Annotated in this window: 51 protein-coding genes; 35 read left to right on the top strand and 16 right to left on the bottom strand. The window is 65.1% G+C overall.

The window, feature by feature from the left end:
- Nucleotides 1-44 precede the first annotated feature (44 nt).
- The 3 genes from argC to BN60_RS31230 all read left to right on the top strand — a co-directional run bounded on the left by argC (nt 45) and on the right by BN60_RS31230 (nt 3,306).
- Nucleotides 45-1,010 carry an N-acetyl-gamma-glutamyl-phosphate reductase gene (argC, locus tag BN60_RS24110; RefSeq protein WP_020698740.1) on the top strand — a complete coding sequence of 322 codons (966 nt, stop codon included), beginning with the start codon at nt 45-47 and terminating at the stop codon, nt 1,008-1,010.
- Nucleotides 1,011-1,418: 408 nt separating this feature from the next.
- On the top strand, nt 1,419-2,378 hold the full coding sequence (locus BN60_RS31235) for an amidohydrolase family protein (RefSeq protein WP_051150184.1): 960 nt from the start codon (nt 1,419-1,421) through the stop codon (nt 2,376-2,378).
- On the top strand, nt 2,290-3,306 hold the full coding sequence (locus BN60_RS31230) for an amidohydrolase (protein WP_342626628.1): 1,017 nt from the start codon (nt 2,290-2,292) through the stop codon (nt 3,304-3,306). The genes BN60_RS31235 and BN60_RS31230 overlap by 89 nt, the downstream gene beginning before the upstream one ends.
- Before the next feature lie 299 nt (nt 3,307-3,605).
- Here BN60_RS31230 and BN60_RS24100 read toward each other — a convergent pair whose 3' ends face one another.
- Nucleotides 3,606-4,817 (bottom strand): CaiB/BaiF CoA transferase family protein, encoded by a 1,212-nt coding sequence (locus BN60_RS24100; protein WP_020698739.1) that lies wholly within the window; start codon nt 4,815-4,817, stop codon nt 3,606-3,608.
- Between the two features lie 60 nt (nt 4,818-4,877).
- Here BN60_RS24100 and BN60_RS24095 point away from each other — a divergent pair, with 60 nt between their 5' ends.
- The 9 genes from BN60_RS24095 to BN60_RS24055 all read left to right on the top strand — a co-directional run bounded on the left by BN60_RS24095 (nt 4,878) and on the right by BN60_RS24055 (nt 17,072).
- Nucleotides 4,878-6,047 carry an SGNH/GDSL hydrolase family protein gene (locus BN60_RS24095; RefSeq protein WP_020698738.1) on the top strand — a complete coding sequence of 390 codons (1,170 nt, stop codon included), beginning with the start codon at nt 4,878-4,880 and terminating at the stop codon, nt 6,045-6,047.
- Between the two features lie 110 nt (nt 6,048-6,157).
- Nucleotides 6,158-7,996 (top strand): AMP-binding protein, encoded by a 1,839-nt coding sequence (locus BN60_RS24090; RefSeq protein ID WP_148283518.1) that lies wholly within the window; start codon nt 6,158-6,160, stop codon nt 7,994-7,996.
- A complete protein-coding gene (locus tag BN60_RS24085; RefSeq protein ID WP_020698736.1) occupies nt 7,996-8,952 on the top strand; it encodes an ABC transporter permease in 957 nt (318 codons plus the stop codon). The genes BN60_RS24090 and BN60_RS24085 overlap by 1 nt, the downstream gene beginning before the upstream one ends.
- Nucleotides 8,952-9,851 carry an ABC transporter permease gene (locus BN60_RS24080; RefSeq protein ID WP_020698735.1) on the top strand — a complete coding sequence of 300 codons (900 nt, stop codon included), beginning with the start codon at nt 8,952-8,954 and terminating at the stop codon, nt 9,849-9,851. Before BN60_RS24085 ends, BN60_RS24080 begins: the two co-directional genes overlap by 1 nt.
- 41 nt (nt 9,852-9,892) lie before the next feature.
- A complete protein-coding gene (locus BN60_RS24075; RefSeq protein ID WP_202949836.1) occupies nt 9,893-11,608 on the top strand; it encodes an ABC transporter substrate-binding protein in 1,716 nt (571 codons plus the stop codon).
- A 28-nt stretch (nt 11,609-11,636) separates the two neighbouring features.
- On the top strand, nt 11,637-13,331 hold the full coding sequence (locus tag BN60_RS24070) for an ABC transporter substrate-binding protein (protein WP_020698733.1): 1,695 nt from the start codon (nt 11,637-11,639) through the stop codon (nt 13,329-13,331).
- A gap of 43 nt (nt 13,332-13,374) precedes the next feature.
- A complete protein-coding gene (locus BN60_RS24065) occupies nt 13,375-15,072 on the top strand; it encodes an ABC transporter substrate-binding protein (protein WP_020698732.1) in 1,698 nt (565 codons plus the stop codon).
- Between the two features lie 31 nt (nt 15,073-15,103).
- On the top strand, nt 15,104-16,087 hold the full coding sequence (locus tag BN60_RS24060) for an ABC transporter ATP-binding protein (RefSeq protein WP_020698731.1): 984 nt from the start codon (nt 15,104-15,106) through the stop codon (nt 16,085-16,087).
- Entirely contained in the window at nt 16,068-17,072 is a 1,005-nt protein-coding gene (locus tag BN60_RS24055; protein WP_043284302.1) for an ABC transporter ATP-binding protein, read from the top strand. The genes BN60_RS24060 and BN60_RS24055 overlap by 20 nt, the downstream gene beginning before the upstream one ends.
- 9 nt (nt 17,073-17,081) lie before the next feature.
- Here the strand turns inward: BN60_RS24055 and BN60_RS24050 are convergent, their stop codons facing one another.
- Nucleotides 17,082-18,281 carry an acyl-CoA dehydrogenase family protein gene (locus BN60_RS24050; protein ID WP_020698729.1) on the bottom strand — a complete coding sequence of 400 codons (1,200 nt, stop codon included), beginning with the start codon at nt 18,279-18,281 and terminating at the stop codon, nt 17,082-17,084.
- 170 nt (nt 18,282-18,451) lie between these two features.
- Between BN60_RS24050 and BN60_RS24045 the strand changes: the two genes are divergently transcribed.
- The 3 genes from BN60_RS24045 (at nt 18,452) to BN60_RS24035 (ending at nt 22,188) form a co-directional block, all read left to right on the top strand.
- A complete protein-coding gene (locus tag BN60_RS24045) occupies nt 18,452-20,095 on the top strand; it encodes a YifB family Mg chelatase-like AAA ATPase (protein WP_020698728.1) in 1,644 nt (547 codons plus the stop codon).
- Nucleotides 20,096-20,600: 505 nt separating this feature from the next.
- Nucleotides 20,601-21,809, top strand: a complete 1,209-nt coding sequence (locus BN60_RS24040) for a chymotrypsin family serine protease (RefSeq protein ID WP_051150182.1) — start codon at nt 20,601-20,603, stop codon at nt 21,807-21,809.
- A 55-nt stretch (nt 21,810-21,864) separates the two neighbouring features.
- Complete coding sequence (locus BN60_RS24035) at nt 21,865-22,188, top strand: hypothetical protein (protein WP_020698726.1); 324 nt, start codon at nt 21,865-21,867, stop codon at nt 22,186-22,188.
- Nucleotides 22,189-22,336: 148 nt separating this feature from the next.
- Here BN60_RS24035 and BN60_RS24030 read toward each other — a convergent pair whose 3' ends face one another.
- Genes BN60_RS24030 through BN60_RS24020 form a run of 3 tightly spaced genes read right to left on the bottom strand, consistent with a single transcriptional unit; the run spans nt 22,337 to nt 24,664 of the window.
- Nucleotides 22,337-23,203: a TauD/TfdA dioxygenase family protein gene (locus BN60_RS24030; RefSeq protein ID WP_020698725.1), complete on the bottom strand. Its 867-nt coding sequence runs from the start codon at nt 23,201-23,203 to the stop codon at nt 22,337-22,339.
- A gap of 49 nt (nt 23,204-23,252) precedes the next feature.
- Complete coding sequence (locus tag BN60_RS24025; RefSeq protein ID WP_020698724.1) at nt 23,253-24,281, bottom strand: alpha/beta hydrolase family protein; 1,029 nt, start codon at nt 24,279-24,281, stop codon at nt 23,253-23,255.
- Nucleotides 24,278-24,664 (bottom strand): histidine triad nucleotide-binding protein, encoded by a 387-nt coding sequence (locus BN60_RS24020; RefSeq protein ID WP_020698723.1) that lies wholly within the window; start codon nt 24,662-24,664, stop codon nt 24,278-24,280. Before BN60_RS24020 ends, BN60_RS24025 begins: the two co-directional genes overlap by 4 nt.
- Before the next feature lie 110 nt (nt 24,665-24,774).
- On the opposite strand from BN60_RS24020, the gene BN60_RS24015 reads away from it, so the two are divergent.
- Nucleotides 24,775-25,083, top strand: coding sequence for a hypothetical protein (locus BN60_RS24015; protein WP_020698722.1), 309 nt, complete (start codon nt 24,775-24,777; stop codon nt 25,081-25,083).
- A gap of 19 nt (nt 25,084-25,102) precedes the next feature.
- Here the strand turns inward: BN60_RS24015 and BN60_RS24010 are convergent, their stop codons facing one another.
- On the bottom strand, nt 25,103-25,825 hold the full coding sequence (locus BN60_RS24010; RefSeq protein ID WP_020698721.1) for a J domain-containing protein: 723 nt from the start codon (nt 25,823-25,825) through the stop codon (nt 25,103-25,105).
- A 149-nt stretch (nt 25,826-25,974) separates the two neighbouring features.
- Here BN60_RS24010 and BN60_RS24005 point away from each other — a divergent pair, with 149 nt between their 5' ends.
- The 4 genes from BN60_RS24005 to BN60_RS23990 are packed head-to-tail and all read left to right on the top strand — an operon-like array spanning nt 25,975 to nt 30,605.
- A complete protein-coding gene (locus BN60_RS24005; protein WP_020698720.1) occupies nt 25,975-27,798 on the top strand; it encodes a YncE family protein in 1,824 nt (607 codons plus the stop codon).
- Nucleotides 27,799-27,828: 30 nt separating this feature from the next.
- Entirely contained in the window at nt 27,829-29,070 is a 1,242-nt protein-coding gene (locus tag BN60_RS24000) for an ABC transporter permease (protein ID WP_020698719.1), read from the top strand.
- Nucleotides 29,071-29,073: 3 nt separating this feature from the next.
- Entirely contained in the window at nt 29,074-29,742 is a 669-nt protein-coding gene (locus tag BN60_RS23995; protein ID WP_020698718.1) for an ABC transporter ATP-binding protein, read from the top strand.
- Nucleotides 29,739-30,605, top strand: coding sequence for a hypothetical protein (locus BN60_RS23990; protein ID WP_020698717.1), 867 nt, complete (start codon nt 29,739-29,741; stop codon nt 30,603-30,605). Before BN60_RS23995 ends, BN60_RS23990 begins: the two co-directional genes overlap by 4 nt.
- A gap of 18 nt (nt 30,606-30,623) precedes the next feature.
- Here BN60_RS23990 and BN60_RS23985 read toward each other — a convergent pair whose 3' ends face one another.
- From BN60_RS23985 to hisA, 3 genes are all read right to left on the bottom strand, one after another.
- A complete protein-coding gene (locus tag BN60_RS23985) occupies nt 30,624-31,007 on the bottom strand; it encodes a phosphoribosyl-ATP diphosphatase (RefSeq protein ID WP_020698716.1) in 384 nt (127 codons plus the stop codon).
- 103 nt (nt 31,008-31,110) lie between these two features.
- Nucleotides 31,111-31,884, bottom strand: coding sequence for an imidazole glycerol phosphate synthase subunit HisF (hisF, locus tag BN60_RS23980; RefSeq protein ID WP_020698715.1), 774 nt, complete (start codon nt 31,882-31,884; stop codon nt 31,111-31,113).
- 4 nt (nt 31,885-31,888) lie between these two features.
- A complete protein-coding gene (hisA, locus tag BN60_RS23975) occupies nt 31,889-32,617 on the bottom strand; it encodes a 1-(5-phosphoribosyl)-5-[(5-phosphoribosylamino)methylideneamino]imidazole-4-carboxamide isomerase (protein WP_020698714.1) in 729 nt (242 codons plus the stop codon).
- A 148-nt stretch (nt 32,618-32,765) separates the two neighbouring features.
- On the opposite strand from hisA, the gene BN60_RS23970 reads away from it, so the two are divergent.
- Nucleotides 32,766-33,941 (top strand): M20 aminoacylase family protein, encoded by a 1,176-nt coding sequence (locus BN60_RS23970; RefSeq protein ID WP_215905990.1) that lies wholly within the window; start codon nt 32,766-32,768, stop codon nt 33,939-33,941.
- Between the two features lie 17 nt (nt 33,942-33,958).
- Here the strand turns inward: BN60_RS23970 and BN60_RS23965 are convergent, their stop codons facing one another.
- On the bottom strand, nt 33,959-34,399 hold the full coding sequence (locus tag BN60_RS23965) for a hypothetical protein (RefSeq protein ID WP_020698712.1): 441 nt from the start codon (nt 34,397-34,399) through the stop codon (nt 33,959-33,961).
- Nucleotides 34,400-34,604: 205 nt separating this feature from the next.
- On the opposite strand from BN60_RS23965, the gene BN60_RS23960 reads away from it, so the two are divergent.
- The 7 genes from BN60_RS23960 to rbfA all read left to right on the top strand — a co-directional run bounded on the left by BN60_RS23960 (nt 34,605) and on the right by rbfA (nt 43,149).
- On the top strand, nt 34,605-36,149 hold the full coding sequence (locus BN60_RS23960) for an acetolactate synthase large subunit (RefSeq protein ID WP_043284298.1): 1,545 nt from the start codon (nt 34,605-34,607) through the stop codon (nt 36,147-36,149).
- A 19-nt stretch (nt 36,150-36,168) separates the two neighbouring features.
- Entirely contained in the window at nt 36,169-36,897 is a 729-nt protein-coding gene (gene trmB / locus BN60_RS23955; protein ID WP_020698710.1) for a tRNA (guanosine(46)-N7)-methyltransferase TrmB, read from the top strand.
- A 204-nt stretch (nt 36,898-37,101) separates the two neighbouring features.
- Nucleotides 37,102-37,608, top strand: coding sequence for a ribosome maturation factor RimP (gene rimP, locus BN60_RS23950; protein WP_020698709.1), 507 nt, complete (start codon nt 37,102-37,104; stop codon nt 37,606-37,608).
- Nucleotides 37,609-37,636: 28 nt separating this feature from the next.
- The gene (gene nusA, locus BN60_RS23945; protein ID WP_020698708.1) at nt 37,637-39,175 is read left to right on the top strand and encodes a transcription termination factor NusA; all 1,539 of its coding nucleotides are present in this window, start codon (nt 37,637-37,639) and stop codon (nt 39,173-39,175) included.
- A gap of 19 nt (nt 39,176-39,194) precedes the next feature.
- Complete coding sequence (locus BN60_RS23940) at nt 39,195-39,803, top strand: RNA-binding protein (protein ID WP_148283516.1); 609 nt, start codon at nt 39,195-39,197, stop codon at nt 39,801-39,803.
- A gap of 32 nt (nt 39,804-39,835) precedes the next feature.
- Nucleotides 39,836-42,601: a translation initiation factor IF-2 gene (infB, locus tag BN60_RS23935; RefSeq protein ID WP_020698706.1), complete on the top strand. Its 2,766-nt coding sequence runs from the start codon at nt 39,836-39,838 to the stop codon at nt 42,599-42,601.
- A 143-nt stretch (nt 42,602-42,744) separates the two neighbouring features.
- The gene (gene rbfA, locus BN60_RS23930; RefSeq protein WP_020698705.1) at nt 42,745-43,149 is read left to right on the top strand and encodes a 30S ribosome-binding factor RbfA; all 405 of its coding nucleotides are present in this window, start codon (nt 42,745-42,747) and stop codon (nt 43,147-43,149) included.
- Here rbfA and BN60_RS23925 read toward each other — a convergent pair.
- Complete coding sequence (locus BN60_RS23925; RefSeq protein WP_020698704.1) at nt 43,136-45,355, bottom strand: fused MFS/spermidine synthase; 2,220 nt, start codon at nt 45,353-45,355, stop codon at nt 43,136-43,138. The genes rbfA and BN60_RS23925 overlap by 14 nt on opposite strands.
- A 101-nt stretch (nt 45,356-45,456) precedes the next feature.
- Here BN60_RS23925 and truB point away from each other — a divergent pair, with 101 nt between their 5' ends.
- From truB to pnp, 3 genes are all read left to right on the top strand, one after another.
- Nucleotides 45,457-46,323: a tRNA pseudouridine(55) synthase TruB gene (truB, locus tag BN60_RS23920; protein ID WP_342626627.1), complete on the top strand. Its 867-nt coding sequence runs from the start codon at nt 45,457-45,459 to the stop codon at nt 46,321-46,323.
- A 17-nt stretch (nt 46,324-46,340) separates the two neighbouring features.
- Complete coding sequence (gene rpsO, locus BN60_RS23915; RefSeq protein WP_020698702.1) at nt 46,341-46,610, top strand: 30S ribosomal protein S15; 270 nt, start codon at nt 46,341-46,343, stop codon at nt 46,608-46,610.
- 216 nt (nt 46,611-46,826) lie between these two features.
- On the top strand, nt 46,827-48,980 hold the full coding sequence (pnp, locus tag BN60_RS23910) for a polyribonucleotide nucleotidyltransferase (RefSeq protein WP_043286640.1): 2,154 nt from the start codon (nt 46,827-46,829) through the stop codon (nt 48,978-48,980).
- Nucleotides 48,981-49,077: 97 nt separating this feature from the next.
- On the opposite strand, the gene BN60_RS23905 is transcribed toward pnp, so the two are convergent.
- The 3 genes from BN60_RS23905 to fabA all read right to left on the bottom strand — a co-directional run bounded on the left by BN60_RS23905 (nt 49,078) and on the right by fabA (nt 51,752).
- Nucleotides 49,078-49,869 (bottom strand): enoyl-ACP reductase FabI, encoded by a 792-nt coding sequence (locus tag BN60_RS23905; RefSeq protein ID WP_043286637.1) that lies wholly within the window; start codon nt 49,867-49,869, stop codon nt 49,078-49,080.
- Nucleotides 49,870-49,986: 117 nt separating this feature from the next.
- Nucleotides 49,987-51,222, bottom strand: coding sequence for a beta-ketoacyl-ACP synthase I (fabB, locus tag BN60_RS23900; protein WP_020698699.1), 1,236 nt, complete (start codon nt 51,220-51,222; stop codon nt 49,987-49,989).
- Complete coding sequence (gene fabA, locus BN60_RS23895; RefSeq protein WP_020698698.1) at nt 51,222-51,752, bottom strand: 3-hydroxyacyl-[acyl-carrier-protein] dehydratase FabA; 531 nt, start codon at nt 51,750-51,752, stop codon at nt 51,222-51,224. Before fabA ends, fabB begins: the two co-directional genes overlap by 1 nt.
- A 169-nt stretch (nt 51,753-51,921) precedes the next feature.
- On the opposite strand from fabA, the gene irrA reads away from it, so the two are divergent.
- From irrA to BN60_RS23875, 4 genes are all read left to right on the top strand, one after another.
- Complete coding sequence (gene irrA / locus BN60_RS23890; protein ID WP_020698697.1) at nt 51,922-52,329, top strand: iron response transcriptional regulator IrrA; 408 nt, start codon at nt 51,922-51,924, stop codon at nt 52,327-52,329.
- Between the two features lie 136 nt (nt 52,330-52,465).
- A complete protein-coding gene (locus BN60_RS23885) occupies nt 52,466-52,885 on the top strand; it encodes a rubrerythrin family protein (RefSeq protein WP_020698696.1) in 420 nt (139 codons plus the stop codon).
- 109 nt (nt 52,886-52,994) lie between these two features.
- On the top strand, nt 52,995-54,353 hold the full coding sequence (locus BN60_RS23880) for a heterodisulfide reductase-related iron-sulfur binding cluster (protein ID WP_020698695.1): 1,359 nt from the start codon (nt 52,995-52,997) through the stop codon (nt 54,351-54,353).
- Complete coding sequence (locus tag BN60_RS23875) at nt 54,350-54,937, top strand: DUF3501 family protein (RefSeq protein WP_020698694.1); 588 nt, start codon at nt 54,350-54,352, stop codon at nt 54,935-54,937. Before BN60_RS23880 ends, BN60_RS23875 begins: the two co-directional genes overlap by 4 nt.
- A 10-nt stretch (nt 54,938-54,947) precedes the next feature.
- Here the strand turns inward: BN60_RS23875 and BN60_RS23870 are convergent, their stop codons facing one another.
- Together BN60_RS23870 and BN60_RS23865 are read right to left on the bottom strand one after the other, a co-directional pair.
- On the bottom strand, nt 54,948-55,913 hold the full coding sequence (locus tag BN60_RS23870) for an energy transducer TonB (protein ID WP_020698693.1): 966 nt from the start codon (nt 55,911-55,913) through the stop codon (nt 54,948-54,950).
- A gap of 138 nt (nt 55,914-56,051) precedes the next feature.
- Nucleotides 56,052-56,544 (bottom strand): energy transducer TonB family protein (locus BN60_RS23865; protein WP_215905935.1); only part of this gene is annotated, 493 nt, incomplete at its 5' end.

Genomic DNA, 56,544 nt, shown 5'->3' with positions numbered 1-56,544 from the left:
GCCGAGTTCCCAGAGGCCCTGAAGCCGAGAGAAAGAAGCCCAGCATGAGCACGAACAAGACCAAGATCTTCATCGACGGCCAGCACGGCACGACCGGGCTCAAGATCCACGAGCGCCTGAAGGACCGGCCGGACGTGGAGCTGCTCGAACTGCCGATGGCCGACCGCAAGGATCTGGCCAAGCGGGTCGAGATCACCAAGGCGGCGGACATCGCCGTGCTCTGCCTGCCCGACGCGGCTGTGAAGGAGCTGATGGTGGCCGTCGGCGATGCCGACACCTGCGTGATCGACGCCAGCACGGCGCATCGCGTGGCTGATGGCTGGACCTTCGGCTTTCCCGAAATGACCAAGACCCAGCGCCAGAAGCTGCTGGACTCGAACCGGATCAGCAACCCGGGCTGCTATTCGACGGGCGGCATCGCACTGATGCATCCCCTCGTCGAGGCCGGCATCATCCGCAAGGAGGCGACTCCGGCCGTGTTCGGTGTCTCGGGGTACACCGGCGGCGGCAAGGAGCTGATCGCCGTCCATGAAGGCACGCCCGACGTCGAGCCGTTCGGCATCTACGGCGTCGAGCTCGCGCACAAGCACGTGCCGGAGATGAAGAAGTATTCCGGCCTGACGCACGCGCCGCTGTTCGTGCCGTCGGTCGGTCACTATGCCCAGGGCATGCTGGTCATGGTGCCGATCACGCGCGACATCGTGGGCAGGAAGGCGACGGCGAAGGACGTGCACAAGGTGCTGGCCGATCACTATGCCGGCGAGACCTTCGTCACCGTTCGGCCGCTCGCCGACCGCAAGTGGCTGGAGCGCGATCGCTTCCTGCGCGCCGACCGGCTGACCGACACCAACTCGATGGAGCTCGCGGTTTACGGCAACGACGCCGAGGAGAACATTCTGGTCGTGGCGTCGCTCGACAATCTCGGCAAGGGTGCCTCGGGCGCCGCCGTGCAGGTGATCAACCTCAAGACCGGCGTCGACGAAACCACGGGCCTCGCCGTCGCGGCCTGACGCTACCGGCAATCCGACAAGACAAACGCCCGGTCGCGAAGGACCGGGCGTTTTCGTTTGGACGGAAGAGTTTTTCTCCTCGTTCCTCGATCAGCGCCTGACTTCCGATGACGCGACAGGCTGGCGGATTAAGTCCAGCGCTTGGCATCGGTGCCATCCGCTGTCTCACAGGCGATGATCTTGGTCGCCATGGGCGGAAACTCCTACGCCGAAACGCTCGCTCCCAACGTCTCATTCGAATTTCTGCATATACTCTGGCTCGGGGGGAGAGGAGGATACGTCCTCGATCGGTGCGGTCCGTCCGAGGGCTCCGGACTGGCGTGCAAAGCGAAATCGGCACGCAGTGCATTCTGCAATCATATGCGTGCCATTCAGTTCAGCGTCCTTTGCCTAAGGAGGAAGTCAGCCATGACGACTATCAATAGGCGATCGTTCATCAGCGTTGGCGTTGCCGGTTCGTCGCTGGCTTTTCCGTTCGCGCGCGCCATCGCGCAAACCCAATCGCTGTCCGATGTCGGACGAGGCATGTTCTCGGCTCCCCTACCGAAGATTTTCCGGGCGCGCGAGATTGTGACGCTCGACCCAAAACGGCCGGCGGCCAAGGCTATAGCCGTTGCCAATGGCCGTATACTGTCGGTGGGTGAATTCGATGAGGTCCGGAAGGCGCTAGGTGACCAGCCTTTCACGATCGACGAGATCTTTGCCAATCAGGTGATCGTTCCAGGCTTTATCGCACAGCACGACCATCCCGTGCTCTCTGCGCTGACCATGTCGTCGGAGATTCTGTCGATTGAGGACTGGGTTCTGCCGCGAGGCGCGATTCCGGCCGTCAAGAACAAGCCGGATTTCATGACTCGCCTCGCCGAGGCGGTCAAAGCCCGGACGGATCCCAATGAGCTGGTGTTGACGTGGGGCTACCATCCGCAGTTCTTTGGCCCGATAACGGGCGCTGATCTCGACAGCATCAGCAAGACCCAACCGATTATTTCCTGGGCCCGGTCTTGCCATGAAATGGTGCTGAACAGTGCAGCACTGGAGCGCGCCGGCATAACGCCCAAGGTCTTTGACGGGTTTTCAGCCTCGGCCAAGGAGCAGACTGTTCTGAAGGAGGGCCGTTTCTGGGAACAGGGCTTCTTCGCGCTTTTGCCGCATGTTGCGCCAATGGTCGCCAATCGCGACCGCTTCCGCGCAGGTCTGGAACTGACCCGCGATTTCATGCACGCCAAGGGTGTCACGATAGGATGTGAGCCGGGCGGAATTCTGTCAAAGCCTGTCCAGGATGCGGTTAACGAGGTATTCGCAAGCTCCGATATGCCCTTCCGCTGGATTATTCGTCGCAGACGGCAAAAGCATTGTCGGGGCGAATAAAGATGACGCGAAAGTCGTTTCCGCGACGGAGCAATTGGCTAGCTGGTATGGCGGCATGACCAGCCTTGCATCGAAGCAGATAAAGCTTTTCGCTGACGGGGCGATATATTCGCAGCTCATGCAGGTGCGCGAACCTTATCTGGACGGCCATAAGGGCGCCTGGATGATGGACGAGGAGGTTTTCACCCGCGCCTTCCGCATCTATTGGGACGCAGGCTATCAGATCCACATCCATGTAAATGGCGATGCGGGGCTCGACCGCGTGCTGGACACGTTAGAGGCGAACTTGAAGCGTAACCCGCGTTCGGGCCATCGCACGGTTCTGATCCATTTCGCAGTCAGCGCACCGGATCAGGTCGCTCGCATTAAGAAGCTTGACGCTATTGTCAGCGCCAACCCCTACTACGTGACAGCGCTGGCCGATCAGTACGGCAAGGTCGGGTTGGGGCCCGAGCGAGCCGACGAAATGGTCCGTCTGGGCGATGTTTCGCGGGCTGGCATTTCATGGTCGTTGCATGCCGATATGCCGATGGCGCCGATCGATCCTCTGTTCCTGATGTGGTGTGCGGTGAACCGCCTCACCTTCTCGGGCCGCGTTGCCGACCCTGACCAGAGGGTTTCGGCTGAGGAGGCCTTGCGCGGAGTAACCATTGCGGCAGCCTATTCGCTGCAACTTGAGAAGGAGATCGGTACGCTCGAAGAGGGCAAGCTCGCCAACATGACGGTGCTGGCGGAAAACCCGTTGAAGGTGGATCCAGTGAAGATCCGGGATATCGCCGTATGGGGAACAGTCGTGGAAGGGCGTGTCTTGCCGGTAGGCGCTGTGGCCAAGAAGAAGGCGTTCAACTCCATCGGCACCGGAGTTTCTGAGCGGGAGTTCGCGATTGAGGCACTGAGCCATGCGGCGCTGGTATCGCACCCAGGATAAGTCCGCGCCGAATTTCATCGCTAGATCGGGATTCGCATCGGCATAGCGACCGGAGCGCCGGGTGGACAACGTGTTCACTTGGCGTCGTCGGGACACTCTGCGGCATGATCGGATGACCGGAATGGCGGCGCAAACGACAGCGGGAAGTGGAGCGCTTTTTGAGCAATCTTTTCAGGAATGCCGAACCTCGCTTCATCCCACGCGATCGACACGCCACGGCCGCATCGCCGCGCCGACGATGCGGATGCCGCCATCTCGGCGGCAGCGAAGGCAGTGCGCTCGCCGAGGCGGCCTGATCGTCAGCCGATCGCGCGGCTGCTGCGCAGCCTGTCGATCTCGTCGTGGGCGTACCCCAATTCGGCCAGCACTTCGTCGGTATGCACGCCGTAGTCGGGTCCTGGCCCCGGCGCCACCGGCTCGGGCGCAAAGGAAAGGCGAATGGGCGCGGAGATAGTGCGCGGCATATCGGCCTGCGTGCTCGCCACGACGGCGCCATTGGCCACGGCCTGCTCGTCGTCCGGCACATCGCGCAGGATCCCGAGTAACCCGAAGGTGATCTCGTGACGGCGCAGCCGGTCGCGCCAGTCGAGCCATGGCCGGCTGGCGAATACCGGATCGAGGAGCGCGGCCAGTTCGTGCGCATGCGCGCGCCGGCTTTCCAGGGTTTTGAATCTCGGATCGTCCAGGAGATCGGTGCGTTCCATCGCCTTGCAAAGCTCGGGCCAGAGCTTGTCTTCACGCACGATAGTGAGCTGGATCCAGCGACCGTCCGACGTGCGGTATTGATTGGCGAGAGCGCTTCTCGGTTTGTTGCGCGGTGGACGCGGCGCCACGAATGAGCCGAGGAGCGCACCCTGCGCAAGAATGGCATTCGACCAAAGACCGCTCGCATGCAGCGAGGTGCCGACTTCGCTGCCCTCGCCGGTGCGCTCCCGGTGCAGCAAGGCCATGGTGACGGCGGCGAAGAGGTTCATGCCGGTCATCTGGTCGCCCTGCGCGGGCAGGGAGAAGGCCGGTGGGCCGCCTTCGTAGGTCAGGCCATCGAGTAGTCCGGATCGTGCAAAGAATGCCGTCGAGTCGAAGCCCGGTTGCTCGGCGTCGGGGCCGCTCTCGCCATAACCCGTCATCGACGCATAGATCAGCCGCGGATTGACATGCTTCACGTCGGCATAGCGCATGCGCAATCGCTCGCGGACCTTCAAAGGAAAGTTCACGACCATGATATCGGCGGTCGCGAGCAGCCGGTCGAAGGCTGCACGGCCGTCGGGGTGCTTGAGGTCGAGCACGACCGAGCGCTTGTTGCGATTGACGAGGTGCCAACAGAAATTGACCGGATGCTGGGGAACCGAATGGGCCTGCCCGAGCTTGCGTTGAGGGTCGCCCTCGCCAGGCGGCTCGATCTTGATGACCTCCGCGCCGTAATCCCCCATCACTGTTGTGGCCACTGGGCCGGCGATGAAACTCGCCAGATCCAATACCCGAAGACCTTGCAGCGGCAACTGCCCGCTCATTGATGTTTTCCTTTCGAACGCCTACACCCCAGCCTACCCCCGCGGAGCGCCTTCACGTCAATGGCTGGCACGTATCGTAATATTTGGCTGAGCGGCGCCTTTCTCCTGGCGGTCGGTCTGGTTGCCGTCGCGCTGAAGTCGGCGGTGTGGGCGTGCGTTGTGGCTACGCTCCTCGCCCTCGCGGGTGTCGTCGTGCTCCAGGGCAATCGCTGGCGCACGGGCGCACTTCTGGTGGCGGCCTTGGCCGTCAGCCTTGCTGCCCTCGACATCTTCGCCGGTTTTCTCTCGCCGACACCGATGGGCCGCGGCCTGGTCCGCGTCACCGATCCGAAATGGTGGCCGCCGCCCGATCCGATCCTCGGCTTCCGACCTCAGCCCGATTCGACGGTCATCGCCACCGCGACCTTCGGCGACGAGCCGGTCTATCGCGTCAGCTACCATTTCGACGCGACGGCGGCACGCGTTACGCCGACCGCGGAAGCGAATGCCGATACCTATCTCTTCCTGGGTGATTCGTTCATCTTCGGCCAGGGATTGGCCGACGATCAGACGCTTGCCGCGCAGTTCACGAAGGCAAGCGGGCTCAAGGCACAGGGCATCAATCTCGGCGTACCGGGCTATGCGCCGAACCATCTGATCCGCCTCTTCGAAGCAGGTCTGCTCGATCGCTACAAGGACAGGAAGGTCAAGGCGGTCGTGACCTGGATCATCCCGGCGCAGCTTGCACGCACCACCGGCGACGGTGAGTGGCTAGGCACTTCGCCACGCTACGTCCTTGAGAACGGCGTGCTGCGCTGGACCGGCACCTTCAACGAGTATCGCTGGCGCAATCCCATTGCCGGCGCGAAGTACCTGCTGGATGAGCAGTTCGCTTTCATCGCCGCCATTGGCATGCGCCAGCGTCAAGAGGAGCAGAGCGAGCTGTTCGTCGCCATGATGGCGCGACTGCAAGTGCTGGCGCGCGAGAAGTTCGATGCACCGCTCGTGATCGTCTATTCCTGGCCCGACGAGAAATCGCGCGCAGAAGACGGCGATACCCTCGTTGCTCATTCGCTCCTGCTGTCGACGCTCCAGCGGGTGCGCGATCTCCGCGCGCCGATGGTCCGGGTCGACACGCTGACGGATGGAATGGAATCGGCGAAGATCATGATCCCGCACGATGGCCATCCCAACGCCTTCACCAATGAAATGGTCGCCCGCGCCGTCAGTCGAAATTTCAACTTGCCCTGAGTTCGCCTGTTCTAATTGACAGTCGAAGTGCAATCCCCGAGCTTGTTCCCAACAAGAACGCTCGCTGAAGCGGGCGATTGAGGAAGCGACTTTGCGGGAGGGTACAGCGGGTGAGCCATGTGGCGCCCATGCGTGCGCTCGATCGGCCGAAGCCGATGGTCAGCGTGGAACGCCGAGCGGATGGCACGCTCGTGCTTTGTTCCGGCCAGGCGCTCGCCGAAAAATTGCCGTTGATGATCGATTGGCTGGAGCGCGCGGCACTGCTCCGGCCCGATGTTACTTTCCTCGCTGAACGCCGCGGGCCAGCCCGTACCTGGCAGCACCTTTCCTATGCCGAGGCTTGGGCGAAGACGGGCGCCATCGCATCCTGGCTGATCGCGCAGGGCTTGGGCCCTGATTCTGCGCCCGTCGCGATCCTGTCGGACAATAGCCTCGAGAATGCGCTCTTTCTCTTCGGCGCCCTGCGGGCGGGCACCACCGTCGCGTCGATCTCGCCCGGCTATTCGCAAACCGCCGACCTCGCGCGCCTCGACCATGCGCTCGGCATCGTCGAACCGGCGCTGGTCTTCGCTCAAGATTCGGACGCCTATGCCGCGGCCCTCGATCGTGCCGAGCTAAGGGGTGCGCGGCCGGTTACGGTCGATGGCAGGCGAGGAATTGCCTTTGCGGCGCTTGCCGCATGTTCGGTCGATGCCGCTGTCGCCGAGCGCCGGCAGCACATTACGGCGGCCACTCCTGCCAAGATCCTGTTGACCTCGGGCTCGACCGGGGCGCCCAAGGGCGTGCTGAACACGCACGGCAATCTGGCGGCCTCGGCCGAGATGATCCATGCGGTCAGTGCGCCGCTCGACAGCCAACATGTTGCGGTCGCTTTGGACTGGTTGCCCTGGCATCACACCTGGGGCGGCAATGCGGTTCTCGGCAGCATCGTGCGCATCGCGGGATCGCTCTTCATTGACGGCGGCCGTCCCGTCGAGGGCCGGTTTCAGGAGACGCTCGAAAACCTGCGCGAGCTTTCGCCGACGAGCTTTGCAAGCGTGCCGGCAGCCTTTCCGCTATTGCTCGACGCCCTCGAAAGAGATGCGGACCTGTGCGCCAAGTTCTTCAAGAACATGCAAAGCGCCGGCTATGGCGGCGCGCTCCTGCCTCAGGAAAACCTCGACCGGCTGCAAGGCATCGCCCTGCGCCACCGCGGCGCCCCACTGTCCTTCGACTGCGGCTGGGGCATGACGGAAACAACCAGCACCGGACTGATGGCCTACTGGAACGTCGATCGCACAGGCGTGCTCGGCCTGCCGCAGCCCGGCATGCTGGTGAAGCTGGTGCCGGCCGGCGCTTCTGCAGAGGGGCGTTACGAATTGCGCGTAAAGGGCCCGAACGTCACGCCCGGCTACTATCGCGATGCCGCGGCAACCGCCGCGGCTTTCGACGAGGAAGGCTTCTTCCGTACCGGCGATGCCGCGCGCTGGGTCGATGAAAGCCGCCCCGAAGCGGGCATCGCCTTTGCCGGCCGCCTCTCGGAGGAGTTCAAGCTCGCGTCGGGGACCTGGGTGCAGGCCACCACCTTGCGCAGCCAGCTCATCGATGCGCTGCAACCCTATGTGCGCGACCTGGCGATCGCTGCACCCGACCGGCCCTGGCTTGGCGCCCTGATCTGGCTCGACGAGACGGCCTGTCGCGAGGCGGGCGGTCCCGACCAGTGGCGGCCAGCGCTGGCGCACCGTCTTGCGACGTTCAACGGTCGGGCCGGCGGGTCGAGTGCACGCGTGCTGCGTCTGCTGCCGCTCCTGGCGCCACCGTCCTCGGCCGACGGCGAGGTGACGGACAAGCGCTCGATCAACGGCCGTCGCGTTCTCGAAGTCCGGGCGGCGGACGTGGCGCGGCTCTATGCCGAGCCGGCCGATCCCGCGGCGATCACGTCGGAGATCCAAGCAGGAGGAAGCGCCTGATGCAGGCCTACATCATCCGCCGCGTGCTGGCGCTGATCCCGACCCTGATCTTCGCCAGCCTGATCGTCTTCATCACCGTGCGCCTGATCCCCGGCGACATCATCGACCTGATGCTGTCGAGCAACGATATCGGCGCCGACAAGAAGAGCCGAGAGCAGCTCGAAGCCGCACTCGGCCTCGACCAGCCTGTCGTCACGCAGTACTTCCGATGGGTGGGGGCCATCCTGTTCGAGGGCAGCCTCGGCAAGTCGCTATGGCAGAACACGCCGGTGATGGAGGAAATCCTGCATCGCCTGCCGGTCACGTTCGAGCTCGGCATCATGGCGCTGGTCGTGGCGCTGGTGGTCGGCATCCCGATCGGCGTCTACTCGGCCGTCGCGCAGGACACGATCGGCGACTACGTCACGCGCTCCTTCGCCATCCTGGCGCTGGCTCTGCCCGGCTTCTGGATTGGCACTCTGGTGATGGTCTTTCCCTCGATCTGGTGGGGCTGGTCGCCCGAGGTGAGTTTCACGCCGTTCAGGCAGGACCCGCTGAAGAACCTCGCCCAGATGGCGATCCCGGCCCTGATCCTCGGCAAGGCCTTTTCGGCGGTCACCATGCGCCTCACGCGCACGATGATGCTGGAGGTGATGCGTCAAGACTATATCCGCACCGCGCTCGCCAAGGGGCTGGCGCCGCGCACCACCATCATCCGCCATGCGTTGCGCAATGCGCTGATCCCGGTGGTCACCCTGGTCGGGCTGCAGGCGCCGGTGCTGTTCGGCGGTGCGGTCATCATGGAACAGATCTTCGTCATTCCCGGCATGGGCCTGCTGCTGCTCGAAGCAGTCAGCCAGCGCGACTATCCGGTCATCACCGGCGTCTTCCTGATCGTGGGCGTCGCCGTCGTCTTCATCAACCTGCTGGTCGACCTCAGCTACGGGCTGCTCGATCCCAAGGTGAGGTACCGTTGATGGTCGCCGTCGCCGAAACCACCGCCCAGCCGCCGCGCCGCAAGCCAGCGGGCGGAACGCTCCACTTCATCGGCCGCCTGTTCCGCGACAAGCCGCTCGGCGCCTTCGGCTTCGTCATCTGCGTCATCTTCCTGTTCTGCGGGATCTTCGCCGATGTGCTGGCGCCCTACGGTTTCAACCAGATCAGCCCGATCAATCGCCTGAAGCCGCCCAGCGAGAAGTTCTGGCTGGGTACCGACAATCTCGGCCGCGACATGCTCTCGCGCTGCCTCTACGGCGCGCAGCTCTCGGTGATCATCGGTCTGTCGGCGGCGGCGCTGGCCACCGTGGTCTCGGTCTTCATCGGCATCGTCTCGGGCTACCTCGGCGGCAAGTTCGACATGGTGATGCAGCGCTTCGTCGACGCCTGGATGAGCTTCCCCGATCTGATCATCCTGATCGTCGTCGTCTCGGTCGTCGGACCGGGCATGGGGCCGGTCATCGTCATCCTGGGCCTTCTCTACGGCATCGCCGGCAGCCGCATCATTCGCGGCGCGGTGCTGTCGGTGCGCGAGAATGCCTATGTCCATGCCGCGCAATCGACCGGCGCGTCGTTGCCGCGCATCCTGTGGCGGCACATCCTGCCCAACGTCATGGCGCCGGTGATCGTGCTCTTCACCACACGCGTCGGCGCGGTGATCCTGGCCGAATCGGGCCTCGCATTCCTCGGTCTCGGCGTGCCGCCACCGGCACCGACCTGGGGCGGCATGCTGTCGGGATCGGGCCGGTCGTTCATGTATCTCGCGCCGTGGCTCGCGCTGGCACCTGGCCTCTGCATCACCATCGTAGTCTACGCCATCAACGTGTTCGGCGACGCGCTGCGCGATCTCCTGGATCCGCGCATGCGGGGCAGCCGCTGAAAGAAAAGCGGAAGCGGAGACCGGGACTGGGAGGAAGAAGAATGAGAATGAAGACACTGAAAGGCGCACTTATGGCAGGCGCGATGGTGCTGGCGGGAATGACCATCGCAGGTGGCGCGGCGCATGCCGAGAACGGCCAGAAGCCGCAATATGGCGGAGCGCTTGAAATCGGCACTGTCTACGTGACTCTGTCGGCGCTGTCGTTCGATCCGAACGACTGGAACTGGAAGCTGAACCACGACACCGGCCAGTACCTCGAGCAGCTCTTCCAGGGCGATCTGTCGAAAGCCCGCAGCCGCGGCGGCCCGCATTCCTTCGTGGCGGACGGATACCTGCCGCAGGACGCGATCAGAGGCGAACTGGCCGAAAGCTGGGAGTGGAAGGACAATCCGCTGCGCGTCGAGATCAAGCTGCGCAAGGGTGTCATGTTCCCCGAGAAGGCAGGCGTGATGAAGAGCCGCGAACTCACTTCGGGGGACGTGGCCTACAGCTTCAATCGTCTGATCAGCAGCCCCAAGCAGCAGAAGGGCTACTTCAATCACGTCGAGAAGGTCGAGACGCCCGACCCGCACACGGTCGTTTTCTACATGAAGCACTTCCACGCCGAATGGGACTACCGATTCGGCTGGGGCTACTACTCGCCGATCTACGCCAAGGAGATGGTCGACGCCGGCGCGACCAACTGGAAGAATGCGGTCGGGACCGGGCCCTTCCAGCTCACTGACTACGTCTCGGGCAATTCCAGCACCTACACGAAGAACCCGATCTACTGGGGCACCGAGAAGATCAGCGGTCAGGACTACAAGCTGCCGTTCGTCGACAAGATCACCTACCGCACGATCAAGGACGAGGCGACGTACATCACCGCGCTGCGCACCGCCAAGCTCGACATCCTCGAGTCGATCCGTTGGCAGAACGTCGAATCGCTGAAAAAGAGCGCACCGCAGCTCAAGTGGAACCGTTGGCTCAACATGAGCGGCACGTTCATGGCGATGCGCATGGACGTCGACGGACCTTTCAAGGACGTGCGGGTCCGCCGGGCTCTCAACATGGCGGTGAACAAGGACGAGATCGTCAAGGCCTACTACAACGGCAATGCCGAGCTCTTCGCCTATCCGCAGCATCCCGACTACGGTCCCTACTTCCAGCCGCTGAAGGAGATGCCGGCCTCGGTGCAGGAGCTGTTCAAGTACGATCCGGCCAAGGCGAAAAAGCTGCTGGCGGAGGCGGGCTATCCGAAGGGCTTCACCACCAAGGTCCAGGTCTGCTCGTGCAATCCCGACCATATGGACCTGCTGCCGTTAGTTGCCGCCTATCTCGAGCAGGTCGGCGTCAAGCTCGAGATCCAGCCGATGGAATATGGCGCGTTCCTGAGTGCCATGAGTTCGCGCACCCATGCGCCGGCCTATTTCATGAATTCCGGCCACGTCAATCCGACGCGCACCATCCACAAGAGCTTCATAACGGGAGAGCTGTGGAATCCGGCAGGCTACAGCAACCCCAAATACGACGCGAAGATGGAAGAGGTCTTCCGGACGAAGGACGAGGCCGCGCGCATCAAGATGCTGCGTGAGCTGACGGTCGAGATTCTAGAAGCGGCTCCCTATGTCTGGATGCCGATCCCTTACATCTATTCGGCATGGTGGCCGTGGGTGAAGAACTACGGCGGTGAGCTGCGCGTAGGTGCCGTTCGCCCCGGCCCGATCTATGCGCGTATCTGGATCGACGAAGAACTCAAGAAGAAGATGGGCCACTGACCGCCCACGCTATCTCAGGGAGGAAGCGATGAAGATACTCGGGAGCGCGCTGTTCGGCGGTGCGATGGCGTTGGCCGCGGCGGGTGGCGCCCTCGCCAATGACGAGAAGCCGAAGTACGGCGGCAGCGTCGAGATCGGCACCGTCTACGTGACCTTGTCGGCGCTGTCGTGGGACGCCCAGGATTTCAACTGGAAGCACAACCACGACACCGGCCTCGTCTACGAGCAGCTGTTCGCTGCCGACCTCAGCAAGAGCGTGAAGGCGGGTGGCAAGCATCCGTTCATCGCCGATGCCTGGCTGCCGTCCGACGCGATACGCGGTGAGCTGGCGGAGAGCTGGGAGTGGAAGGAAAACCCGCTCCGGATCGAGATCAAGCTGCGCAAAGGCATCATGTGGCCGGACAAGCCCGGCGTCATGAAGAGCCGCGAGTTCGTGGCTGACGACGTACTCTTCGCCTACACCCGCCTCGACGAGAGCCCGCGCAAGATCAAGGGCTACTTCGACCACATCGCCAAGGCCCATGCGCCGGACAAGCACACGGTCGTCTTCGAGTTCAAGGACTACTTTGCCGAATGGGACTACCGCTTCGGTTACGGCTATTTCTCGGGCATCTATCCCAAGGAGGTCGTCGAGGCCGGCGCCAGCAATTGGAAGAACGTGAACGGTACCGGGCCGTACATGCTGACCGACTTCGTCTCGGGCAATTCCAACGTCTATAGCAAGAACGAAGGCTATTGGGACAAGGACAAGATCGGCGGCCAGGACTACAAGCTGCCGTTCATCGACAAGATCACATACCGCACGATCAAGGACGAGGCGACGTTCATCACCGCGCTGCGCACCGGCAAGCTCGACATCCTCGAGTCGATCCGCTGGCAGAACGTCGAATCGCTGAAGAAGAGTGCACCGCAGCTCAAGTGGAACCGTTGGCTCAACATGAGCGGCACGTTCCTCGCTTTCCGTGTCGACGTCGACAGCCCGCTCAAGGACGTGCGAGTCCGGCGCGCCCTCAACATGGCGGTGAACAAGGACGAGATCGTCAAGGCCTACTACAACGGCAATGCCGAGCTCTTCGCCTATCCGATGCATCCCGACTATGTCGGTTATTTCCAGCCGCTGAAGGAGATGCCGGCCTCGGTGCAGGAACTGTTCAAGTACGACCCGGCCAAGGCCAAGAAGCTGTTGGCCGAGGCGGGCTATGCCAAGGGCTTCACCTTCAAGACCCAGGTCTGTTCGTGCAGTGCCGACCATATGGACCTGCTGCCGTTGGTTGCCGCCTATCTCGAGCAGGTCGGCGTTAAGATGGAAATCCAGCCAATGGAGTACGGCGCATTCCTGAGCGCCATGACCTCGCGCACGCTGTCGGTCGGCTACATGATGAACAACGGTCACACCAATCCGACGACGACCATCCGCAAGAGCTTCACGACCGGCCAGCAGTGGAACCCGTCGGGCTGGTCCGATCCGAAGTACGATGCCAAGATGGATGAGGTCTATCGCACCAAGGACGAGGCCACGCGCATCAAGATGCTGCGCGAGATGACGATCGAGATCCTCGATCTCGCCCCCTACATCTGGCTGCCGACGCCCTACATCTATACGGCATGGTGGCCGTGGGTGAGGAACTACGCTGGCGAGCTGCGCTCCGGTGCGGTGCGTCCCGGGCCGATCTATGCCCGCATGTGGCTGGATCAGGAGCTCAAGAAGAAGATGGGGTACTAACAACCGGCCGCGGCGGCGGGCGGACCATGAGAGGAGGACGCGTATGACGACCTTCAGACGGGCGCTGCTGGGCGGCGCGGCAGCAGCGTTGCTTTGCGTCGGCGGAGTGCAGGCTCAGGACGGGGCCAAGCCGCAATATGGCGGCACCCTCGAAGTCGGCACGATGTTCGTGACCCTGTCGGCTCTCTCGTGGGACCCGCACGACTGGAACTGGAAACTGAACCACGACACCGGCCAGTTCTACGAACAGCTCATCGCCGGCGATCTCGACAAGAGTGTCCGCAAGGGCGGCAAGCATCCCTTCGTCGCCGACGCCTATCTCGCGACCGAGGCTCAACGCGGCGAGCTGGCCGAGAAGTGGGAGCTGGTCGAGAACCCGCTCTCCGTCGTCTTCACCCTGCGCAAGGGCATCATGTTCCCGGAAAAGCCGGGCGTGATGCCGTCGCGCGAGCTTACCGCCGAAGACGTGGCCTACGCCTTCAACCGGCTGCGCTCGAGCCCCAAGCATATCGGTGGCTACTACGACTTCGTCGGCTCCGTCGTGGCGCGCGACAAGTACACCGTCGTGTTCAACTTCAAGGAATACAACGCCGAGTGGGACTACCGGCTCGCCTGGGGCTTCTACACCACGATCACGCCCAAGGAGGTGGTCGATGCCGGGCCGAACAACTGGAAGAACGTGAACGGCACCGGACCGTTCATGCTGACCGACTTCGTCGCCGGCAACTCCAACACCTACACCAAGAACCCGATCTACTGGGACAAGGAGAAGCTCGGGGGCCAGGAATACAAGCTGCCGTTCGTCGACAAGCTGATCTATCGCACCATCAAGGACGAGGCGACGCAGCTCGCGGCCATCCGCACCGCCAAGCTCGACCTGCTGGAGACGATCAACGCCCGTTATGTTCCCGAGCTGAAGAAGAGTGCGCCGCAGCTCCAGTTCGCCAAGCGCCTGTCGATCCTGGGCTCCTTCATGGCCTTCAGAACCGACACCAAACCGTTCGACGACGTGCGCGTACGGCGCGCCATCAACATGGCGGTCAACAAGAAAGAGATCATCGAGGCCCACTACACCGGCGAGGCCGAGATGCATGCCTATCCGATGTATCCCGACTGGGAAGGCTACTACGATTCGCTCGACAAGATGCCGGCCTCGGTTAAGGAGCTCTACACCTACAATCCGAAGAAGGCGAAGGAGCTGCTGAAGGAGGCGGGCTATCCCAACGGCTTCACCTTCAAGATGCAGTTCTGCTCCTGCTCGCCCGATCACTCCGAGCTGGCGCCGCTGATCGCCGCCTATCTCGAGCAGGTCGGCATCAAGGTCGAGCTGAAGCCCACCGAGTACGGCGCGTTCCTGTCGGCGATGACGACGCGCAAGCACGAGGCGGGCTATCTGATGAACAGCAGCCACACCAACCCGACGACCTCGATCCGCAAGAGCTTCGTCAGCGGCCAGACCTGGAACCCGTCAATGTATGCGGACCCCAAGTTCGACGCCAAGATGGACGAGGTCTACAGGACTCGCGACGAGACCAAGCGCAAGCAGCTGCTGCGCGAAATGACCGTCGAGATCATGGACGCTGCGCCCTACCTCTGGCTGCCCACGCCCTATGTCTATGCAGCGTGGTGGCCCTGGGTGAAGAACTATGGCGGCGAGATGAGCGTGGGCTCGATCCGGCCGGGCCCGATCTATGCCCGCATCTGGATCGACCAGGAACTCAAGAAGAAGTTGGGTCACTGAGTATGGTGTATCGCACAGGGAGGCGTGCCTGATGGGGACGCCTTTGTTGAGCGTCAAGAACCTGTCGACCGAGTTCCGCACCGAGCGCGGAACGGTCAAGGCGGTCGACGACGTGTCCTTCGACCTGGCGGCCGGCGAGACCCTGGCCATCGTGGGCGAATCGGGATCCGGCAAGAGCATCACGGCGATGTCGATCCTGCGGCTGATCCCTCAGCCGCCGGGACGCATCACGTCGGGCGAGGTCGTGTTCGACGGCCAGGACCTGCTCAAGGTCGACGAGAGCGAGATCCGGGCGATCCGCGGCAATCGCATCGCCATGATCTTCCAGGAGCCGATGAGCTCCTTGAATCCCTCGCTCACGGTCGGCCTGCAGATCGCCGAGCCGATCAACCTGCATCGCAAGACGCCGTGGGCGGCCGCGATGGACAAGGCGGCCGAGCTGCTGGCCCGCGTCCGCCTGCCCGATGCCAAGAGCCGCGTGAAGTCCTATCCGCACCAGTTCTCCGGCGGCATGCGCCAGCGCGCCATGATCGCCATGGCGCTGGCCTGCCAGCCGCAGCTCATCATCGCCGACGAGCCGACGACGGCGCTCGATGTCACGGTGCAGGCGCAGATCCTGGCGCTGCTCAAGGAAGTGACACGGGCGGCCAACTCGGCTCTGATCCTGATCACTCACGATCTCGGTGTCGTCGCGCGCTACGCTGATCGCGTCTGCGTCATGTATGGCGGCCGCATCGTCGAGGCAGGGCCGGCGCGCGAGATCTATGCGCGGCCGCGCCATCCCTACACGATCGGCCTGATGGCCTCGATCCCGCGTCTCGACCAGGAAGCGGGCCAGCGCCTGGTGCCGATCGAGGGCCAGCCGCCTAACCTGGCCAATCTGCCGCCCGGTTGCGCCTTTGCGCCGCGCTGCCAGCGCGCCGCCGACATCTGCCGCCGCGAACGCCCGCCGCTCGTCCAGACGACCCCCGAACATCTTTCAGCCTGTCATTTCCATGCCCAGCTCAGCGCCTGACGCCTCCTCCGAGACCGTGCTCGAGGTCCGCGACCTCAAGGTCCATTTCCCGGTCATGGCCGGCGCCGTGATGCGCAAGCAGGTCGGCAGCGTGAAGGCCGTCGATGGCGTTTCCTTCACGGTGCGCCGCGGCGAGACGTTGGGGCTGGTGGGCGAGTCCGGCTGCGGCAAGAGCACGACTGGCCTGGCTGTCCTCAAGATGCTCGACATCACCTCGGGCCAGGTCGTCTTCGAGGGCGAGGACATTACCGGGCACGACCGCGCCCGCATGCGGCCGATCCGGCGGCGCATGCAGATGGTCTACCAGGACCCGTTCGGGTCGCTGAATCCGCGCATGACGGTCTCTGACATCGTGAGCGAGCCGTTCGAGGTCCATGGGCTTCCCGGCGGTCGCGCCGCCTATCGCGAGAAGGTCGCGAAGCTGCTCGACATGGTGGGGCTGCTGCCCGACATGGCCGACCGCTACCCGCACGAATTCTCGGGCGGACAGCGCCAGCGCATCGGCATCGCCCGCGCGCTCGCCCTGGAGCCGTCGCTGATTCTCTGCGACGAGCCGGTATCGGCGCTGGACGTGTCGATCCAGGCGCAGGTCGTGAACCTGTTTCAGGAGCTCCAGGAGCGGCTGGGTCTCACCTACGTCTTCATCGCCCACGACCTCGCCGTGGTGCGCCACATCAGCCATCGCATCGCGGTGATGTATCTCGGCCGCATCGTCGAGATCGCCTCGCGTGCGGAGCTCTATGCCCGGCCGCTACATCCCTATACGCAGGCGCTGCTGGCCGCGATTCCGATCCCCGATCCGGAAATCGAGGCGGGCCGCCCGCAGCAGATCATCACCGGGGAGGTGCCGTCGGCGATGCGTCCGCCGCCGGGCTGTCGTTTCCATACGCGCTGCCCGCAGGCGATGGATGTTTGCAAGACCGTCGATCCGCCGATGCGCGAGATGGAAGGCGGCCGCGCGGTCGCCTGCCATCTGCACCAGTGAGTGCGGGGATCAGAGCGCTCCCTTGACGATCCGCTCGCCCAGCACGGCGCGGTGGACTTCCGACGGACCGTCGTAGATGCGGAAGGCGCGGGTGTCGCGGAAGATGCGTTCGACCACCGTGTCGCGCGTGATGCCCATGCCGCCCAGGATCTGCACGCAGCGGTCGGCCACGCGGGCGATCGCCTCCGAGCAGACGACTTTGGAGAGCGAGCTTTCGTTGGAGGCGCGCTCACCCTGATCGAGCAGCCAGGCGGTGTGCCAGATGGCGAGCCGCGCCATGTGGATGTCCATCATGTTGTCGGCCAGCATGAAGGACACGCCTTGGTGTTCGCCGAGCCTCTTGCCGAATGCCATGCGGTGGCGCGCGTACTCGGTCGCGATCTCCTGGGCGCGTCCCGCCGAGCCCAGCCAGCGCATGCAGTGGCTGAGCCGCGCCGGCGCCAGCCGCACCTGGGCGTAGCGGAAACCCTTGCCGATCTCGCCCAGCACGGCATCGGCCGGCAGACGGAGATTGTCGAAGTCGATCACCGCATGGCCGCCGGTGAAACTCGAATCCATCGTGTCGAGCGTGCGCGCGTGCTTGATGGCGGGGTTGGGCATGTCGACCAGGAACATGGTTGCCTTGCCGTCATGCTCGCCGCCCTCGATCTTGGCCATGACGATGGCGAAGCCGGCACCGCCTGCACCCGTGATCAGCCACTTGCGGCCGTTGATCACCCATTCGTTGCCGTCGAGCCGCGCCGTGGTCTTCATCAGGCTGGGATCGGAGCCGGCGCCGCCGCCCGGTTCGGTCATGCAGAAGCAGGAGCGCAGCTTGCCGGTCGCCAGCGGCTTCAGGAAGTGCTCGCGCTGGTCGGGGCGGGCGACGACGTCGAGCAGGTGGATGTTGCCCTCGTCGGGGGAGGCGCAGTGGATCGCCGTCGGTCCCAGGATCGAGTAGCCCGCCGCCTCGAAGACATAGGCGCGGCCGACCTGGCCGAGGCCGACGCCGCCATATTCCTTGGGCACATGCGGGGCGAAGACGCCGGCGGCGCGCGCCAAGTCGTTCAGCTCGATGCGGAGTTCGTCGCTCGGCCCGTGCGCGCCCCAGCGTGGGTCCGTCTCATAGGGCACGACCTTCTCCTTCACGAAGGCTTTCACCTTGGCGGCAAGCTCGGTCACCGCGGCCGGCGGCGTGAAGTTGAGATCGTTGATCTTGGCTGCTGTCACAAATGTCTCCCACAATGCGGCGCGGACTTTATCACGCGGCGCTGTGAAGGCTCGGCGTGCACAAACGCAGAGCTGATCTCCCGTCTGTCAAACGGAATACAACTGTAGCGTGCTTTACTTATATTGTATTCGTTCTTTAATTGTTCCCGGCGAGGCGTTGGGAGCAATACATGCAGGCGAAAGTGCGAACGGTGGCTTTCCAGGGCGTCGATGTCCTGCCGGTCGATGTCCAGGTGCTGATTGCGCCCGGAAATGTCGCCTTCGCCATGGTGGGGCTGGCCGACAAGGCGGTGGGCGAAAGCCGTGAGCGCGTGCGCGCCACCTTGCGGGCGATGGGTCTGGTGCTGCCGCCCCAGAGGGTCACCGTCAATCTCTCGCCGGCCGATCTCGCCAAGGAGGGCAGCCACTACGATCTGCCCATTGCGCTGGGCCTGCTGGCCGCCATGGGTGTGATCGAAGCGGGCAGTCTCGCCGACTATGTCGTGCTGGGCGAACTGGCACTCGACGGGACCTTGAGCCGGGTGCCCGGCGTACTGCCGGCTGCGATTGCCGCTCGGGCGGCGGGGCGCGGCGTGATCTGCCCCGCCGTGTGTGGGGGAGAAGCGGCGTGGAGCGGCGGGGGAGGCGGACTCAGGGAGGGCCTCGACACTGATAGTACCGACCAGCCGCCGATCATCGCCGCGCCTTCGCTGCTCGCCCTGATCAACCATCTGCGCGGCAAGCAGGCTTTGTCGCCGCCCGAGGCGCTGATGGCCGACGATCGAGCCCTGTATCCCGACCTTGCCGAGATCAAGGGACAGGAGAGCGCCAAGCGTGTGCTCGAAGTGGCGGCCGCCGGTGGCCACAATCTGCTGATGATCGGCCCGCCCGGTTCGGGCAAATCGATGCTGGCAGCGCGCCTGCCCGGGCTGTTGCCGCCGCTGGAACCAGAGGAAGCGCTGGAAGCCTCGATGGTGCGTTCCCTGGCCGGCGATCTCGGTGAAGGCCGGCTCAGTCGCCGTCGCACTTTTCGCGATCCGCACCATTCGGCGACCCTGCAGGCACTGGTCGGCGGTGGGCGCTACGCCAAGCCCGGCGAAGTCTCGCTCGCGCATCATGGCGTCCTGTTCCTCGACGAGCTGCCGGAGTTCAGCCGTGCCACTCTGGAGGCGCTGCGCCAGCCGCTCGAAACCGGCCGCGTGACGGTGGCGCGCGCCGCTGCCCACGTGACCTATCCGGCGCGCTTCCAGCTCGTGGCGGCGATGAACCCCTGCCGCTGCGGCCACTTGATGGAGCCGTCGCGGGCCTGCGGCCGGTCTCCGCGTTGCGGCGCCGACTACCAGGGCAAGCTTTCGGGGCCGCTGCTCGATCGCATCGATCTCGCGATCGACGTTCCGGCCGTCGCTGCTGCGGACCTTGCCTTGCCGCCGCCAGCCGAAAGTTCGGTCGATATCGCTGCCCGCGTGGCCGCCGCGCGCGTCGTGCAGCGCGACCGCCTTGTCGAACTCGATCGCAAGGGCAAGCTGGTTGCCGTCGAAGCCGACCTCGCCGCGGGCCTGTTCAGCGAGCGGGCGCGCAACTGGTCCAAGCCGCGCTGCAACGCCGACACAGATGGGGCGCTTTTGGCAACCATTGCCGAACCCGATGCCGAGGGGCGCGCACTGCTCAGCCGCGCCGCAGAACGCCTCGGTCTTTCCGCTCGTGCCTGGCATCGCACTCTCAAGGTCGCGCGCACCCTGGCCGACCTCGACGGCTCCAATGCCGTGCGCCGCCTGCACATCGCCGAGGCGCTGAGTTACCGCCGCCCGCAACCACGCGCAGCGCTGGCAGCGTAACCATGCCCATAAGTTGCATGAACGAGGTCAGTCACCCTTTCGGTATTTCTATTCCATGTAGTTGCACTGCTGAATGCCGTGCATGCGCACTTCTTCCGCAAGCTTTCTTTTAAGGACAGCGTACGAAAACAGTTGTCAGGTCCTGACCAAAATTGCCGTGCGCAAACTCGTCGGATCGATCGTGTTCGATTGTAATCGTTCGATAGTATGCATCTGCGCATCACATCGAATTGATCGTGAGTTTCATGCGATATGGGCTCGATCACGAACATAGAATATTGCCCCACACCTCATGGTTGTGATACGTGAGCGCGTCGTGCTGGATCTGCGCGACCTACCAAATTCGTTTTGGGAAGGAGGTTTCAGCCACCTCATGAGATCTACGCCCCTCTAAATCCCAGTCAATGAACGGAGTTCTGGTGCCTGCGTGATACTCGTCACGCGGGAAGGAGTTTTTCGCGTCGCTTTTGTTTCTTCTGCCTTGTTCACACACAGGAGGGATACAATGGCTAAGCCGAGCAAACCCACGCCACGATCAGGCTCTTCTCGTTCTTCTTCCGACGATGAGTTCGGAAACCCTGGAAGCGACGCTGGCCCCGAAGAGCAGGGCGGCGAAGGTGATGAAACGTTTGAAGCGCCATCCGGAGATGAACTGGGTGCTGCTGTCGTGGACCACGAAGCCGCTGCGATCGAAGCAGAGGTGGACGACGACATCGTCTCCTTGAAGGGCGAGATCGAGAAAAAGCTCGCCGGTGACGCAAGGGCGATGGCCGCCGCCGCATCCGTCCAGGAGGTCGAAGGCAACAACATCGTTGGCGTGGGCTTCGGCTATGGCGATCCGGACGCGCCTGGTGGTGAAGAGATGCCGCCTCCCGGCGAGATGAGCCTTGTCGTCTTCACCATCGAACGACAGGAAAACAGTCAGGTAATGAGCGAGATAAGCGCGGTTGCCGGAACCCGCGCGCTCTCCGAGGTGCCGATTGTGCAAGTGCCTGTCGGAGTAGTCGATGCGCTCAGTCACCGCTTCAGGGCCCGCCCTGCACCTGGCGGCGTTTCCGTCGGCCACCGACTGATCACGGCGGGCACATTGGGCTGTCTATCCGTCGGCCTTCATGCTCCCCGCACGAGCCGACTGATGGTGTTGAGCAACAACCACGTCCTTGCCAACAGCAACGTTGCAAGTCTTGGCGACTGCATCTGCCAGCCGGGACCCTTCGACGGCGGCAAGTGTCCGCAGGATCAGATCGCGATCCTCGAAAGGTTTGTGCCCATCAATTTCAGCGGAGGCATAAACTATGTGGACGCCGCGACAGGCTGGGCTTGGCCTGACCGCGTTCGACGCGAACTCGTCTACCTCTCGGGTGGAACTCTCCGTTACTTCAGGGCGGGAGCTACACCTGTCGCGCCGACTGTCGGCATGCTGGTCGGAAAGACAGGTCGCACGACGCAACTGAAATCGGGTCGCGTAACGGCGATCAATGTTTCGGTGAACGTGAACTATGGCGGCGGTCGCGTCGGCCATTTCAGGGACCAGATCGCGATACGTGGAACCTCCGGCGATTTCAGCGCCGGCGGCGATTCAGGGTCTCTCGTGTGGCATTGGGCGACCGGGCTGGGTGCAGTGGGCTTGCTTTACGCAGGCGGCGGGGGCACTACTTTTGCGAATCGTATTACGAGGGTTCTGAGTGCCCTTGATATTCGCCTCTATACTTAGTGCTCTGTGCTGGGTGGGGACGATTGTCCCCACCCACCTCATGGGAGGCTGGAACATGGCCCAATCGCCAAAGCAGGAATTCGCACTCCCGGATCCGGAGGCCCTCCAACGTGACGATGCCCGGCGTAAGGAGCCTGCGGAACAATCCGCGGAGGGTTCCGTCACGGACGTTCTCGCGCGCAATCACGACCAGCTGATGAAAGGCGACGGCGTCGTGATGGTTGGCGAGGGCGAGGATGAAATCGGTCGCCCCGCGATCGTGGTCGGCGTGAAGAGCCGGCAGCAGCTTACCGGGGTACCCCGGCAAGTCGAGGGTGTTCGCGTCATGGGCTGGGTCGTCGGCGAAGTGGACGCCCTGGGCAATCCGCCACGCCGCTGACGACCTTACGCGATCAGTGACGTCATCAAGGATCGATCGGCACGCCGGTTCCCTTGTTGTCGAGTTCGCGCCTGGTGCCGCGCAATGTCGCGGCCTCTCATGCGTTTGATCGTGTTTTCGCGACCGTATGTCCTCTGCTTCTGCTGGCTCAAGCCGCAAAAGCGATCGGCCTGGTCGTCCCCTTGATCTGGGTGCGATGCATGACGCGCCTTGCCTCGCCGTCGAACGGATCGCGGCGGTGCATGGTGGAGCGATTGTCCCACATCACGAGATCGCCCAGCTTCCAGTGATGCTCGTAGACGAACTGTGGCTGCGTGACATGCGCCCACAGCGCTTCGAGAACGGTGTCTGACTCCTCGCGGGCATAGCCCTCGACATAAGAGTTTCGCCGGCGGCCGAGATAGAGCGTGGCGCGACCGTTGGCCGGGTGGCGCAGGATCGCCGGATGCCAGGCGCCCGGTGCCGCCATCGGATCGTCGGTCGGCGTCACGCCTTTGCGCAGGTAGCCGCCGGAATTGTAGGTGCCGTCATGCTTGATGCGGCGACCCTCGATCTTCTTCCTGAGATCGGCCGGCAGGGCGTCGCAGGCTGCCTGCATGCCGCAGAACCAAGTGTTGCCTCCGCTCGGCGGAATCTCGAGCGAGAAGAGCATCGAGGCGTCGGGTGGCGTGTCGAGATAGCTCATGTCGGTGTGCCAGACCGCTTCGCCGGCGCCGAGGGCACCAATCGGCTCACCCTTCTTGTCGAGCACATTCGAGACGACGTAGATGTCGGGATAGCCGGGCGGGCTGATTCGGCCGCGCTCCTGGTTGGGCGGCGGATCGAGTTCCCCGAAGCGGCGGCTGAAGGCCAGCAGGTCGTCGTCGCTGAGCTGCTGGTCGCGCAGCAGGATCATCGAGTGGGCGTACCAGGCCTGCTCGATGGCCTTGAAATCCTGGTCGCTGAGCTCCCTGAGATCGACTCCGAGAATCTCCGCCCCGACCGCCGAGGTCACCGGACGCACCGTCACGCTCATAATTCTTCCTCCGTCTTCGCCGCGATGATCGGGCCGCCGCGCCACGCGATCAAGCGCCTAGCGCCGGCGCCAGCCACTTCACGAGCGCGTCTGCCGCGGCCGGCGCCAGCGGACCCGCAAGGCCCGGATCGCCGGGGGTGGTGACGAGCTTGAGATTATGACTGACCTGCGGGAGGACGATGGCTTCGCCCGGCGCGCCGCGCGTGCGCAACGCATCGATCAGCGGCTGGACATCGCCCATGGGCACGACCTGCCGGTCCGCTCCCCCCTGCAGGAGCAGGCAGGCCGTCGGGATTGCCGCCAGCACCGCGGCAGGATCGAAGGAGAGAAGCTTCTGCAGGAACGGGCCGGCGTAGGGCGGAAACAGGAGATCAAGCTCGCGCGGCAGGCCGGCCGGCACGCGCCCCTTGGCCAGGATGGCGGCAATGGCGCTGTCCACGGGTCCGCGCATGGCCGGCGCATTGCGCTCTACCTGTGCGCGCACGATCTCGTCGAGCTTGCGGCCGGGCGTTGCCGCCAGCACCAGCGCATGCACCCTTTTGCCCAATGACCTGGCGGCAGCCAGCGCCAGCAACCCGCCTTCGCTGTGTCCCAGCAGCGCCGTTGCGTAAGGCTTGATCTCGTTGTGCCGCAACAGTTCGGTGTGAGCGGCCTCGACATCGGCCACGAAATTGTCCCAGGCGAAGAAGGCTTCCTCGGCCGCCAGCGAATTGCGTGGTCTTAGCGTCGATTGCCCGATGCCGCGCTTGTCGTAGCGCAGCGAGGCGATGCCATGACGCGCCAGCAGCTCGGCGACCTCCTTCAGAAGATCGATGCGCTCCAGCACCAGCGCGTTGTTGCCGTTGCGGTCGGTCGGGCCGCTGCCGGCGACCAGCACGACGCCCGGCACATATTGCAGTTCGCTGATCAGCGGCAGCAGCAGCGTGCCGGAGAGCGACACGTCACCGCTTGCGAACTGCACCGCCCGTTCCTTGATCCGTCCGCCTTCGTAGAATCCCGGCGGCTTCCGGCGGTTCTGGGCGTGTGCGGCGACAGGCGCGCATAGGCCCGCCGCCAGCACCGCGCGGCGTCGGATCATCCCTGGCTATCCGCCTTCGGCATGCTTCGCATGGCGTGGCTCATCTGCCGGCCGCCGAAAATGTGAACATGAAAATGGAACACGAGCTGCCCGCCGTTCGGCCCGTGGTTGGCCACGATGCGGTAGCCTTCGGTGTCGAGGCCGAGATCGCGCGCCACCTTCGACACGGCACGCCAGAATCCGGTCGCCAGCTCGGGGGGAGCGGTCGCGCCGAAATCCGCCTGGCTGACATACTCGCCCTTGGGAATCACCAGCACATGAACCGGCGCCAGCGGGTTGATGTCGTGAAAGGCCAGCGCGAACTCGTCCTCGTAGACCTTCTTGCACGGCAGCTCGCCGCGCAGGATCTTGGCGAAGACGTTGTTGCGGTCGTAGGCGGACATGATGAACTCCAGAGCAAGTCACTTACGGCGATGTCGCTTGCCTTGCTCGCGCCGCAGGAAGCTCCTTACACTCCGGCGCGGGGACAAACGCTTTGGATGAGGTTGTTAGCATGGCTGAGTTCGAGAAACGTCTCGCATGCGTCATCGCGGCCGATGGCTCGATCGCGCGTGGCTACATGATCGACAAATGCGAGCTCGTAGGCACCAACGAGTATGTCATCACCTGGAAGGTACCGCTGCAGAAAGAGGCAAAGACCAACTTCTCGTGCGTTATCGGCAGCGCTGAACAAGAGCCGGTGGAACCGGGCTTCTGCACGGTCGGACTGATGGCCGACCCGATGAAGATGCACGTCCATACCTATGACGTTACCGGCAAGCCGGCAAAGCGCCCCTTCCATCTGGCCTGCTTTCGGGACTGATGGCCAGTTCCGGGGGGTGCTAGTTTTTCGGCAGCCGTTTAGGGGCTGCCGAGCTGATGGCGGCGGGCTTTGAACGCCGCCGTAAAACATCAATCAATAGATCTCGCGCCTGATCGATCTTCGCGGCGAGATAGGGTGAGCCGCCTTCGTCGGGATCGGCCATCCGCATGAGGCGTCGATGGGCGGTGTGGACGTCGACGATCACGGCGCCGTCCGGCAGCCCGAGAACCTCCAGCGCTTCCTTCACCGTCATGTTGCTGACGTTGTCTTCGTCTTCGTCGTCATCGCGCACGACATGCGTGAGGCGACGCATCTCGGCAGGCAAGGCATTCGGCGCTGTCTGCCGGACATAGGCTTCGAGGATCTCGGCGGCGCGCGCCACGGCCTTCGGATCGGTGGCCGTTTCTTCTTCTTCCCAAACGGGCGGCATCTCGAAGGGCCGAGGCTTTGGCCGGAAATGACTGAACAGTGCGTTCAGTGGACCAAGGATCGCGCGCCACTTGAGAAACGTGCCGACGATCAGCATGCCCGCGCCCAGCAGCATCGCGCCGACCCATTGCTCGCGAAGAAGCATCATGACAAGCAGCGGCACGCCAATAACGATCAAGAGCAGCAGCATCCAACGGACGGTGCGCACCATCGTCTTGGGATCGGAATGGAGAAACCAATCGAGGAACTTGGCTGCCGTGGCCAGCACGGAGAGTCCGAGCACGATGGCGCTGATGACGACGGCGTAGTCCATCCGTCAAGTTGAGCATGGCATGGGGTGGCCGGTCCACCGCCGTATTGAGATGTGCAGAGTAGCATTCAAGTTCCGATATGAATCTGCGCGAGGCGTCTCTAGTATTTCGCGCCGTATCGCGGGGGACGTTGATCAGGGGGAGTCGACAGATGGCAAAGAAGTCCAAGTCATCGAAGACCAAACAGCCGTCGCGAGGCGGCCCTGGCGTCAAGATGACCAGCGAGGACGCGAGCAAGGTTCCCGCCCGGCAGGGTGCGGTCGATGCGTTCGTGAAACGGCGCGAGGAAGTCGCCGTCAAGGATCGCGAAGAATTCCAGACCTATCTCACCGCCAAGCAGGAAGCGGACGCTAAGAAGAAGGCTGCGATGCCTGCGGTGGCGGAGAAGAAGCGCGGCTTCAGCCGGCGCACGATCATCGGTGCCGCGGCGGGTACTGCCGTTGTCGCCGAGGCCGGCGTGCTCGGTTACAACATGCTGGGCGGCGGATCGGTGTCGGATCACGGCGCTCGCCATGGCGGCGCCAACTACACGGAAGCCCAGCGGCATAACATCGTTCGCGAAGTCGTCGACACCCGCGCCGACGTCCGCGGCCAGAGCCTCGGCAACTGGGTCGCCCTGCTGCCGACCAAGATGGGCGGCGGCACCTATGCGATCGACCTCAACTCCAACCGGGTGATGGCGTCGATCTGGTACTGGAACTACGGCGACTACAGCCCGATCAGCCACCATCTCTGCGCCTTCCCGAGCGCCGACCCCTATCACGGGTTCGAGTTCGTCAACAGCACGCAGGGCGGCAAGAACTCGCTGATCTACGGCATTCCCACCAACATCACCGAGCCTGCGCCGGGCACCAACATCTATCGCGTGCGCTACGACGGCACGCAGATGCAGTTGATCGAGAACGTCTCCGAGAGTACTGGCCTCGGCCTCGGCGTCCATGTCACGGTGAACCCGAAGGATGCGCAGTCCTATTTCGTGACCGACGGCCAGAAGGACATCGCGGCCTGTTTCGACCGCACCACCTCCAAGGTTAAGGCCGCGCTCAAGTTCGACTGGACACCCAACGTTCCCGAGCTGCGCAATGCCTGGATCAAGGGCGGTACGCTCACGATCAAGAAGATCTATCCCGACAAGCGCACCGGCCTCTACGACTACAAGGGCACCAAGGGCAACAAGATCGACTGGGAAATGGTGCCGATGGGCGAGCTCTTCGTCGAAGAAGGGTCGTTGCCCGGCGATGCACCGCTGACGCTGACCGGCGCCGACGGCACGATCTGGCATCCCGAGGGTCGCTGGGCGGCCACTGTAGTCCGCCTCTGCGGCGGCATCTGCATCCTCGATCCCGAGAAGAACTTCGAGCCAGCGGCCTTCCTGCAGTTCAACAAGGACTCGCAGGATCAGTATCCTGTCGAACAGATCGACAAGGACACCTGGCAGGTCGTGTTCGACAAGATCCATTCGCCGGGCCATGAGATCGGCTTCTCCCCCGACGGCAAGTTCCTGGTGATGATGAACAATCTCCGGGAGAACAACTGCTCGGTCTTCAGTTGTCGGGATCCGGATCCCAGGAACTGGCGCAAGGTTGCGCATGTCGAGGATCCGCTGTGGCGCGGCAAGTATCCCAATCCGTTCCACATGGTCTTCTCGATGGACAGCTCGAAGCTCTATCTGTCCATCCTGCATCCCTCGCCGGCCTTCAGCGGCATCATGGTGGTCGACACCAAGACCTGGACCATCATCAAGGAAATCCAGGGCATCGGGCCCGACCTGCAGACGCCAGCCATCACCTACGATGGCAAGTATGTGCTGACGCCGTTCAGCGGATTCCAGCGCCAGTCGAGCGGCATCGCCGTCATCGATACCTCGACAGACACGTTGATCGGCATCCTGCCCAGCAACGGCGGCCACCACGATTGCGTGATCATCCCGACCAAGCTCGAGCATATGAAGCATACTCGCTCGTGCACGCTTTGATCCTGGACGACGTGATCGTACTTCGTGGCAATGACGGCTGATCGGCATGGCCTGCGCTGGCTGCTGGCCAGTCTGGCGCTGCAGAACCTCGGTCGTCGCAAGGCCCGCAGCTTCCTGCTGATCGCCGCGGTCGCCGTGGCGAGCGGAGTCGTCTTCACCGGCGCGACCCTGATGCGCAGCATCGACCGCAGCATGGCTGTCGGCTTCAGCCGCATGGGCGCCGACATGATGGTGGTGCCGGAAGGAGCGTTGACCAACATCACCGCCGCGCTCCTGACCGTTGAGCCCACAGACCTCGTGCTCGACGCGGACCTCTTCGCCAAGGCGCGGTTGGCGAGCGTGAGCCGCGCCGCGCCGCAGAAGATCGCGCGGGTCGAGCATTCCGGCATCGGCAGCCATCACGAGTCGGCCGACCTGATCGGCTTCGATCCCGTGCTCGACTTCACCATCCAGCCCTGGCTGGTCGAGAAGTTGAACCGGGAGCTGCAGCCGGGCGATGTGATCCTGGGCGCTGGCCGCGAGGCGCCGCTGGGCTCGCAGCTCCTGATCTTCGGCAAGCCGCACACCGTCTATGGCCGGCTGGGGAAGACGGGTGTCGGCACCCATGAGCGCGGCGTCTTCATGAGCTTCGGCACCCTCGAGGCGCTGGCAATGTCCATGGGCGGCGGTCATGGCAGCGGCTCGCCACCGGCGGTCCTGCAGCCGGGCAAGGTGAGCGGCTTTCTCCTCGAACTCGCGCCGGGGACGGCGCCCTTGCAGGCGCGCTTCGCAATCCTCTCGACCCTGAAGGGCGTGAAGGTCGTCACCGGCGATTCGACCATGAGCGGCATCCGGCAGGGGCTGGCGGCGCTGCTCGACGGCATCCTCGCTTTGATGGTCCTGATGTTCGCCAGCACGGCGCTCATGGTCTGCGTGCTGTTCTCCGCCATCGTGACGGAGCGGCGGAGCGAGCTGGGACTTCTCAAGGCGATCGGCGCGCGACGGTCCCAGATCGTCGGCATGATGGTCATCGAGGCTGTGATCGCGACCGGCGTCGGCGGCGCGCTGGGTGTCGTGCTGGGCATCCTGGTGATGCGGCTCTACGAGCGGTCGCTGGTCTACTATCTCGAGAATGTCGGCGTTCCGTTCGTCTGGCTCGACACGCCCCAGATGGTCGCTGTCGCCGTCGCGGCGATCATCCTGGCGAGCGTCATCGGCGCATTGGGCGCGCTCTATCCGGCGTGGCGCGCAAGCCGTAGCGACCCCTACGATCTCGTGCGCGGCGAGGGCTGAGCCATGCTGTCCTGCCTCGGCTTGCGAAAGGACTATGTGACCGAGCGCGGCGCCGTTGCGGCGGTGGCCGGCATCGACCTTCAGGTCGCTGCGGGTCGCTTTGCCGCAATCATCGGCCGGTCCGGCTCGGGCAAGTCGTCGCTGATGGCGATGATCGGCGGCCTTAGCCGGCCGTCGGCGGGGCGTGTCGTGGTCAACGGCACGGATATCTGGGACCTGACGGAGAACGAACTCGCGGCCTTCCGCAATCGCCGGATCGGCTACGTCTTCCAGTTCGCGAGCCTCCTGCCGACGCTTCGCCTGATCGACAATGTTGCTCTGCCGGCGATGCTGAATCGTGGCGGTCGTGCCGACGATACCTATGCGCGTGCCTCGGCCCTGCTGGGGCAGATGGGCTTGGGCGATCATCTCGACGCCTATCCGTCGGAAGTCTCGGCCGGCGAGCAGCGCCGTGCGGTGATCGCGCGGGCGCTGATCAACGATCCCGCGATGATCCTGGCCGACGAGCCGACCTCCGACCTCGACGAGCAGACCGAGATCGAGATCATGGACGAGCTGCTCGCGGTCAATCGTGAACGCGGCACGACCCTGATCCTGGTGACGCACAATCTCGCTCTGGCCGAGCAGGCCGAACAGATCGTCCACATCGCCGCCGGCGAGATCGTCGAATGAGTAAGCGGCCGGCCAATCCTGCGAAGCCCGGAGAGGCGAACAAGGATGCGCTGATCGCCGACCTGCGCCGCCAGCTTGCCGCCGCCCAGTCCGAGGCGCGGGTGTTGAAGCGCCGGCTGGAGACGGCGCGCCCTGCGGGTCAGCCCTCGGGCAGCGATCAGCCGCGCGAGTTGCTTGACGAGCTGCGGGCCGCTGCGCCGCGCAAGATCGCGGCTCCCACGGCAAACGTCGCCGTGAAGCTCGGCCGGCGGCTGGGTTTCTGGCGCTCGCCAGTGGTGATCGGTGTCGTCGCGGTCGTGCTGGCGGCCTTCGCCGTCGACGCCGGGGTCGGCTGGTACCAGGCACGCGCCCTGAAGGAAGCCCGCCAAGCGCGATTGCTGCTCGAGAACACCGCCATGCGGTCGCTCTATGTCGAGCTGAAGCGCATCGCCTACGAGCCCGACGGCAAGTCGTTCCGCATGACCCTCTCCCTGCAGAACACCAGTCCCGCAGGCCCGCTTTACGTCATGCTGAACGCGGTCGGGGTCTATGTTCAGTCGGGCATGAGCTGGCTGCAGGTGCCCTCACGGCCGGCCGAGGGCGTGACCTGGGGCGTCGTGAAGCTGGTCGACGGCTATTCCTACGACGTCCTCTTCACGCCGGACGTCGCCAACTGGGCGGAACTGATCCCGGGCTACATGCATGTGCGCATCCAGTCGGACCTGCTGGTCAGCGAGAAAGCGCAGCCGGGCAATGACGTGGTCGAGCGCCGGACGCCCTTCTACGTCTACCTGAAACCGCATGGCGCCGACGACGAAGCCATCAAGGCCAGGTCGCGCATGTCCGGCGTTCCGCCGATCTTCATTCCGATGCCGCCGCACTGACCGCGAGCGGCACGGAGGCTATTTCTTCCGGCTGGCCTTCTCGGCGATGCCTGACAGGCCCTCGCGGCGCGCCAGCTCGGCCCATACGGCCGCGGGCTTCACGCCGGTCGCCGCCCACAGGGTCAGCAAGTGGTAGAGCATGTCGGCGCTTTCGCCGACCAGCTTCGGCTTGTCGCCGCGGATGCCCTCGATCAACGCTTCGACCGCTTCTTCGCCGAGCTTCTTGGCGATCTGCTGGCGGCCGCGGCTGAACAGGCGGGCGGTGTAGGACGTCTCGGGGTCGGCGCCCTTGCGGCTGTCGATCACGACATAGAGGCGGTCGAGCACATGCTCGTCGACGCTCGCGATACCGTCTTGGCGCTTGGTCTTGGGCGCCTTCTTCGCTTTTTTCTTCTTGGCCATCCGGGGGAGAACTCCGCCGCCCGTGGGGGACGGGCGCTCGATTTTTCAGACGCCTCTTTGACGAGCGTCCTTGAAACACTAAGACAACAATTCTACGCCAAAATCAGGTCGGGCGCGAGATTTGTCGTACTGGAACGCCCGCTTGCGCGAGATGTTCCTTCGCTTGAGCGATGGTGAACTCGCCGAAGTGGAAGATCGACGCGGCGAGCACTGCCGAAGCGCCGCCGCGCGTGACGCCCTCGACAAGATGATCGAGCGTGCCCACTCCCCCCGACGCCACGACCGGCACGGGCACGGCATCCGAGACGGCGCGCGTCAGTTCGAGATCGAAGCCGGACTTGGTGCCGTCGCGATCCATCGACGTGAGCAGGATCTCGCCGGCGCCGTGCTCGGCCATGCGCCGCGCCCAGTCGACCGCATCGAGGCCGGTGCCCTTGCGGCCGCCATGGGTGAAGACCTCCCACTTTCCGGGGCCGACATTGCGGGCGTCGATGGCCACGACGATGCACTGGTCGCCGTACTTCTTGGCGGCCTCGCGCACGAACTCGGGCCGCGACACGGCCGCCGAATTGATCGAGACCTTGTCGGCGCCGGCCAGCAGCAGGCGGCGGATGTCCTCGACCTGGCGCACGCCGCCGCCCACCGTCAGGGGCATGAAGCATTCTTCCGCGGTGCGACCGACGACGTCGAGGATGGTGTCGCGGTTCTCGTGGCTGGCCGTGATGTCGAGGAAGGTGAGTTCGTCGGCGCCGGCGGCATCGTAGATGCGGGCCTGTTCGACCGGATCGCCGGCATCGCGCAAGCCGACGAACTGCACGCCCTTCACGACGCGGCCGTCCTTGACGTCGAGGCAGGGGATGATGCGGACCTTCAGCACGACGCTATTCGCCCTTCAGCACGCGGATGGCGTCGGGCACCGTCACGCGGCCGTCATAGAGCGCGCGGCCGACGATGGCGCCGACAATGCCGAACTCCTCGTTGGGCCGGAGTTCGCGCAGATCGTCCAGCGAGCTGACGCCGCCCGAGGCGATCACCGGCGTGGTGAGATGCTGGGCCAGCGTCACCGTGGCGTCGACATTGACGCCGCCCATGGCGCCGTCGCGGTCGATGTCGGTGTAGATGATGGTGGCGACGCCGGCGTCCTCGAAGCGCAGCGCGAGGTCGAGGGCGCGCACCGTGCTCTGCCGGGTCCAGCCATCGACCGCCACGATGCCGTCGCGGGCATCGATGCCGACGGCGATCTTGCCGGGCCACTGCTTGCACGCCGCCTTGACGAGGCCGGGCTCCTTCACCGCGATCGTGCCCAGGATCACCCGCTGCACGCCGGCCTCGATCCATTGCGCGATGCTCTCGATGGTGCGGATACCGCCGCCGAGCTGGGTCGGCACCGTGACCTCCTTCAGGATGTCCTCGACCGCGGCGCGGTTCACCGGATGGCCTTCGACGGCGCCGTTCAGATCGACCAGATGCAGCCATTCGCAGCCGGCATTGGCGAAGACCTTGGCCTGGGCCGCCGGGCTGTCGTTGAACACCGTGGCTCGTGCCATGTCGCCGCGCAGCAGGCGCACACACTTGCCGTCCTTGAGGTCGATAGCAGGAAACAGAATCATGGCGGCCGGGGTTTACCGCGGCGGGCAGGGCGGCGCCACCCCTGCGCCCATCCGGCGCGCGGCCGAGGGGTGGGTGTTCATTTCGGCCGAACTCCGGCTAATCTCATCACGCGAAAGGATCCTGCACATGACCCGCTTCACCGCCGAGATGCTGGCTGCCCATGCCGCCGAGCTGACCACCATCCGACGCGACATCCATCGTCATCCCGAGACAGCCTTCGAGGAGGTCCGGACCGCCGAGATCGTCGCCGAGAAACTCAAATCCTGGGGCCTCGACGTTCATCGCGGCCTGGCCACGACCGGCGTCGTGGGGACCCTCAAGGGCAACCGGCCGGGCCAGAAGACGATCGGCCTGCGCGCCGACATGGATGCGCTGCACCTGCAGGAGAAGAACGAGTTCGATCACGCCTCCTCGATCCCCAACAAGATGCATGCCTGCGGCCATGACGGCCACACGACCATGCTGCTGGGTGCGGCCAGGCATCTTGCGGCAGCGCCCGATTTCGCCGGCACGGTCCATTTCATCTTCCAGCCCGCCGAAGAGGGCGAGGGCGGGGCACGGGTGATGATCGAGGAGGGGCTGTTCGAGAAGTTCCCCTGCGACACGGTCTACGGCATGCACAACATGCCGGGCTTTCCGGTCGGCCATTTCGCCATCCGCTCCGGCCCGATGATGGCGGCGAGCGACACCTGGGAGACGACATTCAAGGGGACCGGCGGCCATGGCGCGCTGCCTCATCGCGGCACCGACCCGACGATGGTCGCCGCGCAGTTCATCACCGCGGTGCAGGGCATCATCGGCCGCAACGTGCCGGCGACGCAGACGGCGGTGCTGAGTGTCGGTCACATCGCTGCCGGCACGTTCGGCTCGCCCAACGTCATTCCCTCCGACGTGTTGATCCGCGGCACGGCCCGCAGCTATTCGCCGGACGTGCGGGCGCTTCTCGAACGTCGTCTGGGTGAGGTGGCGCAGGGCATCGCGCAGGCCGGCGGCTGCACCGTCGAGTACAAGTATTTCCGGCGCTATCCGCCGCTCATCAACTCGGCCGAACAGACCACGCTCGCCGTCGAGGCGGCTGCGCTGACGGTGGGGCGCGACAAGGTGGATCCCAACACGCCGCCGATCACCGGGGCGGAGGACTTTGCCTTCATGCTGGAAAAGAAGCCCGGCGCCTACATCATGATCGGCAACGGCGGCGACGAGGAGCCGCGCGGCTGCCATCACGTGCACACGCCGCTCTACGACTTCAACGACAAGATCCTGACGACCGGCGCGGCCTACTGGCTCAACCTCGTCCAGCTCGAACTGGGCGACGCCGCCTAGACTTCAGCCCCAGAGCCTCAGCCGTGGTGGTCGTACGACCACTCCGCCGCGCTCTGCTCCCAGCTCCAGCCGTCGTGCAGATGGACGACGGCGTGGCTGTCGGCGCCGAAATCGTAGACCGCGGCAATGTCGTGAGCCGTGCCGGTTGGCTCGTCGGCGGCCGGCAACAACAGCGTGTCGGAAAGATCGCTCAACGTGACCAGCGTGTCCGCGCCGATTGGCGGCAGGGGCGCGCCGGCAGGCGAGCCTGCCACACCGTCGATGAAGACGGGATCGCGTTCGCCGAACAGCCGGTCGAACGGGGCACCGTAGGGCGTGTCGTCGATACAGGCTTCCGCCCAGCGCGACTCGAGCGTCTGGTAGATCGGCAGTTCGCGGCGATCGAATTCGACGAGGTCGGGGCCGACGACGAACGGTGCATCGATGGCCGAGCTCTCGGAGAGGACCGATTGGCTCATGGGTCAAAAAAACTTTTGTTCTTAAGAGTTCAAATGAATGCTCAGGTAATCATTCAAGTTTACTGAATAAATCGTTGAGAATAAAGAAAGAACATCTGAAGCCTAAATTTCGCAAGTGATTGCAAGCACTTGGGTTCGGCCCGGCTCTGGCCTAGGGTGCCGCCTCTTTGTGATTTTCCAGTCGGTTGAGCTTTCGGGGGACGTGATGAACGGAGCGGAGAGTCTGGTTCGGACCTTGGTGAAGGGCGGCGTCGAGGTCTGCTTCGCCAATCCTGGCACCTCGGAAATGCACTTCGTCGGCGCGCTGGATCGCGTCGAGGGCATGCGCTGCGTGCTCGGCCTGTTCGAAGGTGTCTGCAGCGGTGCCGCCGACGGCTATTACCGCATGACCGACAAGCCGGCATCGACCTTGCTGCACCTCGGTCCCGGCCTCGCCAATGCGGCAGCCAACCTGCACAACGCCAAGAAGGCGGGCTCCGGCATCGTCAACATCGTGGGCGAGCATGCGCTCTATCACATCAAGTACGACACGCCGCTCACGGCCGACATCGAGGGCATCGCGCGGCCCTTTTCCCATTGGGTGAAAACTTCGCCGACGTCCAAGACCGTGGCGGCCGACGGTGCGGCGGCGATCCAGGCCGCGCGTGTGGCGCCGGGCCAGATCGCGACCCTGATCCTGCCGGCCGACACGGCATGGACCGAAGCCGATGGCGTCGCCGAGACTCCAGCGACGCCGGCCCCGCCGGCGCCGTCCAGCGAGACGGTCGTGGCCGCCGCCAAGGCACTGAAGCAGCCCAACGCAATGCTCTTCATTGGCGGCCGGGCACTGCGCGCCCGCGGTCTCGAACTCGCCGGCAAGATCGCGGCGAAGACGGGCTGCAAGGTGCAGGGTGCGGGCGGCACGGCACGCATCGAGCGCGGCGCGGGCCGCATTCCGGTCCTGCGTCTGCACTTCGTGGTCGAGAACGCGCTGGCGCAGCTCAAGGGCACGAAGCAGATGGTGCTGTGCGGCGCCAAGGCGCCGTTCGCCTTCTTCGCCTATCCCGGCAAGCCGTCGGTGCTGTCGCCCGACGATTGCGAGATCAGCACGCTTTGCCCCGTCGAGGGCGATCCCATTGCCTCGCTGGAAGCGCTGGCCGCCGAACTCGGCGCATTGAACGAGAAGCCCGCAGGCATTGCCCAGCCGAGCCGTCCGGACCGGCCGACCGGCAAGTTCACGCTCGACGGTCTCGGCCAGGCGCTTGGTGCCACGATGCCGGAGGGCGCCATCGTCGTCGACGAATCGGTCACGACGGGGCGCGGCTTCTTCCCGTTCAGCGCCGGCGCGCCGCCGCACGACTGGCTGAACAACATGGGCGGCTCGATCGGCTTCGGCGCGCCCGTGGCCGTCGGCGCCGCCGTCGCCTGCCCCGATCGCAAGGTCATCTGCATGATTGGCGACGGCAGCTCGATGTATACGATCCAGTCGCTGTGGACGATGGCGCGCGAGAATCTCGACGTCTGCGTGATGATCTTCTCGAACCGCTCCTACAACATCCTCTACAGCCAGCTCGCCGATGTCGGCGCCGCCAACCCCGGCCCGCGTGCCATCGACATGCTGACCCTCGATCGGCCGACGCTCGATTTCGCCATGATGTCCAAGAGCATGGGCGTGCCGAGCGGTCAGGCGACCAACCTCGACGAGCTCACCAAGCAGCTCACCTACGCCATGTCGCAGAAGGGCCCGTACCTGATCGACGTGATCATGTAAGGACGGCTCGGAAGATCCCATGGAAGAAACCCGCCGACGCACGCTGCATGGTCGTCGCCGGGGCAAGAAGCTGCGTGCCGGGCAACAATCGTTGCTCGACACGCTGCTGCCGCGCCTCGCCCTCGACTTGCCCGCAGAACCGATCGTCACGCCCGAGGCCGATGTTGCCGAGAGCGCGGCGAAGATCGACCTCGCACGCCTCTTTGGTGGCACCTTGCCGGCCGACGGCGTGTGGCTCGAAGTGGGCTTCGGGGCCGGTGAACATCTGGTGTGGCAAGCCGAGCATCATCCGACGGTGGGGCTGATCGGCTGCGAGCCCTATATCAATGGCGTTGCGAAGTGCCTGGCGCATATCGAGCGGGCCGGCGTCGGCAACGTGCGGCTGTTCACCGACGATGCCCGCTTCGTGATGGCGGCCTTGCCGGCGCAATCCCTGTCGCGGGCCTTCGTCCTCTTTCCCGACCCCTGGCCCAAGACGCGCCATCACAAGCGTCGCTTCGTGCAGCGTGACAATCTCGATGTGCTGGCCCGGCTGATGCGACCAGGGGCGGAGCTGCGTCTGGCCACCGACGATCCCAGCTACCTGCCCTGGATGGTCGAACATGCCTGCCTGCATCCGGCCTTCGAGTGGCTGGCCCAAGGGCCGGCGGACTGGCGCGGCCGGCCGGCGGATTGGCCGGGAACACGCTACGAGCAAAAAATGCTAGCCGGTCACAAACCCGTGTTCTTGCGGCTGCGACGGCGCTGAACGCCAGGCCACTACATATAGAGGGAAGTGGCCATTTTCCCATAGGAAACGCCGGATTTTCTTGCCAGTTGGCAGGGGGGAGACTATATCCGCGCCATCCTCATCGGGTTCGCGGGACGAACCAAACAAAAAGAGTGGGCCAAAAACCCGCTCTTTTCATTTGGCACAACTCCAGCGACCCAAACTGTCGAGAAGCCCAACCGCGTGACCGATCTGCTGCGTCGCATCGAAGACATCGTTGCCCCGACCATCGTCGGCATGGGCTTCGAGCTGGTTCGCGTCGCCATGAGCCGCGGCGGCACCCTGCAGATCATGATCGAGCCCGCCGATGGCCGGCCGATGGACGTCGAGGACTGTGCCACGCTCTCGCGCGCCCTGTCGGCGGTGCTCGACGTCGAGGATCCGATTTCCGACGCCTACACGCTGGAAGTGAGCTCGCCCGGCATCGACCGGCCACTCACCCGCCCCAAGGACTATGCCCGCTGGTCCGGCCACCTCGCGCGGATCGAGACAACGGTGCCGGTCGAAGGCCGTCGACGCTTCAAGGGTACGCTGGTGGGACTGGACGACGGCGTCGTTCGGCTGCGCCTCGACGATGGCAAGGAAGCCGCGGTGCCGCTCGACGCGATATCGAAGGCCAAGCTCGAGCTGACCGACCGGCTGATCGAAGAACACCGCCAGGCCCTCGAAGGGGCCGGGCAGACTCACTGAACGGACTGGGTAGAAGAGGGACACAGACATGGCAACGACTGCCGACATCCCGCGCCTTGAAATGCTGCAGGTGGCCGACATGGTCGCCCGCGAAAAGGGCATCGAGCGCGAGGAAGTGCTCGAAGCGATGGAGCAGGCCATTCAGAAGGCCGGTCGTGCCAAGTACGGGCTCGAACACGACATTCGCGCCGAGATCGACCGCAAGACCGGCGAGATCAAGCTGCTGCGCTACATGCAGGTCGCCGACCCGATCGAGAACGAGAGCGTGCAGGTCGCGCTCGTGGAAGCCCAGCGTCGCAACCCCGAGGCGCAGGTCGGCGACTTCCTGACCGACGAACTGCCGCCGATCGACTTCGGCCGCGTCGCCGCGCAGACCGCCAAGCAGGTCATCACCCAGCGGATGCGCGAGAGCGAGCGCAAGCGCCAGTACGAGGAATTCAAGGATCGCGTCGGCGAGATCGTGTCGGGCGTGGTCAAGCGCGTGGACTACGGCAACATCACCGTCGACCTGCAGCGCGCCGAAGGCGTGATCCGCCGCGACGAGACGATCCCGCGCGAGTCGCTGCGCGTGAACGATCGCGTGCGCGCCTACATCTTCGACGTGCGCGAGGAGCCGCGCGGCCCGCAGATCTTCCTGTCGCGCAGCCATCCTCAGTTCATGGCCAAGCTGTTTACCCAGGAAGTGCCGGAAATCTACGATGGCATCATCGAGATCAAGGCCGTCGCCCGGGATCCCGGCAGCCGCGCCAAGATCGCCGTGCTCTCCCACGACAGCTCGATCGACCCGATCGGCGCCTGCGTCGGCATGCGCGGCAGCCGCGTCCAGGCCGTGGTGCAGGAGCTGCAGGGCGAGAAGGTCGACATCATTCCGTGGTCGGCCGATACCGCCAACTTCATCGTCAACGCGCTGGCGCCGGCCGAGGTCAGCAAGGTGCTGATGGACGAGGAGAAGAACAAGACCGAGGTCGTCGTTCCCGACGACCAGCTGAGCCTGGCGATCGGCCGCCGCGGCCAGAACGTCAAGCTCGCCTCGCAGCTGACCGGCTGGGAGATCGACATCATGACCGAGGCCGAGGAGAGCGAGCGCCGCCAAAAGGAAACGCGCGAGCGCACCGAACTCTTCAAGGCAACGCTCGACGTCGACGACGTCATTGCCCATCTGCTGGTGGCCGAGGGTTATGCGTCGGTCGAAGAAGTGTCTGAGGCCGCGGTCGAGGACCTGGCCGGCGTCGAGGGCTTCGACGAGGAGATCGCCACCGAGCTGCAGCGCCGCGGCCGCGAATATATCGAGAAGCGCGACGCCGAACTGGCAGAGCGCCTCGAGAATCTGGGTGTTTCCGAGGAGGTACGGTCGGCCGAGGGGCTCACCTTGCCGATGTTGGTCGCTCTGGGCGATGCCGGCGTGAAGACGCTCGACGACCTGGGCGACCTCGCCTCCGACGAGCTGCGCGAGATCGTGGGCGAGAGCGCCATGGACTCCGATATGGCGAACACCATCATCATGAGGGCGCGCGAGCATTGGTTCCCGGCCGACGAGACGGGCCAGGCCGACGCCGCGAAGGCCTGAACGTAGGAGACCGACACTCTTGGCACTTGCCCTCACTATGCCCGAACCCCATCTCTCGGTCCGCACCTGCATCGCGACCGGCGAGGAGGCTGCGCCGGAGCGGATGATCCGTTTCGTCGTCGGTCCTGAGGGCGATGCCGTGCCTGATCTTGCGCGGCGCCTGCCGGGACGTGGTATGTGGGTGCGGGCGGAGCGTTCGGCACTCGAACGGGTCCTCGAGAAGAACTTGTTCTCGAAGGCCGCACGGGCGTCGGTGAAGGCAGCACCGGATCTGGCCGATCGGGTCGAACGGCTGCTGCTGGAGCGGGCGCTCGACGATCTCGGCCGGGCACGTCGTGCCGGCCGTGCCGTCGCAGGCTTCGTGAAGGTCGAACAGATGGTGGGGCAGCGTCGCGCTGGCCTTCTCATTGTCGCCAGCGAGGCCGACGGCGACGGGCTTGCCAAGCTGCAGGCAACGGGCCTGCCGATCGAGAAACTGGGCGACGCTGCGTCGCTCGGCGGGATTTTCGGCCGCGAACAGGCGGTCTACGTGGCGGTCGCCCGCGATGATGCGGGCGGTGCGTTCATTCAACGAATTGCGGTCGGGGCGGCGCGTTGGCGCGGCTTCCGATTGAACGGCGCCGGTTGACGCGCCGAGGCGGACCAAGGACAACAGCCGACATGACGGAACAGAAAGAAGAGACCAAGTCGACCAAGCCGCTTACGCTTTCGACCACGGCGCGTTCAGGCGCTGCAACGAAGGCTGACGCGACCCAGGTGCGCCAGAAATTCTCGCACGGTCGCACGCGCGCGGTGACGGTTGAGGTCAAGAAGCCGGTAAAGCGCCCCGGTGGCGCTTCTGCACCGGCGACTGCCGCTCCGACTCCGCCGCCGGCTGCGGCTCCTACGCCCGCCCCCGAGGCGCCGAAGCCCGCTCCTGCCGCTGCTGCGCCCGCCGGCCGCACCCTGAAACTCGGCGGTGCTCCGGCGCCGACGAGCGCGCCCTCTCGTTCGCAGCCGCCCAGCCGCTCCACCATGCCGTCGCGTTCGAGCGGTCGCGATGGTGGCCGTGGCATCGTGCTGCGCACGCTGACCGAGGAAGAGAAGGAAGCGCGCGCCCGCGCCCTTGTCGACGCCAACCGCGACGCGGAAATCGCGCGCAAGCGTGCCGCCGAAGAGGCGGTGCGTCGTGCCGCCGAGGAAGAGGCGCGCAAGAAGGCCGAGGAAGAGCACAAGAAGCGCCTCGCCGAAGAGGAAGCGCGCAAGAAGGCCGAGGAAGAGGTCAAGCGCAAGGCCGACGCTCTGGTCCAGAAGCGCCTCGACCAGGCCGCCACGGCCCCGCCGCAGGCGCCGATTGCGCGCCAGGCGCAAGAGATCAGGCCGCCGGCTCCGGCGCCCGCTCCGGCAGCGCCCGCTGCGCCGATTCGCCGTCCCGTCGGGGCCGCCCCCGCGTCGACCGGCGATGCGCTGCGTCGTCCGCCGCCGCGACTGCCCATCGTCAACAAGCGTCTGCCGCCGCCGTCGGGTGCCCGTCGAGAAGCGCCGAAGCGCCGCAACGACAAGGTCGATGTCGGCCGTGCGGTCGCAGGCGAGAACGACTTCCGCAGCCGGTCGGTGGCGCAGCAGCGCCGCCGCCTGGAGCGCGAGCGCCGCCAGCAATTCGGCAGCGAGCCGCAGCAGAAGGTCTATCGCGAGGTCACGATTCCCGAGACGATCACCGTCCAGGAACTCGCCTCCCGCATGACCGAGCGCGGCGCCGACGTCATCAAGACGCTGATGCGCATGGGCGTGATGGCGACGATCAACCAGGCGATCGATGCCGATACCGCCGAGCTGGTCGTCACCGAAATGGGCCACCGCTCCAAGCGCGTTGCCGAGGGTGACGTCGAAACCGGCCTGGCCGACCTGGTCGATGCCGAGGAGCACCTGCTGCCGCGGCCTCCGGTCGTGACGATCATGGGTCACGTCGACCACGGCAAGACCTCGCTGCTCGACGCGCTGCGCGCGACCGACGTGGCGGCGCACGAAGCCGGTGGCATCACCCAGCATATCGGCGCCTATCAGGTCACTCTGCCGTCGCAGCAGAAGATCACCTTCCTCGATACGCCGGGCCACGAAGCCTTCACTGCCATGCGTGCCCGTGGCGCCAAGGTGACGGACATCGTCGTGCTGGTCGTGGCTGGCGACGACGGCGTCATGCCGCAGACCAAGGAGGCGATCGCCCACGCCAAGGCGGCGGGCGTGCCGATCATCGTGGCCATCAACAAGATGGACAAGCCGGGCGCCGATCCGAACCGTGTCCGCACCGAACTGCTGCAGGACGAGATCCAGGTCGAGCAGCTGGGCGGCGACGTCCAGTCGATCGAAGTCTCGGCGACCAAGCGGATCAACCTCGACAAGCTCGAAGAGGCGATCCTCCTGCAGTCGGAAGTGCTCGAACTCAAGGCCAACCCCGATCGTCCGGCCGATGGCGTCGTGGTCGAAGCCAAGCTCGATCCGGGCCGCGGCTCGGTGGCGACTGTACTGGTGCAGCGTGGCACGCTGAAGGTCGGCGACATCCTCGTTGCCGGCTCGGTGTGGGGCCGCGTCCGTCGTCTCGTCGACGATCGCGCCAATGCGATCGAAAGTGCGGGTCCGGCCTTCCCGGTCGAGATCCTGGGTCTCGACGGCACGCCGCAGGCGGGCGACGAGTTCCACGTCATGGAGAGCGAGGCGCGTGCGCGAGAAATCGCCGACTTCCGTGCTCGCCGTGATCGCCAGGCCCAGCTTGCCCGTGCTGCGGGTGGCCGCGGCACCCTTGAGGAGATGATCAAGGGCATCCGCGAGGGCACGGCCAAGGAGCTGCCGGTGCTGATCAAGGCCGACGTGCAGGGTTCGGCGGAAGCGCTGGCCGGCGCGCTGGCGCGGTTGTCGACCGACAAGGTCGCGACCCGCGTGGTCTACAGCGGCGTCGGCGGCATCAGCGAAGCCGACATTACGCTCGCCAAGGCGTCGGGTGCGTTGCTCATCGGCTTCAACGTGCGTGCGAATCCGCAGGCCCGTGAGATCGCCAAGCGGGACAAGATCGACATCCGCTACTACAGCATCATCTACAAGGTCACCGAGGACATTCAGGCTCTGATGGTCGGTCTGCTCGACCCGACCTACAAGGAGACCTTCCTCGGCAACGCCCAGATCCGCGAAGTCTTCCGCATCACCAAGGTCGGCAACGTCGCCGGCTGCATGGTCACGGAAGGGCAGGTCAAGCGCGGCGCCAAGGTTCGCCTGCTGCGCGACAACGTCGTGATCCACGAAGGCACGCTGAAGACGCTGCGCCGCTTCAAGGAGGAAGTCCGCGAAGTGCAGCACGGCTTCGAATGCGGCATGGCGTTCGAAAACTACGACGACATCAAGGTCGGCGACGTGATCGAATGCTTCGACGTCGTGGAAGTTACGCCGACGCTCTAACGTTTCGCCTCCCCCGTCATCGGGGGAGGTGCCTCGTCATGCGAGGCGGAGGGATCGCGATCCCTCCGGCCAAAGGCGCTGTAGACAGTGCCGAAATGGGCCACCTCCCCATTTGAATGGAGAGGAAGAGAGGGAGAAACGCCATGTCCCGGCGTCGTTCATCCGACAAAGACAATCGTGCTCCCGGCCAGCGTCAGCTCCGCGTCGGCGAGGAACTTCGCCACCTGCTGGCGGAGCTGTTCGAGCGCGGCGACATGCGCGATCCCGATCTGCGTGACGCCTCGATCACCGTGACGGCCGTCGATATTAGCCCCGACCTGCGCAATGCCACGGCCTTCGTCATGCCGCTCGGCGGCCAAGACGAGAAGCGGCTGCTTGCAGCCATGCGCCGGGCGGCGCCCTGGTTCCGTGCCCGGGTCGGTGAGCGCGCCGGACTGCGCTACGCGCCGGAGATCCGTTTCGAGATCGACCGCACCTTCGACGAGGCTGACAAGATCGGCGCCTTGCTGCGCCGGCCGGACGTCGCGCGCGACATCAAGGACGATTGAGATAGTACTCGTCGCGCGGGAAGAAATCGGTATTGGGTGAGGCCGCAGCGACCACCTGGCCGTTGTTCAGGGGCTCGACCTTCTTGTCCTCGAACCATTTCTGCAGCTCGTCGCGATTGATCCGCGCCGCCTTGAGGTGGGCCACGATCTCCGGTCGCGTCAGCAGCGTCAGCACCTTCTCGCGCGCGTAGGGGATGGGCCGGTCGCTGCCAATCAGCGCCGGATGCACCATCGTCACGTAGGGAAAGACCGAGCGGAAGGTCTCGATCGAACGTTCGGTCGGTGCCCACTGCACGTAGATGCCGCCCGGTGCCAGCTTGGCGCGCACCTGACGGAAGAATTCCTGCGAGTTCAGGAGTCCCGAGAGGGCCGTCTTGGGCAGGATGGCATCGGCCTCGATCACGTCGTAGCGCGCCGCGTCGTGGGCGAGTGCGTGACGGCCGTCGGCGACGACCACCTCGAACTTGGCGTTTGCGAGCAGTTGGTCGATGCCCGACCGCCCGCCCTCGTTGACATAGTCGTGCAGGGTCTCGATGACCGGCGCCACGATCTCGATGACACGGACCTTCTCGGTCGCAGGATTCAGGCCGGCGGCATAGGGCGTGCCGCCGGTACCCGAGCCGATCACCAGCACGCGCTTGGGCTCATCGTGCGTCAGCGGCCCGATAGCGCCGAGAAACGCATGTACCGTCGTGAACGGCAACTGGCTCTGAGAATGGCCCTGGATGTAGAGCCTGCCATTGTCCGCGCCGGACATCTTCAGGAGGCTGAGCCCGGTCTTGTCCTCCGCGATGATGGCCTTCTCTTCCTTGAGCCCGTGCAGGCGTCGCCAGAAGGCGTCGCCGCCCGGGAAGAACAGCAGGCCGGCTACCAGCACGGCCGCCGGCAGATAGGCCCAGCGCGTCGCCCGGGGACCGGCGAGCTGGAGGAGGGCGAAGGCGAGCCCGATCGCCACCAGGAGCTTCAGGGTGCCGGCCGTGCCGACCATATCGAGCAGCAGGAGGCCGGCGACCAGACTGCCCATGCTGTTGCCGACGATGTTGGCGAGTTGTACCAGGCCGACGCGGCTGCCCAGCAGGTCGAGATCGCGCTGCACGGCCTTCTGCACCACTGGAAATGAGAACCCCATGATGAAGGAGGCCGGCAGCACCACGATCAGCAGCAGGAAGACGATGACCGCCATGTCGGCCGGCTTGCCGCTCATGAGGTCGCGGTCGACGAACGAGGAGGGCAGCAGTCCGGCGCCGATCGCGAAATAGACATACCAGGCGCCGCACAGCGCGAGCATCGTGGCCACGCCCTGCATCAGGAAGAAGAAGCGTCGGGGATCGGCGATGCGGTCGATGACCCTGGCGCCGACCAGCAGCCCGGCGGCATCGCCGAGCAGGAACACTGCAAGCACCAGCGAGAAGCTGTAGCCATTGGATTGCAGCAGCACCCCGACCAGCCGGTACCAGACGATCTGCAGGGCCACGATCAGGAAGCCGCTGATGAACACCAGCAGCGACCAGCGCCAGACGACGTCGTCGCCCGCGGCAACGGCTATGGCAGCCCTCGGTCCCGGCGAGGCCACGGTCAGGTCGAGGCCGCGCGCCAGCAGGAGGCCGCCCGCCGCGACCACCAGATTGAGGGCGGCCCCGACATAGACCGCCTTGTCGAAGCCGAAAGTCCCGATCAGGAACCAGCCGCCAACGAAGGCACCGACGCCGGCGCCCAGCGTGTTCAATCCGTAGAGCCAGCCGATCAGCTTCGCCGAGCCCGAGATCTGGCTGACCACGGCCTTGGACAGGAAGGGCAGCGAGCAGCCCATCAGGAACGTTGGCCACAGCAGGCTGGCGAAGACGATGGCGAAGATGACCGCGCGCGAGGACGAAAGCGGCAGCAGCTCGCGATAGATGACATCGTAGTAGAGCCAGGGGCTTATCAGCGCGAATGCCGCGATGCCGACTTCGCAGATCGCGAAGGCCACCAGAGAGGCGCGTCGCGACAGGCGGTCTGCGTAGAAGCCGGCGACAAGGCTGCCGATCCCGAGACCGAGCAGGAAGGCGCCGACGATCAGCGCGGCCGCAATTGTGTCGGCGCCCGCGAAAAGACCGAGCAACCGATGCCAGGCTGTCTGGTAGATCAGCGCCGCGGCGCCCGAGAGAAAAAACAGTACAAAGAGGGCCGGGCGTCGCAGCGCGTCGGATTGTGGTTCGGATGTCATGTCTGCAGCCTGCCTGAAGCAACTAATGGCGCGCAACCAAGTGTCTGTGTAGAGGCTGTGTCATGTCACGAACGAGGAAGGGCGAGAAGATCGACGGTTGGGTGATCCTCGACAAGCCGGAGGGCCTGGGCTCGACGCCGGCAGTCGGTCGGGTGCGCCGGCTGTTCGGTGCGCAGAAGGCAGGGCACGGCGGCACGCTCGATCCGCTGGCCAGTGGCGTGCTGCCCATCGCGCTGGGCGAGGCGACGAAGACCGTGCCGTTCGTGATGGATGGCCGCAAGGAGTACCGCTTTACGCTCCGCTTCGGCGAAGCGCGCTCGACCGAAGACCGCGAAGGCGAGGTCACGGCCACGAGCGAGGCCCGACCCAAGGATAGCGCGATCGCTGCGGTGATTCCGGCCTTTCTGGGTGAGATCGAGCAGATGCCGCCGGTCTTCTCGGCGCTCAAGGTCGACGGGCGGCGGGCCTATGATCTGGCCCGGGCCGGCGAGGCGGTCGAGCTCAAGCCGCGTCGCGTCCTGATCGAACGCCTGGAGTTCCTCGGCCGCCCAGACAGGGACCATGCAGATTTTGTGGTGGGCTGCGGTAAGGGCACCTATATCCGGTCCCTCGGACGCGACCTCGCCGTCGCCCTGGGCACCGTCGGCCACCTGTCGATGCTGCGTCGGACCGTCGCCGGACCCTTCAGGGAGGCCGCGGCCATTTCGCTTCCCAAACTAGAGGCCCTCGGGCATATTCCCGCGCTCTTCGGGGCCTTGGCGCCCGTTGCAACCGCGCTGGACGACATCCCGGCGCTGGCTGTGACGGAAGCCCAAGCGGATCGGCTGCGCCAAGGCCAGCCGGTGCTCTTGACCCGGGACGCACCGCCGTCCGGCGCTCTGGTTCGCGCCGAGCTCGGCGACAGGCTCGTGGCACTGGTCCGTTCGGACGGCGCCGCTCTTCAGCCGGTGCGCGTGTTCAACCTTTAAGTTTATGGAGATGACCGATGTCGATTACAGCCGTGCGCAAGGCGGAGCTGATCAAGAATTATGCTCAGGCCGAGGGTGACACCGGTTCGCCGGAAGTCCAGGTCGCGATCCTTAGCGAGCGCATTTCCAATCTTACCGAGCACTTCAAGGGCCATGCGAAGGATCACCATTCGCGTCGTGGTCTGCTGAAGCTCGTCGGCCAGCGCCGGCGTCTGCTCGACTACCTCAAGGCCAAGGACAACAAGCGCTACGACACGTTGATCGAGCGCCTGGGTCTCCGGCGTTGAACCTCAGGCCCCGCTCCCTTCTTTCAAAGATGGGGCGGGGCCTTTTCGCGTTGCGTCGTCCGGTCCCCGTGAGTTCGGCCGGCTGACGCAACATTGCAGTAACCGGGAAGGCAGGGGCGAGAGCAAAGGCCTGTCTCGGTCCTGCCGGCGCAAGGGCGTCGGCGGGCGGTCGTTGCCAAACGGGGGCGAACGGCCGTGATGGAAAGGATGAATGAGATGTTCGAAGTTTTCCGCAAAGAGATTGACTGGGCCGGGCGCAAGCTCGTGCTCGAGACCGGCAAGATCGCGCGTCAGGCCGATGGGGCCGTGATGGCGACCTACGGCGGCACCACTGTGCTGGCCGCCGTCGTGTTCGAGAAGAAGCCGAAGCCCGGCCTCGACTTCTTCCCGCTGACCGTGAACTACCAGGAGAAGGCTTTCGCGGCGGGCAAGATCCCCGGCGGCTTCTTCAAGCGTGAGGGCCGTCCCAGCGAGAAGGAGATCCTGACCTCGCGCCTGATCGACCGCCCGATCCGTCCGCTGTTCCACGAGAGCTACCGCAACGAGACGCTGGTCGTCGTGACGACGCTCGCGCACGACATGGAGAACGATCCCGACATTCTGGCGATGGTCGCCACGTCGGCGGCGCTCACCATCTCGGGCGTGCCCTTCATGGGCCCGATCGGCGCGGCGCGGGTCGGCTATCTCGACGGCAAGTTCGTCGTGAACCCGACCCTGGAGCAGACCGAGGCGAGCTCGCTCGACCTCGTCGTCGCCGGCACCAAGGAAGGCGTGCTGATGGTCGAGTCGGAAGCCAAGGAGCTTTCCGAAGAGGTCATGCTGGGCGCCGTCATGGAGGCCCATCGCTCGTTCCAGCCGGTGATCGACGCGATCATCCAGCTCGCCGAGCATTGCGCCAAGGAGCCGCTGCCGCTCACCGATCCGTCGGAAGCGTCCAAGACCGTGGCCGACAAGCTCAAGGCCGAGATGCGCGGCAAGCTGGTCGAGGCTTTCGCCGAGACCCAGAAGCAGGCTCGTCAGGCCAAGATCAGCGCCGTGAAGACCGAGGCCAAGAAGCTGTTCGAAGGCAACGACGAGGCGCTCGCCGCCTTCGGCGAGCAGTTCGGCAACCTCGAGGCCGACGTCGTGCGTACCGCCATCCTCGATACCGGCAAGCGCATCGACGGCCGCGACACCAAGACCGTCCGTCCGATCGTGGCGGAAGTCGGCGTGCTGCCGCGCGCTCACGGTTCGTCGCTGTTCACCCGCGGCGAGACGCAGGCGCTGGTCGTGGCTACGCTCGGCACCGGGCAGGACGAGCAGATCATCGACGCGCTCGAAGGCGAGTACCGCGAAAACTTCATGCTGCACTACAACTTCCCGCCGTACTCGGTCGGTGAAGTGCGCCGCATGGGGTCGCCCGGCCGCCGCGAGATCGGCCACGGCAAGCTCGCCTGGCGCGCGATCCGTCCGATGCTGCCCGGCAAGGACAAGTTCCCGTACACGATCCGCATCGTGTCGGAGATCACCGAGAGCAACGGCTCTTCGTCGATGGCCTCGGTGTGCGGCGGCTCGCTGTCGCTGATGGACGCCGGCGTTCCGATGGAGCGTCCGGTGGCCGGCATCGCCATGGGCCTGATCAAGGAAGGCGAGCGCTTCGCCGTCCTGACGGACATCCTGGGCGACGAGGATCACCTCGGCGACATGGACTTCAAGGTGGCCGGCACCGAGAAGGGCATCACCTCGCTGCAGATGGACATCAAGATCACCTCGATCACCGAGGAGATCATGAAGGTCGCGCTGGGCCAGGCGAAGGACGGCCGCATCCACATCCTGGGCGAAATGGCCAAGGGTCTGGGCGGCGCCCGCGAGAGCGTCAGCCAGAACGCGCCGCGCATCACGCAGTTCACCATTCCGAAGGACAAGATCCGCGAAGTGATCGGCACCGGCGGCAAGGTGATCCGCGAGATCACCGAGACGACCGGCACCAAGATCGACATCGAGGACGACGGCACGATCAAGGTCGCTGCGGTCGACGCCAAGCAGGGCCAGGCCGCGATCGACTGGATCAAGGGCATCGTGGCCGAGCCGGAAGTCGGCGTGATCTACAATGGCAAGGTCGTGAAGACCGTCGAGTTCGGCGCCTTCGTGAACTTCCTGGGTGCGCGCGACGGCCTCGTGCACATCTCGGAGCTGGCGCCGCGCCGCGTCGCCAAGGTCACGGACGTCATCAAGGAAGGCGACCAGGTCAAGGTCAAGGTCCTGGGCGTCGATGATCGCGGCAAGGTCCGCCTCAGCATGAAGGTCGTCGACCAGGAGACGGGCGAGGACATCACGAACAAGCCGCGCGAAGAGGCTCCGGCTCCGGCCGCGCCTGCCGCCGGCGAGTAAGCCCTTTCGACTAAACGGAAACGGCGGCCTTTCGGCCGCCGTTTTCATTTGAGGAACATGCTGTTGCGCGGCACTGGCGGCGGCGGCTCGCTGCCTGCTATTCGCCGCCGGGTGTCACGCTGCCGTCGTGCGGCAGGCCAATCACGTGGTAGCCGGCATCGACGAAATGCACCGTGCCGGTGACGCCCGCGCTCAGGTCCGAAAGCAGGTAGAGCGCCGCGCCGCCCACGTCGGTGAGCTCGACATTGCGGCGCAGCGGCGAGGCCTCGCGCGAGACGCGATAGACGTAGCGGGCACCGCCGATCACCGCGCCCGCGAGCGTACGCATCGGCCCAGCGGAAAGGGCATTCACCCGCACGCCCTGCGGGCCGAGATCGGCCGCGAGATAGCGCACGCTGGCTTCGAGGGCGGCCTTGGCCACGCCCATCACGTTGTAGGACGGCATCACGCGTGTGGCGCCCTCGTAGGTCAACGTGATCAGGCTGCCGCCTTCGTTCATCAGCGGCAGCGCGCGCCGCGCGATCTCGGTGAAGGAGTAGCAGGAGATGGTGAGGCTGCGCTGGAAGTTGGCCTTGGTCGTATCGACGTAGCGGCCCTTCAGCTCCTCCTTGTCGGAGAAGGCGATGGCATGGACCACGAAGTCGAGCCGGCCCCATTCCTTCTTCAGCGTCTCGAACAGCTTGTCGAGGCTCGCCTCGTCCTCGACATCGGCCTCGACGACGACGGTCGAGCCGAGCTTCTGCACCATGGGCAGCACGCGCTTGCCGAAAGCCGCGCCCTGGTAGGTAAAGGCAAGCTCGGCGCCGGCGGCGTGAAGCGACTGCGCGATGCCCCAGGCGATCGAACGGTCGTTGGCAACGCCCATGATCAGGCCGCGCTTGCCGGCCATCAGCTTGGGAACGTCGGGCAGCGCCGCCGGCTTGGCGCCAGCGGGAGGCGCCGCCGTACCGCTGCCCGAGGCATCGGGTGCTGCGGAAAGGGTCCTTTCAGTGGACATCGATCCTTCTCAGTGATCGTAGCGGGAGAAGAGGAGGCAGGCGTTGGTGCCGCCGAAGCCGAAGCTGTTCGACAGGACGGTTTGCAGGCCGGCATTGTCGATGCGCTCGCGGGCGATCGGATAGCCTTCCGCGCCGGGGTCGAGGTTCTCGATGTTGGCCGAAGCGGCGATGAAGTCTTCCTTCATCATCAGCAACGAGTAGATCGCCTCGTGCGCGCCGGTGGCGCCCTGGCTGTGCCCGGTCAGCGACTTGGTCGAGCTGACAGTGGGAAGCTTGTCGCCGAACACCTTGCGGATCGCGTCGAGCTCGGTGATGTCGCCGACCGGCGTCGAGGTGCCGTGCGTGTTGATGTAGTTGACCGGCATGTTGCGCCGGGCCCCATCGCCGAAGCCTTCGAGCGCCAGACGCATGCAGCGCAGGGCACCCTCACCCGAGGGCGCGACCATGTCGGCACCGTCCGACGTGGCGCCGTAGCCGACCACCTCGGCATAGATCTTGGCGCCGCGCGCCTTGGCGACTTCGAGTTCTTCCAGCACGAGAATGCCGCCGCCGCCGGCAATGACGAAACCGTCACGGTCCTTGTCGTAAGCGCGGCTCGCCCGCTGCGGCGTGTCGTTGTACTTCCCCGACATGGCGCCCATGGCGTCGAACAAGACCGACAGAGTCCATTCGAGTTCCTCGCCGCCGCCTGCGAACATACGGTCGGCCTTACCGAGCTGGATGCACTCCACGGCGTTGCCGATGCAATGCGCCGAGGTCGAGCAGGCGGAGCTGATCGAGTAACTCAGCCCTTTGATCTTGTAAGCCGTCGCAAGGTTCGCTGAGACGGTGCTCGACATGGCGCGCGGCACCTGGAAGGGGCCCACCCGCTTGGGGCCTTTTTCCTTGGCGATGATCGCCGACTGCACGATGGCGCCCGTCGTCGGACCCCCCGAGCCCGCGACCAGGCCGGTGCGCTCGTTGGAAATCTCGGCCTCGCCGAGGCCGGCATCCGCGATGGCTTCCTTCATGGCGAGATAGGCATAAGCGCCGCCGTTGCCCATGAAGCGCATGAGACGACGGTCGACCAGCTCCTCGACATTGAGCTTGAGGGTGCCGGCGACCTGGCTGCGGAAGCCCAGTTCCTTGTACTGCGGGACGAACTCGATGCCCGACGTGCCATTCCTCAGCGATTTCGTCACCTCGGCGGCATTGTTGCCGATCGGGGAGACGATACCGAGGCCGGTAACGACAACGCGCTTCATCAGCCGGCCGCTGCGGCCGGCGCCGCGTCCTGAAACAGCCCAACCTTAAGGCCGCTTACCTCAAAAACCTGCTCGCCGTCGGCATGAACAAAGCCGTCGCCGATGCCCAGGACCAGCTTGCGCAGGATCACGCGCTTGAGGTGCACGTGGTAGGTGAGTTTGCGAACGGTCGGCACGATCATGCCCGTGAACTTAACCTCGCCGACGCCCAGCGCCCGGCCGCGCCCAGGCGCCTTCATCCAGCCGAGGAAGAAACCCAGCATCTGCCACAGCGCATCGAGGCCGAGGCAGCCCGGCATCACCGGGTCGCCCTTGAAATGGCAGGCGAAGAACCAGAGGTCGGGCTTCACGTCGAGTTCGGCCACGATCTCGCCCTTGCCATACAGGCCGCCGTTATCGTTGATGGTGACGATGCGGTCGAACATCAGCATCGGCGGCAGTGGCAGCTGGGCATTGCCCGGGCCGAAGAGGTTCCCCTTGGCGCATTCGATCAGGTCTTCGAAGGTATAACTGTTCTTCTGCTCGCTCACTTTTACCGTCCTGCGGCCACCCCACGCGGGCGTCGGGCGGCAGAATAAGGATGCCGGACGCCCGGCGCAAACCACCCCAAAACGCCCCTCTCATCTTGTCTTAGGGGCAAAAGGGGCAAACGACAGCCCTTTTCTTGTCCTTTTCTCCTGCTTACATATGATTGTAACGATGCCCGGCAATAGTCCCGATTTTCCTACCCGCCTCCGGGCGGCCGGTCTGCGGCCCACCAAGCAGCGCGTCGCGCTGGCGCGCGTGCTCTTCGAGGCCGGCCATCGTCATGTTACCGCAGAGAGTCTGCACGCTGAGGTCAAGGCGACCCGCATGCCGGTATCTCTGGCCACTGTTTATAATACGCTGAACCAGTTTCGCGATGCCGGCTTGCTGCGCGAGGTGGTGGTGGCGCCCGGGCGGTCCTATTTCGATACCAACACCGGCCATCACCATCACTTCTTCGTCGAGCCGGATGGTGAGCTGCACGATTTTCCGTCGGAGAAGGTGACCATCGCCGGTCTGCCGACGCCGCCCAAAGGCACGCGCCTCTCGCGCGTCGACGTGATCGTCCGCGTCCGCCGCTGAGCGCGCATTCGCGCCGAGAGGCTTGCGAATCGTTTGCATCTTTTAGAACGGTTCTAATCTGCTTGACGTTGTTGCTCTTGGAATCCTAAATCCCGAATGAGATTGGCGGATGGGCCGATCACATAGGAGGAAGACTATGGCGAACCTCAAGGGATCCAAGACCGAAGATAATCTGAAGGCCGCGTTTGCGGGCGAGAGCCAGGCGAACCGCCGCTATCTCTACTTCGCACAAAAGGCCGACGTCGAAGGCTACAACGATGTCGCGGCCGTCTTCCGTTCGACGGCTGAAGGCGAGACCGGCCATGCGCACGGCCATCTCGAATTCCTCGAAGTGAGCGGCGACCCGGCGACCGGCCTGCCGATCGGCGAGACCTCGGCCAACCTCAAGGCCGCGATCGCGGGTGAGACGCACGAGTACACCGACATGTACCCGGGCATGGCGCGCACCGCGCGCGAAGAGGGCTTCGGTGAAATCGCCGACTGGTTCGAGACGCTGGCGAAGGCCGAAAAGAGCCACGCCGGTCGCTTCCAGAAGGCGCTGGACACGATGGCCTGAGCCCCTCGGGCTCCTGCGACGACCTCTCACAAGGGGGGACCCCGCGCGGGTCCCCTTTTTCTTCCCGCTTTACGACACGTCCCGCTACCCGCCGGCAGAGCTCTACACCATGCGCGAAGGCAGTCTCGAAGCCCCGATCCGACACGCTCTCGATTGGCAGAACCCCTGGTTCTGGGACGAGAAGGCGCTCGAAAAGGAAATGGAGCGCGTCTTCGACATCTGTCACGGCTGCCGCCGCTGTTTCAATCTCTGCGATTCCTTCCCGCGCCTCTTCGACCTGATCGATAACGGCCCGACCGGCGAGCTCGATGGCGTGAAGAAGGAGGATTACGCGCAGGTCGAGGAAGCCTGCACGCTCTGCGACATGTGTTTCATGACGAAGTGCCCCTACGTGCCGCCGCACGAATGGGCGCTCGACTTTCCGCACCTCATGCTGCGCCATCGCGCCGTGCAGGCGCGGAAGAAAGGCGTGGACTTCGTGGCGCAGCAGCTCGCCGACACCGATCGCATGGGCCGCCTCGGTAACTTCGCTGCCGCGGCGGCGAACTGGACGACCGACGAGCACAACACGACCACCCGCAAGGCTCTCGAGAAGTTTGCGGGCATTCATCACGGGGCGCGGCTGCCGCGCTATGCCGGCGAAACCTTCGAAATCCGCGCGCGGCGCGAAGGCGCTGAACTGAACGAGGCCGCGCCTGCGTTCGGCAAGCGCAAGGCCGTGCTCTACGCCACCTGCTTCGTGAACTTCAACAACACCGATATCGGCGCCGCCGCGCGTGCGGTGCTGGCCCGGAACGGCGTCGAAACCGAGGTCGTGCATCCCGCCTGCTGCGGCATGCCCAAGCTCGAACTGGGCGACATCGAATCGGTCGCCGCGGCGGCGCACAAGGTCTCGGCCGAGCTGCTGCCGTGGGTCGACAGGGGCTACGACATCGTGGCGCTGACGCCCTCCTGCGCGCTGATGCTGAAGTTCGAATGGCCGCTGATCTGTCCCAAGGATCCCGCCATCGAACGCCTGAGCAACGCGACCTTCGACCTCTCCGAATACGTCGTCGACATCGCCAAGACGAACGGTTTGGCGCCGGGGCTCGAGCCGCTGGAGGGCGGTGTCAGCGTCCATCTTGCCTGCCATGCGCGGGCGCAGAACATGGGCGCCAAGGCCGCGGAGATGCTACGCCTCATTCCCAAGACGCGGGTGGCGGTGATCGAACGCTGCAGTGGCCATGGCGGTATCTGGGGTGCGCGCACCGAGAACTTCGAGACGGCGGTGAAGGTCGGCAAGCCCGCGGCACAGGCCGCGCTGAAGAACGACACCAACTTCGTCGCCTCGGAATGTCCGCTGGCCGCCGATCATCTGATGCAGGTGATGGAAATGACGGCGGGCGAGCAGAAGCCTAAGCCCTCGCGCGCCGATCATCCGATCGAGCTGCTGGCGCGCGCCTACGGTATCGGAAGGCAGGAAGCATGACCGCGCGCAAGATCGATGCCTCGATGATCATCCCGCTGGCGGAGTATGTCGGTCAGCGTGCCGAGCGCCGTAAGCGGATCGCCGAGATCAAGAAGAACCGCCGGCTCGAAGTCGGACCGTTCGCGACTTTCTATTTCGAGTCCTTCGACACGATGCTGCATCAGGTGCACGAGATGCTCTTCATCGAGAAGGGCGGCGCCGAACAGCTTGTCGACGAACTCGCGGCCTACAATCCGCTGATCCCGCAGGGCAGCGAGCTGGTCGCAACTGTTATGTTCGAGATCGACGACCCGCTGCGTCGGGCGCGCGTCCTCGCCACCTTGGGCGGCGTCGAGCAGCGTGCGTTCATCCGCATCAATGGCGCGACGGTGCGCGGTGTGGCGGAAGACGATCAGGAGCGCTCGCGCGAGGACGGCAAGGCTTCGGCCGTGCAGTTCATCCGCTTTCCCTTCACCGCTGCCGAGATCGCGGCCTTCAAGAGCGGTGAGGGCGACGTCGTGGTCGGCTTCGATCATCCCAGCTACGGCCACATGGCGGTCATGCCGGCGGCCGTTCGTCAGACCCTCTCCGCCGACTTCGCCTGATCGCGGGCGCTCACCGCATCCCGTAGTTCATCGGCAGGATCAGCACGATCGGGTCGCCGGGCATGCCGTTCGGCACCGGCGGCAGCGGCATGGCGCGGCGGATGGCGGCCAGTTCGGCGGCATCGATGACGGGCCAGCCGCTCGACCGCTCGATCCGGGCGTCGACGAGCTGGCCGCTGCGATTGATCGTGACCCGCGTCACCACGCGGCCGGACTGACGATTTTCGCGAGCGCTGGCGGGATAGACGCGATACGGCTCGATGTGTCGGAACACTCGCGAAAGATAGTCGTTGCGAAGTCCGCCGTGTCCGGCCGCGAGGTCCGAATTCGAGGCTCCCGGTGCCGACGATGACAACAGGCTGGCGGTCGATTGCTGCTCGCCAAGCGATGACGAGGAAGACGCTGCAGGTGGCGGTGCTGCCGGCCGCGGCGGTGGCGTCGTCTGCGCGCGCTGCACGGTCCGTGGCGGCGGCGCGGCGCGCTGCGGCTTTGGAATGTCGCGCGAGGTCGGCGGCGGCGGCGCCTCCGGCGGCGGCAATGTCTCCTCGAAAGTGACCTCCGGCTTCCACGCCGACGCGTCGGTCTGCCAGGTCGTCTGCGGATCGGCTTCGGCCGGGGGCGACGGCTCCGCCGCTTGTGCGGCGGCCTGCTGCGGAGACTGCTGAGGTGGGGGCGGCTCTCGTTGCGGTTCGGCCGGGGCCGGCTGAGGGGGCGTCGGCGTCGTTTCCTGCGGCGCAGGCGCGGTGGCCGCTTCCGTCGCAGGGGGCGACGTCGGGGCATTGGCCGCCGGCGCGCAGCCTGCCGAGGCTGCGCCTTCCTGCGGTCCGGCGCTCGACCCGCCAAGCGGTTCCGGTTCGACCGAAACCATGATGGGCGTCTCGGCGTGATCGTCCGAATGCAGTGGCGAGATCCACCACAACGCTGCCGCCACCGCGATATGCAGCCCGATCGCCAGAGCGAGCGCGGCCGGGGACATGCGCCCGGATTGCGACGCGCCACTGGTCAACGCCCCGCCGGGCGCAGGAAGGTTGCTGTCGTGGGTCACGGCACCGCTTGTTCTACGACCCGTGCGGATCGGGGGCCAGCCGGAACGGCAGCCCGTCGTGCGGCCGGCTCAGCGCTGCTCGTTGTATCGAAAGCTTACGGGCAGCAAGAATGTGTGGCTGGCGCCGGGAATGTCATTCGGCAGCGGCGGATATGGGGACGCCTTCCGGATCGTCTCCATCACGCCGGCGTCGAGCGAGGCCAGGCCGCTCGACTTTTCCATGACGGCATTCATGAGCCGTCCGTCCCGCGCGATGGTCACGCGCGTCAGTACCGTTCCTTCTTCACGGATCGTGTTTGTATTCTTGGGAACGTAGGGGAACTGCGCGATGCGGCGCATGACCGACCACAGATACTGCTCCTGTGCGCGCTTGATACCGTAATTGTCGGCGGGATTGCGGAAAGTGGGCGCCGGTTCGGCCGCCGCCTGGCGATCAGCCGGCGCGCGCGGCTGCGGCATCGGGTTGAGGGGCGACGCCCGCAGGGCCTGCTGCTGTTGCGGCGGGGGCGCTGCTGCGGCTGATGCTGGGGAGGCGGCGGCGCAGGCGCGGGTCGTGTCGCCT

Source organism: Reyranella massiliensis 521, assembly GCF_000312425.1.
Taxonomy (GTDB): Bacteria; Pseudomonadota; Alphaproteobacteria; order Reyranellales; family Reyranellaceae; genus Reyranella; species Reyranella massiliensis.
Note: the sequence above shows the minus strand (reverse complement) of the source record. Positions and strands in the feature narration are given on the sequence as shown.

Bases quoted from the DNA above. Each gene is read 5' to 3' on its own strand.
- argC (WP_020698740.1), top strand. From the start codon at position 45: ATGAGCACGAACAAGACCAAGATCTTCATCGACGGCCAGCACGGCACG.
- BN60_RS31235 (WP_051150184.1), top strand. From the start codon at position 1,419: ATGACGACTATCAATAGGCGATCGTTCATCAGCGTTGGCGTTGCCGGT.
- BN60_RS31230 (WP_342626628.1), top strand. From the start codon at position 2,290: ATGCGGTTAACGAGGTATTCGCAAGCTCCGATATGCCCTTCCGCTGGA.
- BN60_RS24100 (WP_020698739.1), bottom strand. From the start codon at position 4,817: ATGAGCGGGCAGTTGCCGCTGCAAGGTCTTCGGGTATTGGATCTGGCG.
- BN60_RS24095 (WP_020698738.1), top strand. From the start codon at position 4,878: ATGGCTGGCACGTATCGTAATATTTGGCTGAGCGGCGCCTTTCTCCTG.
- BN60_RS24085 (WP_020698736.1), top strand. From the start codon at position 7,996: ATGCAGGCCTACATCATCCGCCGCGTGCTGGCGCTGATCCCGACCCTG.
- BN60_RS24080 (WP_020698735.1), top strand. From the start codon at position 8,952: ATGGTCGCCGTCGCCGAAACCACCGCCCAGCCGCCGCGCCGCAAGCCA.
- BN60_RS24075 (WP_202949836.1), top strand. From the start codon at position 9,893: ATGAGAATGAAGACACTGAAAGGCGCACTTATGGCAGGCGCGATGGTG.
- BN60_RS24070 (WP_020698733.1), top strand. From the start codon at position 11,637: ATGAAGATACTCGGGAGCGCGCTGTTCGGCGGTGCGATGGCGTTGGCC.
- BN60_RS24065 (WP_020698732.1), top strand. From the start codon at position 13,375: ATGACGACCTTCAGACGGGCGCTGCTGGGCGGCGCGGCAGCAGCGTTG.
- BN60_RS24060 (WP_020698731.1), top strand. From the start codon at position 15,104: ATGGGGACGCCTTTGTTGAGCGTCAAGAACCTGTCGACCGAGTTCCGC.
- BN60_RS24055 (WP_043284302.1), top strand. From the start codon at position 16,068: ATGCCCAGCTCAGCGCCTGACGCCTCCTCCGAGACCGTGCTCGAGGTC.
- BN60_RS24045 (WP_020698728.1), top strand. From the start codon at position 18,452: ATGCAGGCGAAAGTGCGAACGGTGGCTTTCCAGGGCGTCGATGTCCTG.
- BN60_RS24040 (WP_051150182.1), top strand. From the start codon at position 20,601: ATGGCTAAGCCGAGCAAACCCACGCCACGATCAGGCTCTTCTCGTTCT.
- BN60_RS24035 (WP_020698726.1), top strand. From the start codon at position 21,865: ATGGCCCAATCGCCAAAGCAGGAATTCGCACTCCCGGATCCGGAGGCC.
- BN60_RS24030 (WP_020698725.1), bottom strand. From the start codon at position 23,203: ATGAGCGTGACGGTGCGTCCGGTGACCTCGGCGGTCGGGGCGGAGATT.
- BN60_RS24025 (WP_020698724.1), bottom strand. From the start codon at position 24,281: ATGATCCGACGCCGCGCGGTGCTGGCGGCGGGCCTATGCGCGCCTGTC.
- BN60_RS24020 (WP_020698723.1), bottom strand. From the start codon at position 24,664: ATGTCCGCCTACGACCGCAACAACGTCTTCGCCAAGATCCTGCGCGGC.
- BN60_RS24015 (WP_020698722.1), top strand. From the start codon at position 24,775: ATGGCTGAGTTCGAGAAACGTCTCGCATGCGTCATCGCGGCCGATGGC.
- BN60_RS24010 (WP_020698721.1), bottom strand. From the start codon at position 25,825: ATGGACTACGCCGTCGTCATCAGCGCCATCGTGCTCGGACTCTCCGTG.
- BN60_RS24005 (WP_020698720.1), top strand. From the start codon at position 25,975: ATGGCAAAGAAGTCCAAGTCATCGAAGACCAAACAGCCGTCGCGAGGC.
- BN60_RS24000 (WP_020698719.1), top strand. From the start codon at position 27,829: ATGACGGCTGATCGGCATGGCCTGCGCTGGCTGCTGGCCAGTCTGGCG.
- BN60_RS23995 (WP_020698718.1), top strand. From the start codon at position 29,074: ATGCTGTCCTGCCTCGGCTTGCGAAAGGACTATGTGACCGAGCGCGGC.
- BN60_RS23990 (WP_020698717.1), top strand. From the start codon at position 29,739: ATGAGTAAGCGGCCGGCCAATCCTGCGAAGCCCGGAGAGGCGAACAAG.
- BN60_RS23985 (WP_020698716.1), bottom strand. From the start codon at position 31,007: ATGGCCAAGAAGAAAAAAGCGAAGAAGGCGCCCAAGACCAAGCGCCAA.
- hisA (WP_020698714.1), bottom strand. From the start codon at position 32,617: ATGATTCTGTTTCCTGCTATCGACCTCAAGGACGGCAAGTGTGTGCGC.
- BN60_RS23970 (WP_215905990.1), top strand. From the start codon at position 32,766: ATGCTGGCTGCCCATGCCGCCGAGCTGACCACCATCCGACGCGACATC.
- BN60_RS23965 (WP_020698712.1), bottom strand. From the start codon at position 34,399: ATGAGCCAATCGGTCCTCTCCGAGAGCTCGGCCATCGATGCACCGTTC.
- BN60_RS23960 (WP_043284298.1), top strand. From the start codon at position 34,605: ATGAACGGAGCGGAGAGTCTGGTTCGGACCTTGGTGAAGGGCGGCGTC.
- trmB (WP_020698710.1), top strand. From the start codon at position 36,169: ATGGAAGAAACCCGCCGACGCACGCTGCATGGTCGTCGCCGGGGCAAG.
- nusA (WP_020698708.1), top strand. From the start codon at position 37,637: ATGGCAACGACTGCCGACATCCCGCGCCTTGAAATGCTGCAGGTGGCC.
- infB (WP_020698706.1), top strand. From the start codon at position 39,836: ATGACGGAACAGAAAGAAGAGACCAAGTCGACCAAGCCGCTTACGCTT.
- rbfA (WP_020698705.1), top strand. From the start codon at position 42,745: ATGTCCCGGCGTCGTTCATCCGACAAAGACAATCGTGCTCCCGGCCAG.
- BN60_RS23925 (WP_020698704.1), bottom strand. From the start codon at position 45,355: ATGACATCCGAACCACAATCCGACGCGCTGCGACGCCCGGCCCTCTTT.
- rpsO (WP_020698702.1), top strand. From the start codon at position 46,341: ATGTCGATTACAGCCGTGCGCAAGGCGGAGCTGATCAAGAATTATGCT.
- pnp (WP_043286640.1), top strand. From the start codon at position 46,827: ATGTTCGAAGTTTTCCGCAAAGAGATTGACTGGGCCGGGCGCAAGCTC.
- BN60_RS23905 (WP_043286637.1), bottom strand. From the start codon at position 49,869: ATGGCCGGCAAGCGCGGCCTGATCATGGGCGTTGCCAACGACCGTTCG.
- fabB (WP_020698699.1), bottom strand. From the start codon at position 51,222: ATGAAGCGCGTTGTCGTTACCGGCCTCGGTATCGTCTCCCCGATCGGC.
- irrA (WP_020698697.1), top strand. From the start codon at position 51,922: ATGCCCGGCAATAGTCCCGATTTTCCTACCCGCCTCCGGGCGGCCGGT.
- BN60_RS23885 (WP_020698696.1), top strand. From the start codon at position 52,466: ATGGCGAACCTCAAGGGATCCAAGACCGAAGATAATCTGAAGGCCGCG.
- BN60_RS23880 (WP_020698695.1), top strand. From the start codon at position 52,995: ATGCGCGAAGGCAGTCTCGAAGCCCCGATCCGACACGCTCTCGATTGG.
- BN60_RS23875 (WP_020698694.1), top strand. From the start codon at position 54,350: ATGACCGCGCGCAAGATCGATGCCTCGATGATCATCCCGCTGGCGGAG.
- BN60_RS23870 (WP_020698693.1), bottom strand. From the start codon at position 55,913: ATGTCCCCGGCCGCGCTCGCTCTGGCGATCGGGCTGCATATCGCGGTG.